Genomic DNA, 57,098 nt, shown 5'->3' with positions numbered 1-57,098 from the left:
GCGCTGCGCGACGGCGACGAGGCGGCCGCTGTGATCGAACAGGATGCAGCGGGTCGACGTGGTGCCCTGGTCGATGGACATCACGTAGCGTTCGACCACGGCCCCTCACCCCCTGTCGTCGCCGGCGCCGTCACCAGCGCGATCCCCCCAGGTCGCGGGAGACGGCGCGGGCCGCGTCCCGCACGAATCCGACGAGCTTGGCGGCCGGGACGCGCTGGGCGTCGCAGATGCGCTCGACCGCCCCGGACACCCCGATCGCCCCCACGACCAGGCCCCCGTGGCCGCGGATCGGCGCGGCGATGGCGGCCTCGCCGATCGACAGCTCCTCGATCTCCGCCGCCCAGCCGCGTTCGCGGACCTGGGCGAGGGCGCGGGCCAGCTGCCGGGCGTCGGTGACGGTGCGGCGGGTGAACGCCTCCAGCGCGACGCCGCGCACGCAGGCGGCGGCGTTGGCGTCGTGGGCGAGCAGCGCCTTGCCGAGCGCGGTGGCGTGCAGCGGCAGCAGCGAGCCGACGTCCAGCGCCTGGAGCGTGTCGTCGGGGCGGAACACGTGGTGCACGACGAGGACCCGGCCGTCCAGCAGCGTGCCGATGCGCACCGCCTCGCCGCTGCGGGCGGCCAGCGCGTCGGCCCAGTTGATGGCGCGCGAGCGCAGCTCGTTGACGTCCAGATAGCTGGTGCCCAGGTGGAGCAGGGCGGCGCCGAGCTGGTATTTTCCGCTGGCCTTGTCCTGCTCGACGAACCCCACGCGCTCCAGCGTGCGCAGGATGCCGTGGGCGGTGCCGCGCGCCAGGCCCAGCGACTGGGCGATCTCTCCGACGCCCAGCCGTCCCGAGCTGCCGGCCAGCAGCCGCAGAATGGCCGCCGCCCGCTCGATCGACTGCACTGGTCCCGGCATGGACGCGAGCGTAGTTCATCTTCACCCCGGGTGCCGACATTGTCGACATGGGTCGGCATCACCGTCATTTCCGCTGCGAGCTGCCCTAATGATGTGATCCGCCGCACAGCTGGGAGGGTAACCGGCCGGGGGAGACGGGGGAAGTGTTCGACATTGTCGGCACCCGTCCGTTGCCGGTCGCCGAGCGCCGTTCTAGCGTCCACGGCACCGAGGAGCGCCACGCCCTCCCCCTTGGCCGCGACCCGGCCGCCGACGCGGCGCCCCTCGCCCCGGCGTGCGGTCGCCCTCACCACCCGCGGCCGCACGCCTGTGCCCGCCCCGTCCGAGGAGGTCAGCATGGCGGTACGCAGCAGGGAGCCGGGACTCGCCGGGGAGGTCGCCGCCGAGTTCGCCGGAACCATGATCCTCATCCTGTTCGGAGTCGGAGTGGTCGCGCAGGTCGCCGCGGCCGGAATCGGCGACCACGACAGCATCGCCTGGGCCTGGGGCATCGGCGTCACCCTGGGCGTCTACGTGGCGGCGCGCATCAGCGGCGCCCACCTCAACCCCGCCGTGACCGTCGCCCTGGCGGTCTTCCGCGACCACCCGTGGCGCAAGGTCGCGCCGTACGTGCTGGCGCAGACCGCCGGCGCGTTCGTCGCGGCGCTGGTGGTCCGCTGGAACTACAGCGAGGTGCTCGCCAAGGTCGACCCCGGCCACACCATCAAGTCGCAGGGCGTGTTCTCCACGCTGCCGGGCAACGGCGAACTGCCCGTGACGATGTGGGGCGGACTGCGCGACCAGGTCATCGGCACCGCCATCCTGCTGTTCGTGATCCTCGCCCTCACCGACGTCCGCAACCGGCCGCCGCTGGCCAACCTGACCCCCGTGGTGATCGGCCTGCTGGTGGTGGCGATCGGCATGGCCTGGGGCACCGACGCCGGGTACGCCATCAACCCCGCCCGCGACTTCGGCCCGCGCCTGGCATCGTTCCTCACCGGTTATGAGACCGCCTGGCGCGACCAGCACGGCGACCTGTACTTCTGGGTACCGATCGTGGGTCCGCTGGTCGGCGGGGTGCTCGGCGCGGGGCTCTACAAGGCGCTGATCCACCGGTTCCTGCCGGGCGACGAGGAGAGCGCCGCGGCCGCCGTCCCGGAGAAGGCCGAGCACCAGCCCGCCTGACCGGCCCCCCGACAATCCCGCCCCACCACCTGGAGACAGACACATGGCTGACTTCGTCGGAGCGATCGACCAGGGCACCACCAGCACCCGGTTCATGATCTTCGACCACGGCGGCAACGAGATCGCCCGCCACCAGCTGGAGCACGAGCAGATCCTGCCGCGCGCGGGCTGGGTCGAGCACAACCCCGTCGAGATCTGGGAGCGCACCCGCGCCGTCATCGAGACCGCCCTGACCAAGGCGAACCTGCAGTACGGCGACCTGGCCGGGCTCGGCATCACCAACCAGCGCGAGACCACGGTGGTGTGGGACCGCCGCACCGGACGGCCGTACCACAACGCGATCGTCTGGCAGGACACCCGCACCGACGCCATCGCCGCCGCCCTGGACCGCGACGGACGCGGCGACGTGATCCGCCGCAAGGCGGGCCTGCCTCCCGCCACCTACTTCTCCGGCGGCAAGATCCAGTGGATCCTGGAGAACGTCGAAGGGGTGCGCGAGGCCGCCGAGGCCGGCGACGCGCTGTTCGGCACCACCGACTCGTGGCTGCTGTGGAACCTCACCGGCGGACGCGACGGCGGCGTGCACGTCACCGACGTCACCAACGCCGGCCGCACCATGCTGATGGACCTGGAGACCCTCGACTGGGACGACGAGCTGCTGTCGTTCTTCGGCATCCCCCGGGCGATGCTGCCGGAGATCCGCCCGTCGTCCGACCCGCGCGGCTACGGCACCACCCGCGCCGGCGGCCCCCTCGGCGGCGAGGTCCTGCTGACCGCCGCGCTCGGCGACCAGCAGGCCGCCACCGTCGGGCAGGTCTGCTTCGAACCCGGCCAGGCCAAGAACACCTACGGCACGGGCAACTTCCTGCTGCTCAACACCGGCGAGGAGCTCGTGCGCTCCGAGCACGGCCTGCTGACCACCGTCTGCTACAAGTTCGGCGACGCCAAGCCCGTCTACGCGCTGGAGGGGTCGATCGCCGTCACCGGGTCGGCCGTGCAGTGGCTGCGCGACCAGCTCGGCATCATCTCCGGCGCCGCGCAGAGCGAGGCGCTGGCCCGCCAGGTCGACGACAACGGCGGCGTGTACTTCGTGCCCGCCTTCTCCGGGCTGTTCGCCCCCTACTGGCGCAGCGACGCCCGCGGCGCCATCGTCGGCCTGTCCCGCTACAACACCAACGCCCACCTGGCCCGCGCCACCCTGGAGTCCATCTGCTACCAGTCGCGCGACGTGGTCGAGGCCATGCGCCAGGACTCCGGCGTCGCCCTGGAGGTGCTGCGCGTGGACGGCGGCGTCACCGCCAACGAGCTGTGCATGCAGCTGCAGGCCGACATCCTCGGCGTCCCGGTGTCGCGGCCCGTCGTCGCCGAGACCACCGCGCTCGGCGCCGCCTACGCCGCCGGCCTGGCCACCGGGTTCTGGAAGTCGACCGCGGAGCTGGAGAGCAACTGGCAGGAGGACGCCCGCTGGCTGCCGGAATGGGACGACGAGCGCCGCGAGAAGGGCTACGCCGGCTGGAAGAAGGCCGTGGCCCGCACGCTCGACTGGGTCGACATCTGAGTCGAGAACTGACACGTCTGATCGGGAGCGACACGTGACATCCATAGCCCTCGGACCGGGGTACCGCGAGAAGGCCCTGGACGACCTCGGCGGGACGGAGTTCGACGTCCTGGTGATCGGCGGCGGCATCGTCGGCGCCGGCACCGCGCTGGACGCCGTCTCCCGGGGCCTGTCGGTCGCGCTGGTGGAGGCCCGCGACTGGGCGTCGGGCACCTCCAGCCGGTCCAGCAAGCTCATCCACGGCGGCCTGCGCTACCTGGAGCAGCGCGACTTCGGGCTGGTGCGCGAGGCGCTGCGCGAACGCGGCCTGCTGCTCAGCCGCCTCGCCCCGCACCTGGTGCGCCCCGTGCGGTTCCTGTACCCGCTGCGCAACCGCATCTGGGAACGCGCCTACGTCGGCGCGGGCGTGACCCTGTACGACACGATGGGCGGCGCCCGCATCCTGCCCTGGCACAGGCAGCTGTCGCGGCGCGCGGCACTGCGCGAGGCCCCCGCGCTGCGGCACGACGCGCTGGTCGGGGCGATCCAGTACTACGACGCCCAGGTCGACGACGCCCGCTACACGATGATGGTGGCCCGCACCGCCGCTCTGTACGGCGCGCGCGTGGCGACCCGCACCGAGGTGACGGGCTTCCTGCGCGAGGGCGCACGCGTCACCGGGGCCGCCGTCCGCGACCTGGAGAGCGGCCGGGAGATCGCCGTACGCGCCCGCAGGGTCGTCAACACCACCGGGGTGTGGACGGACGGCACGCAGAAGATGACCGGCGCGCGCGCCGCGTTCACCGTGCAGGCGTCCAAGGGCGTGCACATCGTCGTGCCCCGCGACCGCATCCCCATGGACACGGGCCTCATCACCCGCACCGAGAAGAGCGTCCTGTTCGTCATCCCCTGGGGACGGCACTGGATCATCGGCACCACCGACACGCCCTGGGAGAAGGGCCCGGACGAGCCCGTCGCCGACCGCGCCGACGTCGACTACCTGCTGGAGCAGGCCAACTCCTGGCTGCGCGTCCCGCTGACGCACGACGACATCGAGGGCGTCTACGCGGGGCTGCGGCCGCTGCTGTCGGGCGACACCGACGACACGACCCGGCTGTCGCGCGAGCACACCGTGGCCGAGCCGGTGCCCGGCCTGGTGGTGGTCGCGGGCGGCAAGTTCACCACCTACCGGGTGATGGCCGAGGACGCGGTGGACGCCGCCGTGCGGGGCCTGGAGGAGAAAGTGCCCGCGTCGGTCACCGCACGCCTGCCGATCATGGGCGCCGAGGGGTTCGAGGTGCTGTGGAACGACCGCCGCCGCCTCGCCGCCGCCTCCGGGCTGCACGTGGCGCGCGTCGAGCACCTGCTGCGGCGGTACGGGACGTGCGTGCGGGAGGTCCTCGACCTGGTCGCGGCGGACCCCGCGCTCGGCGAGCCGATTCCCGGCGCGGCCGACTACCTCAAGGCCGAGGCGGTCTACGCGGTGTCGCACGAGGGCGCGCTGCACCTGGAGGACGTGCTCTCCCGCCGCACCCGCATCTCGATCGAGGAGTGGGACGGCGGGGAGGCGGCGGCACGCCCCGTCGCCGAGCTGATCGCGCCGTTCCTCGGGTGGAGCGAGGACGACATCGCCGCCGAGGTCGACCGCCACCTGCAGAGGGTCCGCGCGGAAAGGGGCGGTGCGGAAAGGGGCGGCGCGGAGGCCCCGCCGCGGTCCGCCCCCTCCCGTCCGTCACCGGCCTCGGCCGCCTGACCGGCGCCGGATCGGGGACGCCACGAGTCGTCGGCCCGGGTACCGGGCCGACGACTCAGGCGTTGAAGGGAGTGCCGTAGCGCTCGTCGAACACGATCTCCTCGACCGGACGGCGCGACAGCTTGGCGGGGAAGCCGCGCTCGGGGTAGCCGACGGCGATGTGCGCGGCGGTGATGACCCCGTCCGGGATGCCCAGCAGCTCCTTCACCTGGGGCTCGCTGTGGCACAGCAGCGTGGTGAGGGCGCTGGCCACGCCCTGGGCGCGCAGGGCGAGGCAGAAGTTCTGCGCGGTCGGGTAGATCGAGCCGCCGCCCACGACGCTGAGCCGCCCCAGGTCGGCGTCGGTGGGGTGCAGCCCGTCCAGCTCGGCGCACAGGACGACGATGGCCGGGACCTCGTGCAGGTGTTCGGCGAAGTGGTCGGCGTCGGCGACGGTCTTGGGCAGCGCCCCCACCGCGATGTCCCCGGCCCCGATGCCGTCCAGGTACGCCTTCCACGGGCCCAGGTACCACTCTTGGAGCTGCCGCTTGCGGTCCTTGTCGCGGACGACGACCCAGCGCACCGGCTGGCGGTTGCCGCCCTGCGGCGCGAACCGGGCCGCCTCGAACGCGGTCAGCAGCACTTCGTCCGGCACGGGGTCGGGCCGGAAGTACCGGCAGGTGCCCGTGGTCTTCATGGCCTCGATGACGTCCATGTCATCCTCCGGTGGCACGTGGCAGGGCGAGGCTGGCAGGGGGCTGCGGTCGGGGGCGGCGCGGGCTCAGGGCTTGCGGCCCACCGCGCCGTACATCCACACCAGGTCGAGGTCGGCCGTCACCGGACCGTCGGGCCGCCACAGCGACGTCTGGACGATGCCGGGCTCCAGGATCTCGAAGTCGCCGAACATGGCCTCGATCTCGGCCTTGGTGCGCGGCACGGCCGGGGCCTTGGCCTGGGTGTAGGTCTGGGCCACCCCGAGGACCTTGTCCGGCCGCAGGTCCTGGGTGGGATGCGAGATGACCAGGTGGCTGCCGGGGACCATGGCGGCGCGGAGCGGACCCACGATCTCCTCGGGGTCTGTGTCGGGCACGAACTGCAGCACCGACACCAGCATCGTCGCCAGCGGCTCGTCGAAGTCGATGACCGCGCGCACGTCGGGATGCGCCATGATCGCCTCGGGGTCCCGCACGTCGGCCTGCACCACCCGCGTCTCGCCCTCGCTCCGCGACGCCAGGAGCGCGCGGGCGTGCACGAGCACGATCGGGTCGTTGTCGACGTACACCACACGCGTCTCGGGCGCGATCTCCTGCGCCACCTGGTGGACGTTGTGCTGGGTGGGCAGCCCGGCGCCGAGGTCGAGGAACTGGCGGATGCCGGCGTTCACCAGGTACCGGACGGCCCGCTGGAGGAAGGCGCGGTTCTCCCGGGCGAGCAGGCGCAGTTCCGGGGCGATCGCCAGGGACTTCTCGGCGGCCTCCCGGTCGGCGGCGTAGTTGTCCTTCCCGCCGAGGTAGTAGTCGTACATGCGCGCCGGATGGGCGATATGGATGTCCAGGTCGGTCGGTAGTGGATCGTCCATCGCGTGCCCTTCTCTACGGCCGCGCAGTCGCGGCTCAGCGCAGACGGAAGGATCTTATTACTGTTTCGTGATAAGGGTGCGGACAACGTTGCATGGAACAGATGTGAATTCGTCAGGAGCTGAGCCGTGCGCCGGCAAAGGCTGCCGCACCGCGCGTCGCCTCCGCCGCCGTGGGATCTGCCCCGCCAGACCCGATCCGCAGGGGGAGACGCGCGGCGCGGAGATGCAGTCAGCGCAGCGTCACGGTGGAGCTTTTCGGTCTCCCGTAATCGCCGGCCGCGTCGATCGCCCGGTACTCGACGGTGTGCCTGCCGCGCGGCGACTCCCCAATAGACCAGGTAGTCGATGGTGGTGCCGTCCGGATGAACAGGAACGGCGCATTCGAGTCGGCCGACCGACCGTGATCAGGCGTACCGGCCGTCTCCGTCGACGCGGAATTCGCTCACGATGTGTTATCCGTTCTGGTCGTCCTTAGAGGGAGGCGGAGCGTGAACAGGTCGTCGAAGGTGTCATGCCCGCCCCGTTGCGCGGCGGGCCGGAAACCTCGTGACGGGCGGCGTGGCGCCGATGGTCCGGATGCAGGCAGGCGCCCGCCCCACAACGCCGTCTTCAGCGGCGTGTACGGGCATAGGGACGACGGGACGCGTTTCCGGGTGCGGTGTCCGCCGCCGCGCCCTGCGCGGGCGCGGCGGCGGACACCCGGACGATCGATGACGAGACGAGCGCACGGAGGGGCGCGTTTCCGCACGCGACGACACCGTCAGCCGATCACGCACGTCGGCAGGCCCGTCCTGCGGCGGACGGGGCGCGTCAGGTGCCCGCGACCGCCGGCGGGGTGGTCTGCTCCGCGCGGCTGCTGATCAGGAACCGCACCAGCGACGTCAGCACCTGCTTGGCCGAGTCGCGGCTGCGCGCGTCGCACAGCAGCACCGGGATCCGCGGAGACAGGTCCAGCGCGTCGCGGATCTCCTCCACCGTGTAGTCGTAGCCGTCGTCGAACCGGTTCACTCCGATGATGAACGGCAGCCCGCGCTGCTCGAAGTAGTCCACCGCGGGGAAGCTGTCGGCCAGCCGCCGGGTGTCGGCCAGCACCACCGCGCCCAGCGCGCCGTGCGACAGCTCGTCCCACATGAACCAGAACCGGTCCTGCCCCGGCGTGCCGAACAGGTAGAGGATCAACCCCTCGCGCAGCGTGATGCGGCCGAAGTCCATGGCGACCGTGGTGGTCGTCTTCCGGTCCACACCGCTGGTGTCGTCGACGCCGACACTGCGCTCGGTGAGCAGTTCCTCGGTCTGCAGCGGCCGGATCTCGCTGACGGCGCCGACGAAGGTCGTCTTGCCGACCCCGAACCCCCCGGCGACCAGGATCTTGACCGCGAGGGGCATGTCGGCGGCGGCGTCAAAGCGCCTCGAGTCCATGGAGTACTTCCCTGAGCAGTTCCTCGGTGACGGTCTGGTGCTCCTGCTGGGGGCGCCGGACCACGATGAAGCGATGGCTGAGCAGGTCGCCGAGCAGCACGCGCACCACGACCAGGGGCAGCCCGAGCTGCCCGGATATCTCGGCGACCGAACGCGGCCGCACGCACAGTTCCAGGATCGACATGTGCTCGGGGCCCAGCCCCGGCGTCGCATAGGCGGGCGTCGAGACGGTCGCGATGATCGCGATCATCTCGAAGTCCTCGCCCTGGGTGGCGGGCCGCGCCCGGCCTCGGGTCAGCGCGTAGGCCCGCACCAGGGGACCCGCCTCTTCGTCGAGCCATTCGGTGCTTTCCTGATCGTCCCGCCCGATCATCGTCCGTCACGACTCCTCACCGGGGCCCGCGGTCTCCGACCGGCCGCGTCGGGTGCCCCGCTGGATCGCCGACATCATGGCACGGGCGGCCTCGGGGGACCGCTCCGGACGGACACGCCCCTGGTCGGGGGGCGGTGCGGCCGACGCCGCGTCCTCGCGCAGCTGCGGCGCGAGGCTGGCCTGCCGGACCCGCTTGGGCAGCACGGGCCTGCCGCCCTTGGCGCGCCGCCGCGGCGCCGGCTCCGTGCGCTCCTCCTGCGGCGGCTCCTGCCGCGCCTCGGCGGGCGTTTCGGCGGCCGCCTCGGGACGCGGCTCCGACCACGGGTCCTGCGGCCGCGCCGGCGGGGACTGCGGCTGCGCCGCGGGCGGCGCCGGCAGCGGACCGGTCAGCGGGTCGCCCAGCGGATCCTCGGACGGAACCTGGGGCGCCCCGGGACCCCCGCCTGCGGGCGGGGCGGTGCGCGCGTGCCGCGGCGGCCGACCCGCCCCGGGGACGTCCCGCGGCGGCTGCGCGCTGTCGGACGCGGGCAGCACCGGCGGCCGGTCCACCAGCGGCTCGCCGCCGAAGCCGCCCGCGCCCCCGACCGCGCCGACGGCACCGCCCGACGTGAGCGCCGGACGCTCCCGGCGGCCGTGCACGACGCCCGCGGTGACCAGGGCGTCCTCGGCGCGGCGGGTCAGCGCGAACGGGGCGTCGCCCGCCGGGGTCCCCTGGCCCTCGTGCACGACGATCTCCTCGGGCAGCAGCACGATCGCGGTCATGCCGCCGAACGGCGAGGTGCGCAGCGTCACCTTGATGCCGTGCCGCTGGGCCAGCCGACCGACCACGAACAGGCCGAGCTGGGTGCTGTTGGACAGGTCGAACTCCGGCGGGTTGGCCAGCCGCTCGTTGGCCTCGGCCAGCTCCGGCGGCTTCATGCTCAGCCCGCGGTCCTCGATCTCGATCGAGAACCCGTGCGCCACCGCCTGCCCGGTCACGCTGACCGTGGTGTGCGGCGGCGAGAAGATCGTGGCGTTCTCGATCAGCTCCGCCAGCAGGTGGATGAGGTCGGCGACGGCCGCGCCGGCGACCGACGCGCGCGGCATCGGCGACACCTGGACCCGGGTGTAGTCCTCCACCTCCGACGCGGCGGCGCGGGCCACGTCGATCACCGCGACCGGGTTGCGCCAGCCGCGGCCGGGCGCCTGCCCGGACAGGATGATCAGACCCTCGGCGTGCCGGCGCATGCGGGTGGCCAGGTGGTCGATCCGGAACAGGTCCTCCAGGTCGTCGGGGTCGGAGATGCGCCGCTCCATCGCGTCCAGCAGCTTCAGCTGCCGGTGCAGCAGGCTCTGGCTGCGCCGGGCCAGGTTGACGAACACCTGGCTGATGCCCTGGCGCAGGCTCGCCTCCTCGACGGCGCCCTGGATCGCGGTGCGCCGCGCGGCGTTGAACGCCTGGCCCACCTGGTCGATCTCGGGGGTGCCGAACGACAGCGGCGGCGCCTCGGCGGCCACGTCCACCTTCTCACCGCGCCGCAGCCGCGAGATCACGCCGGGCAGCCGGACGTCGGCCAGGTCCTGCGCCTCGCGCCGCAGCCCGGCCAGGTCGCGCAGCACCGAGCGCGCCACCCACACCGCCAGCAGCACCGAGATGACCACCGCGATCAGACCCAGCGCACCGGCCAGCGCGACCCGCGTCAGGATCGCGTCGGCGATCGGCTCGGCGCGCTGCTCGGCCTCGGCGGTCATGGTCAGCTCCAGGCCGCGCAGCCGGGTCAGGTTGGAGTTGGCGGTGATCTTCCACAGGGTCGCCGCGTCGGCGGCGCGCAGGCCGCGGAGCGAGTCGACGTAGCGGTCCTCGAGCGCCCGAAGGCGGGCGTACTCGGGCGTCGCGGTGATGCGCTGGTAGTAGGTGCGCTCGTTCGGCCGCAGCTCCTGGGAGGCCATCTCGTACATGTTGCGCTGGGCGCCGACCAGCTTGACGAAGTCGGAGTGCTCGGACTGGGTCATCCGGCCCGCCGCCAGGGCGCCCGCCAGCAGCGCGTCCTCCTGCGCCAGCATCTCATGGGCGCGGGCCAGCGCGACCTGGTTGCGGGCGTCCAGCGCGACCTCGGGGTTGTCCAGCGTGGACAGCGCGCCGCGCAGCGTGCCGAGGCGCTCCAGGATCTGGGTGTACTCGGCGAACGCGCGGTTGCGGTCCAGGCGCAGGTTGTCGATGGCACCGCGGCGGGCAGGCAGGCCGTCCAGGCCGCTGATGATCTCACGGGCCAGGCGGCGCGCCGACGCGGGCGCGGCCTCCTGGGCGTCGGGGTCGCCGGCGAGCCGGCGGAACACCTCCGCCTGCCGGTCGGTGATGAGCCGCACACCTTCCATAGCGGCCCGGTCGGAAGTCGTCCTGCTGCCCAGGAAGACCAGGGAGGCGCGGCGCTCGGCCTGCAGCGCGCTGGCCAGGGCGCCCGACGGGTACTCGAAATGGTCCTGGACGCTCTCGATCTTGCGGAGGTTCAGGCCCTCGCCCAGGGTGACGCTGGCGGCGAATGTCCACAGCGCACCCAGCGACACCAGCGAGACCAGCACCAGCAGGACGACCTTGAAGCGGACCGTCCGGAAACGTCCGGTACCTGCTCTGCGCCGCCGGTGGCCGGTGGACGACGGTTCCGCTCGACGGTCGGATTCACGCACGACGAAGCTCTCGGTTAGGTAACGGCCACTGATCGCAGCAGAGGGTACTACCGCAGGGTGTGATTTGGGGCCAGAAGTGGCATGAACTATGAATCCGCCGGAATCTCCTCGTGTGGTGGTCCCGGACCCCTAGAATCACCCGATCGTGATCTATGTGAGTCCGCCTCCGGGTCCCCAGGTACGGCGTCCGGCGTCCCCCGCGCCCGCGCTCCAGCCCCGCGACCAGGCCGAACGTCCGGCCGCTGTGCGGCCGAGGCGGGGGGTGCGGGCACGACGGCCGCTACGGCGGCTGGCGGCCGCGGCGGCCACCGCCGTGCTGACCGCCGCCACCGCCGGCGCGTGCAGCGGCTCGTCCGACGACGGTCGCAACGGCGGACTGCCCCAGGTGCAGATGCAGCAGGCGATCGGCGCCACCGAGGGCCGGCTCAACCTGGTGGTGTGGGCCGGATACGCCGAGGACGGCTCCAGCGACCCGAACGTCGACTGGGTCACCCCGTTCGCCAAGGCCACCGGCTGCAAGGTCAACGCGAAGGTGGCCGACACCTCCGACGCGATGGTCGCGCTGATGAAGACCGGCCAGTACGACGGTGTGTCGGCGTCCGGCGACGCGAGCCTGCGCCTGGTGTACGGCGGCGACGTCGCGCCGGTCAACACGGGGCTGCTCACCAACTGGGACGACATCGCCTCGTACCTGAAGAACCAGCCGTACAACTCGGTGAACGGGCAGATGTACGGCGTGCCGCACGGCTACGGCGCCAACGTGCTGATGTACCGCACCGACAAGTTCTCCCAGCCGCCCACGTCGTGGGGGGTGGTGTGGGAGGACAACTCCCCGGCGGGCACCAACGTCACCGCCTACGACTCGCCGATCTACATCGCCGACGCCGCGCTGTACCTCAAGGCCAAGCGGCCCGACCTGAAGATCAGCGACCCGTACGAGCTGGACGAGAAGCAGTTCAACGCCGCCGTGGAGCTGCTGCGCAAGCAGCGCACCAAGGTCAGCAGCTACTGGCACAACTATCTGGACCTGGTCCAGTCGTACCGGGTCGGCGACACCCATGCGGGCACCGCCTGGCAGGTGATCGCCAACCTGGCCCGCGACCAGAAGGTGCCGGTCGCCACCACCATCCCCGCCGAGGGCTCCACCGGCTGGTCGGACACCTGGATGATCTCGTCCAAGGCGCAGCATCCGAACTGCATGTACCGGTGGATGAACTGGATCACCACGCCCAAGGTGCAGGCCCAGGTCGCCCAGTGGTTCGGGCAGGCCCCGGCCAACCCCAAGGCGTGCCGGTACACCGCCAAGGGCTTCTGCAACGACTACCGCGTCGGCGACGCCGAGTTCTACCGCAAGATCGCGTTCTGGAAGACCCCCGTCGCCGACTGCGGCGACGGACGCGAGTGCGTCGACTACGACCGCTGGGCGCAGGCGTGGACCGAGATCAAGGGCTAGGAACCCGCCTGGAGAACCCCCCCGAACGCCCCGAACCCCCTGAACCCCGCTCACACTCCTTTCCCCGAGAAGACATCGAAGGAGATGCTTCGCCCGTGAAGTTCAGCTACGCCATGCTCCCCGACTACCCGCTGAACGAGTCCCTGGCTTCCATCAAGCTGGCGGACGAGCTCGGCTTCTACGCCTGCTACGCCGCCGACGAGCCCTGGCACAAGGACCTGTGGCTGCTGTTCGCGGCCGCCGCCGCCCAGACCTCGCAGATTCGCCTCGGCCCGTCGGTGTCGGCGGTCACCCTGCGCGAGCCCACCCTCATCGCCCAGGCCGCGGCCACCCTGGACGAGCTGACCGGCGGCCGCGCCGAGGTCGTGCTGGGCAGCGGCAACTTCGGCGTGCTCGCCCAGTACAAGATCGACTGGAAGGTGACCAAGCCGCTCACCCGGGTCAAGGAGGCCGTGCAGGTCGTCCGCACCCTGCTGGACGAGGGCACGATCACCCGCGACGGCGAGTTCTACTCCTACGACGGCCTGTTCACCTTCGCCCGCCCCGTCCAGGAGCGGGTGCCGGTGAAGATCGGCGCGATGCGCGGGCCCAAGTCGTTCGAGGCGGCCGGCGAGCTGTCCGACGGCGTGCACCACGCCCTGTCCTACTCGCGCGAGGCCTACGAGTACGCGGTCAAGCACTTCCGGATCGGCGCCGAGCGCGCCGGCAAGGACCCCTCCGCCCTGGACATCGGCGCCTGGGTGGTGTTCTCCGTCGGCCCCGACTCCGAGGCCGCCAAGCAGGCCGCGCGCAGCATGGTCGGCCTGTACGCCTCGTCCATGCCCGCCGAGCAGCTGGAGCGCAACGGCGTCAGCCCCGCCGACGTGGCCCCGATCATCGAGGCGATCGGCGCCGGCGACCTGGCCAAGGGCATCGAGCTGACCACCCCGGAGATCACCGAGAAGCTGTCCATCGCGGGCACCCCGGAGGAGGTGCGCGAGAAGATCCAGCGGGACATCGCCCCGACCGGCGTGAACCACATGATCTGCGCCATCACCGACTCGTCGCTGGTCAAGACGTTCACCGGCCGCGAGGTCGAGAACGTCGCCGACGTGAACACCCAGCTGCGGCTGATCGCCGAGGAGATCATGCCCGCGTTCAAGTGACGCGCTGACGGGCCGGGTACCCCCGCCGGGGGTGCCCGGCTCTGCCTTTTTCTCGGGGGACGGGTCAGGGGCGTGCGGTCAGGGCCTGCCAGTGGGCGCGGGCGGGCCCCTGCCAGGCGGTGTGACGCTCGTCGAACAGCTCGCGGGCGCGGCGTCCGATCCACCCGGGGGGAAGCAGCTCGTCGGGGAGCTGGGGGTCCAGGAACGGGAAGCGGCGCCACTCGTGCACGAGCCGGACCTGAGCGAGCAGCGTCTCGTCGCCCGGCCCGGGGCGCAGGCCGGAGAACTCCTCCAGGAACGCGGCGTAGCGGGAGTCGACCTCGGCCAGGTCCCAGGCGCGGGCGACCAGCTCGGCCTCGGAGCCGATGCCCGCGAACGGGCCGGTGAACGAGAACGCCGACGCCTCCAGGCCGAGATCGCCGACGATCTGCTTGACCTCGCCCTCCCGCTCGGGATGCGGGCTGACCCACAGGCCCGCGGTGGGGTTGCCGAAGCCCGCCCAGGCGAGCCGGGTGTGCAGCCGGTGGCGCAGCCGCCGGCGCGTCTCGGGCACCGACACCATGACGATCAGCCAGCGGCCGTCCCAGGCGCGGCGGCCCGCGCCGAAGGAGTAGATGCGCTGCGCGCCCTCGGTGAGCAGGCGGCGGCCGGGCGGGGTGAGGTCCCAGCGCACGCGGCGGCCGTCGCGCGCGGAGACGATCCAGCCGTCGGCGGCGGTGCGGTTGACGGCCTGCCGCGCCGACTTCTCCTCCACGCCCAGGCCCGCCAGGACGTGCAGCAGCGTCGAGGTCCACACCGGCTCGCCGGACGGCAGGACGAACTCGCCGAGCACGGTGAGCAGCAGCGAGCGCGCGCTGGTCCCGCCGACGTTGTGCCGGCGGGACAGCAACGGCTCCGTCGTGGCCATCCAGCCTCCCTCGGTCGGGTGTGGCCCCAAGTATCCCAGCGTCCGACGTGCTACAGAGTATTGACGCAAATGAAAGTTAGCGTCGAAGATGTCGCGTGACGGAGGACACTCCCCCCAGGAGGACCGATATGCCCCTCACCGCGGCGGCCGAGCCCCACCCCCCGACCGACCTGCCGCGGGCCGTCCGCCGGCGGAATCCGGCCCTGGAGACCGACGCGGAGAAAGCGGCCGCCCCGGGGCTTGTGACCTTCGCCTGCGACGGCATCGACTTGAAGGACGAGGTCCGCATCGCCCTGGAGGAACGCGCGCCGCTCAGCCCCGGCGCGCCGACCGGAACGGAGGCCGACCACCGCTTCGTCCACCTCACCTGACCGCGCGGATGCTGGAGCCGACCATGCCCGAGTCCCTGCCCCGAACCGGCCCCGCCCCCTTCAACGCCTGCCGCTACCTGGTGGACCGGCAGATCGAACTCGGCCACGGCGACCGGATCGCCGTCGCCGGGCCCGGCGGCACCCTCACCTACGCCGGGCTCGCCGACCTCGTCCGGCAGGCGGCCGCCGGGCTGCGCGCCGCCGGGGTGCGCCCCGAGGAACGGATCGTGCTGTTCGCCGCCGACGGCCCCGAACTGCTCGCCGCGCTGCTGGCGGGAATGCGGATCGGCGCCGTGCCCGTGCCGGTGTCCACCATGTACAACGGGGACGAACTGGGGGCGCTGCTGCGCGACTCGCGCGCCCGCACACTGCTGGTGTCGCCGCAGTTCGCCGACGTCGCCGCCGAGGCGCTGCCCACGGCGCCCGAAGTGACATCCGTGGTGCTGACCGGCGGTGCGAAACCCGACGTCCCGCCCGGTGTGCGGCCCATCGACTGGGACGAACTGCTCGCCGGCGGCGAAGGCCACGACACCGAACCCTATGACACCTGGGACGAGTCCCCGGCGTTCTGGCTGTACACCTCGGGCACCACCGGCACGCCCAAGGCGGCCATGCACCGGCACGCCGGCGTGCGGCATGTCGCCGAGACCTACGCCGCCCAGGTGCTGGGCATCACCGCCGAGGACCGCTGCTTCTCCGTCGCCAAGCTGTTCTTCGCCTACGGGCTGGGCAACGCGGGCTTCTTCCCCCTGTCGGCGGGCGCCGCGACCATCCTCGACCCGGCCCGCCCCACCCCGGCCTCCGTGGCCGAACGGCTGCGCGAGGACAAGCCGACGCTGTTCTTCGCCGTCCCCACCTTCTACGCGGCGCTGCTCGCCGCCGACCTGCCGCCCGAGACGTTCGACTCGGTGCGGCTGGCGGTGTCGGCGGGGGAGGCGCTCCCGGTCGACCTGTACCGGCGGTTCACCGAGCGGTTCGGCGTGGAGCTCCTCGACGGCATCGGATCGACCGAGGCGCTGCACATCTTCCTGTCCAACCGGCCCGGCCGGGTGCGGCCCGGCACGTCCGGCACGCCCGTCCCCGGCTACCAGGTGCGGGTCGTCGACGAGCACGGCGCCGACGTGCCGCCCGGCACGCCCGGCGACCTGCTGGTGCGCGGCCCGTCCCTCACCACCGGCTACTGGTGCCGCACCGGCGTCACCCGCCGCGCCTTCGAAGGCGAGTGGCTGCGCACCGGCGACAAGTACAAGGTGGACGACGACGGCTACTACACCTGCCTCGGCCGCTCCAACGACATGATCAAGGCGGGCGGCATCTGGGTGTCGCCCGCCGAGGTCGAGGAGGTGCTCGCCGGGCACCCGTCGGTCGCCGAGGTCGTGGTGGTCGCGGTGCCCGACGACAACGGCCTGGACAAGCCCGTGGCATGCGTCGTCCCGGCCCCCGGCGCCACGGTGGACCCGGACGCGCTGATCGCCCTGTGCCGGGAGCGGCTGGCGGCGTTCAAACGGCCCCGCCACGTGCTGCAGATCGACGCCATCCCCAAGACCGCCACCGGCAAGCTGCGCCGCTACGCCGTCCGCGCGCTCGCCCGCGAACGCCTCGCGCCGCGGCCGGCCGACGCGGCACCCGCCGCCGGCGAGGGCGTCGCCGCCCCCTAACCTACGGAACGGACCACCTGCAAGGAGGACGGACGGATGCTGGACGGCCGGCTGCTCGTCGACGCGCATGTGCACGCCGCGCGCCTGCCCACGCTCAGCCCCGCGTGGCGGCGCTGGGCCGAGGAGTTCGGCCGCGCCAACCCCTGGCCCGACCTCTACGACGACGACGGAACCCCCATCCCGGAGCGGTTCGACGCGCACTTCGCGGCCGAGGGCGTGGACGCGGCGCTGCTGTTCACCGAGTACAGCCCCAAGACCACCGGCATCCAGCCGATCGAGGACGTGCTGCCGCTGGTCAAGCACAACCCGCGCCGCTTCCGCGCCGTCGCCAACGTCAACCCGCACCTGCACTACCCGATCGACGCGGAGCTGTCCCGGCAGCTCGACCTCGGCGCGGTCGCCCTGAAACTGCATCCGGTGCACGGCGGGTTCAGCCCGTCCGACAACGCCCTCTACCCCGCGTACCACCTGTGCCGCGAGGCGGGCATCCCCGTCATCGTGCACTGCGGGACGAGCACGTTCCCGGGCTCGTCCAACAAGTTCGCCGACCCGATCCTGCTGGACGACGTGCTGCGCGACTTCCCCGACCTGACCGTCGTCCTGGCCCACGGCGGCCGCGGCTGGTGGTACGACGCGGCCGCGTTCCTGGCCCTGTCGCGCGACAACGTCTGGATCGAGCTGGCCGGCCTGCCGCCGCGCCGGATCCCCGAGTACTACGCCCGGCACGACCTGTCCCGCCTGGCGCGCAAGTTCGTGTTCGGCACCGACTGGCCCGGCATGCCCGGCGTCGCCCGCAACGCCCGCGCCATCGCCGCCCTCGGCCTGGACGAGGAGACCGTTTCGCTCATCCACGGCCGCAACGCCGTGCACGTCTACCCGGCCCTGCGCGACCTGCTGCCCTGAGCACCCCGCCGCTCGCCGTCGTACGGACGGGCCGATCCGTCCCGACCGGGGCCGGATGGGGTTAATCGGTTGCCGGTCGTCCGCCGTGGTCCTAACGTGCGGTGGCGACGGCGGCGCGTAGCTCAGTCAGTAGAGCGCCGGGCTCGGACCCGGAGGGCGCAGGGGCGGAACCTGCCGCGCCGACATGAGCGGAATCGGGCCGGGCTACCCGCGGCGGCAGCTGGCGAAGGCGTTCGTCACGGCGCTGACACACCAGGACGAGGACACCAGGCGGCGAGCCGAGGAACGCATGCGCCGCTGGGACCGAGTGCTGGACGGCATGCACGACGGCACCCTCGACATCGGCTCCCGCACCCCGGTCGAGGGCCTGCCCGCGTGGGTGACGCCGGAAGTCGTCCGCGGCGGCTTCGCCACCGGCGCGGCGGAGGCGGGCGGCCCCCTCACTCCGCACGAACGCGACATCGCCCGCCGGGCCGGGCTGCCCGCCGACCGGCAGGCGATCTTCTACCACCATCTGACCGACGCGGGCCTGGCCGAGCTGAACGCGCTGCTGGACAGCGGCCGCTACGACGTGACCGTGCCCGAAGAGGCGGCGCTGCTCACCGTCGCGTGGCTGGTGCGCGCCGGCGACACGGCCGCGGCGCTGAAGCTGCTGGAGGCCATCGAACCGTTCGCCGACAGGCTGCGCTTCGTGCCGGTGCCGACCGACGCGCCCCCGCCCGACGGGGCGATGGTGCGCCGCCAGAACGTCGGCGCCGTCCGCGACCGGCTGGCCGCGCGCCGGCCGAACCCGCGCATCGCCGCGATGAACGAGGCGCTCACCGTCTGGAACCCGTTCGCCGACCGGCTGCTGGCGCACTGGCTGGAGACCGTCCGGGACGGGAAGGTCGCCGCCGCCGAGCCCGACGGCTGGCGCCGCCGCGGCGCCGAACTGCTGGAGCAGTACCGGCGGCTGGCCGCCGAGCACACCCTGTGCGGCCGGCATCGCAAGCCGCGGGAGAACCTGGCGGTCCTGCGGACGGCGCTGGAGGAGCAGGTGGAGGGCGACGGCCTGAGCCCGCGCCTGCGCGGACGGCTTCAGCACGCCGTCGACTCGATGGTGCGCAAGCGCGGCGCCCCCGGCGCCCCGCCGCATGCCGAGCTGCGCGCACGGCAGGCCGCCGACGCCGCCCGTCCCACCTACCACGCCCTGGCGCGGCTGCTGGTCGAGCGGCTGTCGCAGCAGCCGGACGACGCGGGTCTGCCGTCGACCGACTGGGTCGTCGCGCCGGTCACCGACGAGGAGGAGAACCGCACCGGCATCCCCGCGGGCACGCCGATCCCGCCCGCGCTGCGGCGCGTGGTGGACCGCGCGCTCACCGCCCCCGTCGACATTCTGGTGGACCGCGGCGTGATCCCGTCGGCGGAGGTGCTGGGGGAGCTGGTGCCCCAGCTCGTGGCGTCCGCCACCGCCGACGCGTACGCCGACGAGGCGCTGCGCACGCTCATGGCGGCCGTCCATCGGGCGTTCTCCAGGCGCCGTTCGCTGCTGCTGCTCGACCTGCGGCACCAGGTGCGCATGGACGAACTGCCGTGGGTCGCGGCCGTGGCGCGGCACCGCCGCCAGGACGAGGGGGGCGACGCCCGCAGCGTCCTGGTCCGGCTGGGGGAGCTGACGCTGTGCGGCTTCCCCGCGACGATCCTGCCGAACCCGCTGATCCGGCAGCTCGGGGCGCTGGCGGCGCGCGCGGGCGTGGACGTGCCGCTGGTGGAGGAGCTGGCCGCCGACATCTTCATGGGCGCGTTCTCCGGCAAGTTCCTGCGCGCCGCCAAGCTGGCGGCCGACGTGCTGGAGGGCACCCTCTACGAGCGGTACTACGGCATCGACTACGCGGAGGTGCGCGCCATCGACGACGTCGCGCGGCGCCGGTTCGCGGCGGCCACGTCGGAGGGGTTCGCTGCGCTGTGCTGGGAGCGCGCCGGCAAGCCCCAGGGCTGGGTTGCCGCCAACGGCATGGTCATCGAGCAGGCGCAGATCCTCACCACCCACAACCTGGCCGTGTTGGTGCACCCGGTCGGCGTGGACCCGGCGCCCGGCTGGCCCGAGCTCGCCCGCCGCGCGTTCACCGGCGTGTGCCGCCGGGTGAGGAAGGTGCACAAGAACCCCCGGCCGCTGACCGCCATCAAGGACGCCGCCTACGCCTGGCGGCAGGCGCTGTTCTTCCTGTCGCTGTGCGCGCTGGAGGACCAGATCTCCGTCGTCGCGTGGATGCAGGACGAGGCGAGGCGGCAGCCGGAGCACGTCGCGGGCCGGCTGGCGCCGGTGCTGGCGGGGCTGCGGCACATCCTGGTCGGCGGAAGCCTGGACGACGGGTCGGCGCCGCCGGACGCCCGCCGCCTGCTCGGCTGGCAGGCCGGGCACCACTGGATGCGCGACGACCCGGTGCCCGCGAAGGCCGTGCGCTGAGCCGGCGGCGGGCGTCCGCCGGGCGTCGCCCGGCGCGGCCGTCGCCATTGGCGGCCGGATCAGGCTCGGCGTCCGCCCTCCAGTTCGGAGACGGCGCAGTCCACGCCCTGGGACGGCATGCCGTTGACGAAGTACGCCAGGTGCACGATGACGTTGCCGGTGCCCTGGCAGACGAAGTCGTCCTATGGATGCCTTCCTGTCGGGTGGGATGGACGATCCGAGTCTGCGCACCGCTCGGGCGGCGGGATACGCAGCAGGCTGAGTGATTCGCGGGTGTGATTCGTGCGGTTCGGTGATAGGCGCGGGGGACGCGGGGTTCGTACGGTGCGGGCGCAGGAAAGTCCGATCGACTCGCTGTTCCGCCCCCTCTGACCGATCGGAGGAACCCCCATGAGACGCGTCCGACTGCTTCTGGGACTGGTGGCCGCGCTGGTCCTGCTGGCCGGTTTCGTCCCGGCCGCCGACGCCGCCGCCCGCGCGCCCGCGCGCAAGGCCGCACCGCTGCCGATGATCTTCGTGCACGGGTTCTTCGGCTCCGGCGCCCAGTTCCAGACCCAGGCCAAGCGGTTCGCCGCCAACGGCTACCCGGCCGACCGCATCGAGTTCCAGGATTACGACTCGACGTTCCTGAACAACTCCTTCGAGGACGTGTACGCGGCGCTCGACCAGCGAATCGCGCGGCTGAAGGCGGCCACCGGCGCATCCCAGGTGGAGCTGCTCGGCCACTCGCTGGGCACCGTTATCTCGCAGGGATACCTGAACAGCTCTGCGGCGCGGGCGGCCAATGTCGCGCACTACGTCAACATCGACGGCGCCACCGCCTCCGCCCCGCCCGGCGGCGTCCCCACCCTGGCGATCTGGGGCGAGGGCAACGGGAGCCGTTCGATCACCGGCGCGACGAACGTCTACCAGCTCGACGAGTCGCACGTGCAGACGGCGTCGTCCGCCGCCACCTTCCGGGCCGTCTACCGGTTCTTCACCGGCTCGGACCCGCAGACCACCGACGTCGTCCCGCAGGCCGGGACGATCCGGCTTGCCGGGCGGGCCGTGCTGTTCCCCTTCAACCTCGGCCCCGAGAACGCCCGGCTGCGGGTGTACGCGCTGGACGCGGCCACCGGACGCCGCACCGGCCCGCCGGTCGCCTCCTACGACCTGTCCGGGGACGGCTCGTTCGGCCCGTTCGACGCCGACGGCTCGACCCGCTACGAGTTCGAGCTGTCCAAGACCGACGGCAGCAACCAGGTGCACCACCAGTACTTCGAGCCGTTCCGCCGCACTGACCTGGGCATCCGGCTGCTGTCGTCCGACCCGGGCAGCGCCGTGGACTGGCTGATCGAACGCAACCGGCGGCATGTGGCGCTGCTCGCCTACCGCAACAAGGAGTGGTGGGGTGACCAGGGCGCCGGCAGCGACACCCTGACCATCAACGGCACCGGCGTGCTGAACGCCACCACGGCGCCGCGCAGCAAGCGCGCCATCGGGCTGTTCGCCTACGACTGGCACTCCGACGGCGCCACCGACACCGGCGCCGCGGTCGGGCTGTTCCCGGCCCTGCCGTTCATGAGCGGCGTGGACCTGTTCATGCCCGCCTCTCCGCAGGGCGCCGGCAGCGTCACGTTGGAGACCGGGCAGCGCGGCGGGGACGGGCTGACGGACCGGATCACCGTGCCGAACTGGCCGTCCGACACCCACACCGTGACCGTCTACTTCGACGACTTCAGCTGACCGAACCTTTCGGAAAACGGCCGCCACCCCGAACGGCGTGGCGGCCGTTTTCCTATTCGTCTGCGGCGCGCCTGCCCGCATTTGCGGCCGGGCATTGCGTGACAGGCGGTACTGCGGCCTGTATCCGACTCATCCGAGTGAGCGGGTACGGCCCGAGAATTTGCGAGTGACGCCATTTCCGGGGAGCCCGTGACAGCCGATCATCGCTGCACGAGTCGCGGTCGAAAGCGGCCGCACAATTCCCACCCGAAAGGCGTCTGCAATGCGTTTGCTCCCACGTCCCGCCATCCGCCGGCTCGCCGCCAGGATCACCGCGGTGACCTCGCTGGCCGCCGGCGCCGTCGTCGCCCTCCAGCCCGCCCTGCCCGCCTCGGCCGCCTGCGCCGACATCGACGTGGTCGTCGCGCGCGGCACCGGCGAGCCGGGCACCCTCGGCCTGATCGTCGGCGACCCCGTGTACTCGGCGCTGCAGCGCAAGATCCTGTTCCGCTCGCTGAAGTCGTACGCGGTGGACTACCCGGCCAGCGTCATCCCCGGCTCGGCGTCGGAGGGCAACACCGACCTCGTCGACCACGTCACGGCCGAGGCGCGGTCCTGCCCGAACCAGAAGTTCATCCTCGTCGGGTACTCGCAGGGCGCCAACGTCGTCGACAACTCCATCGGCATCAGCAGCGACGGCGCCCTGGTCGGCGGGCCCATCACCAAGACGATCCCCGCCTCCGTCGAACCGCGGGTCGCCGCGGTGCTGCTGTTCGGCAACCCGATCCGGGCCATCGGCCGCCGCGTCACCGGCACCTACGAGAGCCGCACGCTGGACATCTGCGCGGACGGCGACCCGATCTGCGGCGGTGGGCTGAACATCCTGGCCCACCTCAGCTACGGCAACAACGCCGACCAGGCCGCCCAGTTCGCGGCGGGCAAGGTCTGACCCTCCGGCGCACCGCCCGGGCCGCCGGACGCCTCCGCGGCCCGGGCCAGCCGGACCGCCTCAAGGGCCAGGACGACCTCGGCCGCCTCCCGCGGATGCCCCAGCCTGCGCCCGGTCAGCCGCTCGACCCGCCGGATCCGCGCCAGCACGGTGTTGCGGTGGCAGAACAGCCGCCGCGCCGCCCGCGCCGTCGACCCGCCGCAGTCCAGCCACACCGCCACGGTCTCCAGCAGCACCTCCCGCTCGGCCCGCTCCAGTGCCAGCAGCGGCCCGAGCACGATCTGCCGCACCTGCCCGGCCAGCTCCGGCTGCGCCGCCACCAGTGCCGCCGGCAGCCGCTCGTCCAGCCGCACGACCCGCGGCGGACCGCCCGCCCGCGCCTCGGCCGTCGCGCACCGCAACGCCAGTTCGGCGGAGCGCCGCGCGCAGCCGAGCGCCGCCAGCCCGTCCACCGGCAGGCCGATCCCCGCCGGGCCGCGCACCAGCGGACGCAGCGACGCCGCCACCTCGCCCAGATCCCCCTCCGCGAGCGGCACCACCCCGAGCCCGACCCCGTCCCGCACCCGCCAGACGGCCCTGGCGGTCGCGGGCGGCGCCGTCGAGGGGACCGCGACGACGACGTAGCGGCCGGACTCCGGCAGACCGAGCCTGGCGGCCGCTCGGGCGATGCGAGGGTGGTCGGGCGTGCGGCCGTCCAGAAGGGCGTCCAAGGTCCGGCGGGCGCGTTCCAGGTCGGTGTCGCGCAGGTCGCGTTGGGCGCGGTGGTAGGACTCGGTGACCGACGTGGACAGCTGGTCGATCATCGCCAGGGTGCGGTGCGCCCCCGCCACCAGCAGCGCCACGTCCTCGGGGTGGCGCTCGGCGATGACCTCCGCGACGCCCTCCCACAGCAGAGCCCCCGCCAGCCGGTAGGCGCGCAGCGCCGTCTCCAGCGGGATGCGCCGCTCGGCGTAGCGGCGGCCGACGCGGCGGGCCAGCCGCAGGTCGGTGCGGTCCCGGCCGACGCTGGCGACGGCCTGCAGGGCGGCGTCCAGACCGGCGTGCGCGGCGGCCCGGAATCCGGGGGCGTCGAACAGCCGCCGCTCCTGCGGGTCGGCTCCCTCCCGCAGTCGCTCGATGAGCCGGTCGGTGAGCTCGGGGAGCCGCCCGGCGAGCTCCCTCACGGCCTCCTGGATGACGGTGTGCGCGTGCGCGCCGGCCGGTGCGACCACCATCGACGTCTCCGTGGACGCGGGGTCAGCCGGCCGCGACGCCCAGGGCGTCCATCATCAGCGGCCAGTACCGGTGCATCTCCGGCTGCCAGGTCGCCCAGTCGTGCCAGCCGTCGGTGTAGATGTGCGCGGTGACCGGGATGCCGAGGGCGCGCAGCCGCGCGACGAAGTCCACGGAGGTCACGCCGGTGACCACCTCCTGCGGCTGGACCAGGAACTGCTGCCCGGGCGCGGGGTCGTCGTACTCGCCGGGCAGCCCGGTCGTGCCGGAGGACACGTACAGCCCGGTGCCGCGCAGGCCGGCCGCCAGCTCGTACGGGTCGTGCGCCCGCCAGTTGGCGTCGTCGATCCCGGGGATGCCCCACACGCGCAGCGGGTCGTCGGTGTCGGTGAAGAACGCCTGCGTGAACATGACCGTCGTCGGGACGCCGGGCCTGGTCATGTGCTGGATGCCGCTGGAGGCCGCCGCGTACCGGAACATGCCCGGATGGCGCGCCGCGTACGTCGTCGCGCCCGTCGCCCCCGAGGAGATGCCCATCGCGGCGCGCGTCGTGCCGGCCCGGTAGTTGCGTTCCATCAGCTGGAGGACCTCCTGGGTGTGGAAGGTCTCCCACTTGGGCGTGCCGCCCCTGCCGTAGTTCCACCAGTCGGTGAACGCCCCGTCCGCGCATTCGGGCATGACGACCATCACGTCGTAGCGGGCCGACACCTCCTCGATGTCGGTGCTGCGCGTCCACGACACGTAGGAGTCGCGGCCGCCGTGGTAGGCGTAGACGACCGGCCATGTGCGCGCCGCGTCCCGCGACCATCCGTGCGGGACGAGCACCCGCACCTTCACCGACTGGCCGAGTGCGGGCGACGACACGGTCAGGTCGTAGGTGCGGTCGTCCAACTGCTCCTCGTCGGTGACAGTGGCGCCGTCGTCCGCGGCAACCGGCGCCCCGGCGGGGGCGGACGCGGGCTGCGCCGCCGAGGCGGGCGGGACGGGCACGACCGTGCCGAGCGTCACGGCGCACACCGCCGCGAGCAGGAAACGGGCAGTGCGCATGCTGGGTCTCCGTGGGCCGTCTCCGTGAGCCGGGGGGTGGCGCTGCGAGCCTAGGACGGATCGGCGCGCGCGCCATCGGCCCCCGCCAACAAGAACCGGCCGGTTTTTGTCAGCCGGCCGAGTTGCGTCCGCCGCCGCAGGCTCACCCGGCGGCGGACCCGCCAGTGCCGCCGCCCAGTGCCGCTGTGCGCGCGCACCGGCCTGCGCCGCCGCCCTTGACCGGGCCGCGTCCCGCACCAGACTGGCCACGTCGAGAGACCGACGGGGGTGAACCGCGAGGAGCGACGCCTGTGGCCACCGAGCAGCACGCACCCGTCCGACGGCGCCACCGCCCGCAGCGGCGGCGGCCCGGCCGGCACCAGCGGCCGAGACAGGGGGACGCGGGGCTCGGGGAGCTTCTGCGCCCGCACCTGGACTCGGTGATCGACGAGATCGCCCGGGAGATCCGCGCGCAGGTCCCCGAGTACGCCCAGCCGCCCGACAGCGACCACGGACGGCGGATGCGCGCCACCATCGCCATGAGCATCGAGCACTTCGTCGGCCTCGTCGCCGGCGCCGCGCCCGACCGGGAGGCGCTGACCGCGGCCTACGCGCGGCTGGGCGCCCGGCAGGCGCGGCGCGGCGGCGGCCTGGACGGACTGCAGACCGCGATCCGGCTGAGCAGCCAGGTCGCCTGCCGCCGGTTCATCGACCAGGCGTACCGGCTCGGCTGGCCGCGCGAGACGCTGGCCCTGCTGACCGACTCGCTGTTCGTGCTGCTGGGCGAGGTCGCCGACGCGGCCGCCGAAGGGTACGCCGCCGCCCAGGAGGACATGGCGACCGAGCGGGAGCGGCTGCGGGGGCGGCTGCGCGACCTGCTCGTCAACGACCCGCCGACCAGCCTGGAGGCGCTGGCCGACCTGGCGCGCGCCGCCGGCTGGGGCGCCCCTCGGACCATCGGCGTGGTGGCGCTGCGCACACCGGTCGGCGGCGCCCCGCGCGTCGTCTCCCCGACGGTGCTGGCCGCCTGGGACGACCCCGCGCCGTACCTGGTGGTGCCCGACCCGGACGGCCCCGGCCAGGAGCGTATGCTTGCCGCGCTGCTCGACCGCCACCCGGGCGTGCTCGGCCCGACCGTCCCGCTGAACGAGGGGGCGGTGTCGCTGCGCTGGGCCCGGCGCGGTGTCACGCTGATGGAGCGCGGTCTGCTGCCCGCCGCGGGCGTCGTGCGGTGCGTGGACCACCTGGCGACACTGGCGGCGGCGTCGTGCGAGGAGCTGATCGGCCCGGCCGCGGCCCGCCATCTGGGGCCGCTGCTGCGGCTGCCGCCGCGGCGCCGCCGGACGATGGCCGAGACGCTGCTGGCCTACCTGGACAGCGGCGACAACGCGGTCGCCGCCGGGCAGGCGCTGCACGTCCACCCGCAGACCGTGCGCTACCGCATCCGCGTCGTGCAGGAGCTGTACGGCGGCGACCCGTGGGGCGCGGGCTCCCGCCTCGACCTGATGATCGCGCTGCACGCTTTCCTGCGGTACGCGGACCAGGCGCCGTCCGGCCACTCACCCGGCTGACGATCTCAGCCGCCGACTTTGGCGGCGGCCGTATTACGGCCCGGTGCCCGCGGGCGGATGATCGGCACAGCCGAGCTGGTCTCGCATCGGGGCGGACGCTTCCCGCGGTTCCGCTCCGAGCTCCCGCGAAAGGGACCGACATGCGACTGCGATCGATCATGCTGCTGACCGCGGCCGGGTTCACGGCGGACGCGCTGTGGCGACGGGCGAGGGCCGCGAAACTGACACCGCTGACACCGCCGTCCGGTGACGAGGCCGATGCCGGCGCTTGCGGCGGCCACCGCTTCGTCACCGCCGAGGGGGTGCACCTGGACGATGCCACTCGCCGGGCCGCCGCCGCCCACGCCCGCCGCCACGGGCTGCGGGTGCTCGACCTGGTGCCGTCCGGGCTGGACAGCCTGCGCGCGCTGGAGCTGGTGCGGCGCGTCGACCCCGCCACGTACCGGTGGTCGCGCCTGGCGGTCGGCGGGGGCGGCGCGCACGCCGTGCTCGTCGACGCCGACGTGGCCGAGCGGGCCGGGATCTCCCGGTTCGAGGGGCTGAGCCCCGCCGAGATGGACGAGCTGATCACCCGCCTGAAGTGCTACGCGCCCACCGCGACCGACCTGTGCGTGGCCCCCGGCATCGCGCCGGTCGGGTGCCCGCCCGCCGACCGCCGCCGGATCCTGCGCCGCCGCTGGCCCAGCGACCTTCCCGTCTACCTCACCGGCAACATCCTCGGGCTCGGCGTGCTCGGCGCGGCGCTGGCGCGCTGCCTGACGAGACGCGGCGGCTCGGCGCGGCGGGACGCGGCGGCCGCGCTCGCGGTGCTCGCCGCAGCGTGCGCCCAGCCGTACCTGGCGACCGCCGGAACCCCGCTGCGGCCTTGCGACCGGCTCCGGTTCGCGCTGACGCGCCCGGTCGCCGCGCCGCTGCGGTGGCTGCGCGTCGCCGCCCAGCGCGAGGACCCCGACCCGCGGCTGCCCGCCCTGCGCGCCGAGTACGCCGCCGACCTGGCACAGGGCGTCGACCGGTTCTTCGAGCAGCGCCGCGCCGACTGCCCCTGGTGCGGCGGCCGCGACCTGCGCCACCTGCTGACCAGCGGCGACCGCCAGCACCACCGGCCCGGCAGGTTCGTCCTGGAACGCTGCGCATCCTGCGGGCACGTCTTCCAGAACCCCCGGCTCAACGCGGCCGGCCTGGACTTCTACTACCGCGACTTCTACGACGGCTCCGGCGGCCCGGAGGTCGAACGCGGCTTCCGCCTGGCCGCCCCGCACTACCGGGACCGCGCCAGGATGCTGCGCGGCCACGCCGAACCCCGCGCGTGGCTGGACGTCGGCGCGGGGCACGGCCACTTCTGCAACGCCGCCCGCGACATCTGGCCGCACACCCGCTTCGACGGGCTCGACATGGGCGTGTCCATCCGGGAGGCCGAACGCCGCGGCTGGGTGGACCGCGCCTACCAGGGCCTGTTCCCCGACCTGGCCGACAAGCTCGCCGGCGAGTACGACGTGGTGAGCATGCACCACTACCTGGAGCACACCGTCGATCCGCGCGCGGAGCTGGACGCGGCCGCCCGGGTGCTGCCGCCCGGCGGGCATCTGCTGATCGAGGTGCCCGACCCCGAGTGGCCCCTGGGCCGGGTGGCGCGCGGCTGGTGGCACTCCTGGTTCCAGCCGCAGCACCTGCACTTCGTCACGGTCGGCAACCTCGTCCGGGCCCTGGAGGAGCGCGGCTTCCGGGCGGTCGCCGTCGAACGCGGCCCCGCGCACCAGCCGGTCGAGCTGCTGATGATCGTGATGCTGCTGGCGCACCGGATCGTCCCGGACCCCGGCAAGCCGTGGCGGGACCCGCGCGCCCGCCGGCTGCGCGGCGCGGCGCGCACCGCCGTGTTCGTGGCGGCGGGCCCGCTGATGTTCGCCGCCGCCGCGGCCGACCAGCTGCTGCTGCCGGTCATCCGGCGCGGGAACCGGTCGAACGCCTACCGGGTGCTCGCCCGGCGCGTGGCCGACGACGCCCGGTCCGAGTGAGGGCGCGGGTGTGTCAGTCGGTGGCGGCCGGGCGCCAGGGGGACCTGGGGTCGGTGGGGCGCGGGGAGGCGCTGACGCGCAGCACGTAGCAGGGGGTGCCGGGCCGGTCGGGGAGCGGGCCGAGGTAGGTGTGGCCGGTCAGGTGGCACCAGGCGGCCAGATCCACGGGCGCGGCCGGGTCGGACGCCAAAAGGTGCACGATCGTGCCCGCCGGCAGCTCGGCCAGCTGCCCGCGCAGTTTGAGCAGCAGCCGGGTGCACGACTGGTCGCCGCCGTCGATCACCACGGGCTCGGCCGCGGGGGACTCGAAGGCGCCGGGCTCGGGGGTGGACGCGCTCATGGCGCCTTCCGCGCGGGGGCGACGCCGGTGTCCTCGGGCATCGGGGCCCTCCCTCATGGCGTTGGACCGTTCTGCCCCGACTGTAGCCGCGCCACCGCCCCTGATCATGTCGTTTGCACCACATCTGGTGTTTGGGGGACGGCTCGCCGGGGACCCCGACGCCATGACCGAGACCGGGGAGCGCCCCCGCGTGGGTTTCTTCACCGACACGTCGGTGTGCATCGGGTGCAAGGCGTGCGAGGTCGCGTGCAAGGAGTGGAACGCCATCCCCGAGGACGGGCTGCTGCTGACCGGGATGTCGTACGACAACACCCAGGGACTCGGGGCCGACACATGGCGGCATGTGGCGTTCATCGAGCAGCGCAAGCCGGTGGACGTGTTCCAGGCCGCGGGGCAGGCCGACGCCGGGTCAAAGCTGGTGGACGGCGCGGGGCCGGAGCTGCGCTGGCTCATGGCGTCGGATGTGTGCAAGCACTGCACGCACGCGGCATGCCTGGACGTGTGCCCCACCGGATCGCTGTTCCGCACCGAGTTCGGCACGGTCGTCGTCCAGGAGGACATCTGCAACGGCTGCGGCTACTGCATCCCCGCCTGCCCGTACGGGGTCATCGACCAGCGCAAGGGGGACGGCCGCGCCTGGAAGTGCACGATGTGCTACGACCGCCTTGGCGCAGGCATGGAACCGGCCTGCGCCAAGGCGTGCCCCACCGACTCCATCCAGTTCGGCCCGCTGGACGAGCTGCGCGAACGCGCCGAAATTCGCGTGCGGGCTTTGCACGACGCCGGGCAGCCCGAGGCCCGCCTGTACGGGCACGACCCCGGCGACGGCGTCGGCGGCGTCGGCGCGTTCTTCCTGCTCCTGGACGAACCCGAGGTGTACGGGCTGCCGCCCGACCCGGTGGTGACCACCCGGGACCTGCCGTCGATGTGGCGGCACGCCGCAGCGGCGGCGGTGGCGATGGCGGCGGGGGTGGCCGCCTGCTTCCTGCGGACGGGCCGGAGGCCGCGATGACGCACGCGGAACACGGGGCACGCGCGGGACGCGGCGGGCGCGGCAGGAGGCGGCGCGGCGAACAGGCCATGGTGCCGGAGGCGCGCTTCACCTCCTACTACGGCCTGCCGGTGCTGAACCCGCCCGTGTGGAAGCCGCTCGACATCGCCGGATACCTGTTCCTCGGCGGTCTGGCCGGAGGCTCGTCGCTGCTGGCCGCGGGCGCCCACGCCACGGGGCGGCGCGAACTCGCCCGCACCGCCAAGGTGGGGGCGCTCGGCGCCATCTCCCTGTCGCTGGCCGCGCTCGTCCACGACCTGGGGCGGCCCGCGCGCTTCCTCAACATGCTGCGCGTGGCCAAGCCGACCTCCCCGATGAGCATGGGGTCGTGGCTGCTGTTCGGCTACGGCCCGCTGGCCGGGGCGGCCGCCGTGACGGAGATGACGGGACGGTTCCGGCGCCTGGGCGCGCTGGCCACGGCGGGCGCGGCCGTCCTCGGCCCCGCCGTCGCCACCTACACGGCGGTGCTCGTCTGCGACACCGCCGTACCGTCCTGGCACGAGGGATACCGGCAGATGCCGTTCCTGTTCGCCGGGTCCGGAGCCGCCGCCGCGGCGGGCCTGGGCCTGGTCTTCGCTCCCGCCGAACCCGCACGCCGCGCCGCCGTCCTCGGCGCCGCCGCCGAACTCGGCATGACGCGGCTGATGAAGCGGCGCATGGGCCTGGCTGCCGAGCCCCTGGAGCAGGGCAAGGCGGGGCGGCTCATGCGCGTCTGCGAGGCGCTGACGGCGGCGGGCGCGGGGCTGGCCGCGCTGCCGGGAACCGTCCGGTCCAGGGTGCTGTCGGCAGCGGCGGGCGCCGCGCTGATCGCCGGATCGGCGGCGCTGCGGTTCGGCGTCTTCCACGCGGGCGTCGCGTCCGCCCAGAACCCCGAGTACACCGTCGTCCCGCAACGGCAACGCCTGAACGACCGGGAGTTTCCGGCCGCCCGGCACGGGTAGCAGCCACCAGACCGACGAAAGAGTAGAAAAGGGACTGACATGGGCGTCCGCACATGGATCGAGTCCTGGCCGGTCTACCGGCAGCTCACCGGCGACGACCCGCTGGGACGCGGCGCCGCGGCCAAGAGCCGCCGCAGCGAACGGCTCGACCCCCGCGTGACCACCGCCGACCGCGTCGTCAAGTCGGTGTGCCCGTACTGCGCGGTCGGCTGCGCACAGAACGTCTACGTCCAGGACGGCAAGGTCACCCAGATCGAGGGCGACCCCGACTCGCCCGTCTCCCGCGGCCGCCTGTGCCCCAAGGGGTCGGCCAGCCTCCAGCTCACCACCGGCCCGGCCCGCGAGCACAGGGTGCTGTACCGGCGCCCCTACGGCACCGACTGGGAGCACCTCGACCTCGACACCGCCATGAAGATGATCGCCGACCGGGTGATCGCGGCGCGCCGCGCCGGCTGGCAGTGGGAGGTCGGCGGCAGGCGGGTGCGGCGGACGCTCGGCCTGGCCTCCCTCGGCGGCGCCACGCTCGACAACGAGGAGAACTACCTCCTCAAAAAGCTGTTCACCGCCCTGGGCGCGATACAGATCGAGAACCAGGCGCGCATTTGACACTCCTCCACCGTTCCCGGTCTGGGGACCTCGTTCGGACGCGGCGGCGCCACCACCTTCCAGCAGGACCTGGCCAACGCCGACTGCATCGTCATCCAGGGCTCGAACATGGCCGAATGCCATCCGGTCGGGTTTCAGTGGGTGATGGAGGCCAAGGCCCGCGGCGCCAAGGTCATCCACGTCGACCCGCGGTTCACCCGCACCAGCGCCATGGCCGACGTGCACGTGCCGCTGCGCGCGGGCAGCGACATCGCCTTCCTCGGCGGCATCATCAACCACGTCCTGCGCAACGACGCCTACTTCCGCGACTACGTCGTCGCCTACACCAACGCGCCGGTCATCCTGCGCGAGGACTTCCGCGACACAGAAGACCTCGACGGCCTGTTCTCCGGCTTCGACCCCGGCAGCCGCGCCTACGACAACGCCACCTGGCAGTACGCGGGCCTGGAGGTGCAGGCGGCCGCGGGACAGCGCGACCAGGAGTACGACCGGCGCACGCAAGGCGGCGGGCCCGAGGTCGCGGAGGCGGCGCGCGGCGAGACCGCCGGATCCGGCGGTTTCCCCATCGCCGCCGGTTACCCCCCACGCGACCCGACGCTGCAGCACCCCCGCTGCGTGTTCCAGGTGCTCAAACGGCACTACGCCCGCTACACCCCGGAGATGGTCGAACGCGTCTGCGGCGTCCCGCAGGACGTCTTCCGCACCGTCTGCGACCTGATCACCGGCAACTCCGGGCGGGACCGCACCACCGCCTTCGCCTACGCAGTCGGGTGGACGCAGCACACCGTCGGCGTCCAGTACATCCGCGCGGCGGCGATCCTGCAGCTGCTGCTCGGCAACATCGGACGCCCCGGCGGCGGCATCCTGGCGCTGCGCGGGCACGCCTCCATCCAGGGCTCCACCGACATCCCCACCCTGTTCAACCTGCTGCCCGGCTACCTGCCCATGCCGCACGCGCACGAGCACGAAGACCTCGACACCTACGTGCAGGCCGAGGCGGCGCGCAAGGGCTTCTGGGGCGACATGCGCGCCTACATGGTGAGCCTGCTCAAGGCGTACTGGGGGGACGCCGCCACCGCAGCCAACGACTACCGCTTCGACTACCTGCCCCGCCTGACCGGCTCCCACAGCACCTACGAGACGGTCATGGCCCAGCTCGACGGCGTCTGCAAGGGCTACTTCCTGCTCGGAGAGAACCCCGCCGTCGGGTCCGCCGACGCCAAGATGCAGCGGCTCGGCATGGCGAACCTCGACTGGCTGGTCGTGCGCGACTTCTCCCTCATCGAATCGGCCACCTGGTGGAAGGACGGCCCGGAGATCGAAACCGGCGAGCTGCGCACCGAGGACATCGCCACCGAGGTGTTCTTCCTGCCCGCCGCCGCGCACACCGAGAAGGACGGCAGCTTCACCAACACCCAGCGCATGCTGCAGTGGCACCACGCCGCCGTCGAACCGCCCGGCCAGGCGCGCAGCGACCTGTGGTTCGCCTACCACCTCGGCCGCCTCGTCCGCGCCGCGCTCGCCGGGTCCACCGACGAGATGGACCGTCCGATCCTCGACCTGACCTGGGACTACCCGGTCAAGGGGGAGAACGCCGAACCCGACGCCGAGGCCGTCCTCGCCGAGATCAACGGCCGCGCCGCCGACGGCCGCCCGCTCAGCGCCTACACCGAGCTGAGCGACGACGGCTCCACCTCCTGCGGCTGCTGGATCTACTGCGGTGTCCGCGCCGAAGGCGTCAACCAGGCCGCCCGCCGCAAACCCGGCCGCGACCAGAACTGGGTCGCCCCCGAATGGGGCTGGGCGTGGCCCGCCAACCGCCGCATCCTCTACAACCGCGCGTCCGCCGACCCGGACGGCAGGCCGTGGAGCGAACGCAAGGCCCTCGTCTGGTGGGACGCGGCCCAGGGCCGCTGGACGGGCCACGACGTGCCCGACTTCGTCCCCGACAGGCCCCCCGGCTACACGCCCCCGGAGGGCGCGCGCGCCGCCGACGCGCTCGCCGGCGACGACCCGTTCATCATGCAGGCCGACGGGAAGGCGTGGCTGTACGTGCCCACCGGACTCGTGGACGGCCCCCTGCCCGCCCACTACGAACCCCAGGACTCGCCGTTCACCAACCCGCTCTACAGGCAGCAGCGCAACCCCGCACGGCACCTGCCGTCCCCGCACCCCGACAACCGCTACCAGCCCGTCGGGTCGCCCGTGTACCCGTACGTGGCGACCACGTACCGGCTCACCGAGCACCACACGGCCGGAGGCATGTCGCGCTGGCAGCCCTACCTCGCCGAACTCCAACCCGAGTTCTTCTGCGAGGTGTCCCCGGAACTGGCACGCGAACGCGGCCTGGAGCACCTGGGCTGGGCCACCATCATCTCCGCCCGCAACGTGATCGAGGCGCGCGTCCTGGTCACCGAACGCATGACGCCGCTGACGGTGGACGGCCGCACCCTGCACCAGATCGGCCTGCCCTACCACTGGGGCCCCAACGGCTACAGCACCGGCGACGCCGCCAACGAACTGCTCCACATGGCGCTCGACCCCAACACCCACATCCAGGAGAGCAAGGCCATCGCCTGCGACATCCGCCCGGGCCGCCGCCCGCGCGGCCCGCAGGCCGCGGCCCTGGTCCGCTCCTACCGCCGGCGCGCCGGCATCACCGGCGCCACCGGCACCGAGGTGTGACGCCCTACCGGACGACGAGCACGTGCTCCCGCCGGGGCACCAGCTCGCCGATCACGGGCGCGCCGGGGATCTCACCCGCGACGAGCAGGCCGCCCGACGTCTGCGCGTCCGCCAGCAGCAGCCGCGTCTGTTCGTCGGCATTCCCGAAGTCGGTGTGCGGGGCGACCCAGGCCAGGTTGCGCCGCGTGCCGCCGCTGACGAACCCGTCCCGCATCGCCTGCCACGCGCCGTCCAGATACGGGACTGCCGAGGCGTCGACGACGGCCGTGACGCCCGACGCCCGCGCCAGCTTGTACAGGTGCCCCAGCAGCCCGAACCCGGTCACGTCCGTGGCGCACTCGACGCCCGCCCGCAGCGCGGCCTCCGCGGCGTCCCGGTTGAGCGTGACCATCGCCTGCACGGCCTGCGGGAACACCTCGCCCGTCGCCTTGTGCCGGTTGTTGAGCACCCCGATGCCGAGCGGCTTGGTCAGCGACAGCGGCAGCCCGGCGCGGCCCCGGTCGTTGCGCAGCAGCCGTTCGGGGTCGGCGACGCCCGTGACCGCCATCCCGTACTTGGGTTCGGCGTCGTCCACGCTGTGCCCGCCGCCCACATGGCAGCCCGCCTCCGCGGCGACGTCCAGCCCCCCGCGCAGCACCTCCCGCGCCAGGTCGAACGACAGCACGTCCCGCGGCCACGCCAGCAGGTTCACCGCCACCAGGGGACGGCCGCCCACCGCGTACACGTCCGACAGCGCGTTGGCCGCGGCGATGCGCCCCCAGTCGTAGGGGTCGTCCACCACGGGGGTGAAGAAGTCCGCCGTCGCCACCACGGCGGGACCGTCGTCCGCCACCCGCACCACGGCCGCGTCGTCGCCGGTCTCCAACCCGATGAGCACCTGCGCACCGGACGCGGCGGGCGCGGCGGCCAGCCCGGCCACCACGTCCTCGAGCTCACCGGGCGGGATCTTGCACGCGCACCCGCCGCCCCGCGCATACCGCGTGAGCCGGACGGTCCCTCCGGTCGTCGTCATCTGCTCCCCCTTCTGTGTGATGGCCGCCGGCCCGGGTATGCGCCGGTGCTGGAGGCGTCTGGGTGCCTGGTGGCCCCCCCGACCTTCAAAGTCGCGGTGTCCGAGGTCCTCGGACAGGCGGGTTCGATTCCCGTCCGCCTCCGCTGCGAACCTTCCCCGCACGGCAGATGCCCGGCCGCGCCGGAGGAGCGGCCGGGCACCTGTGCGCCGGTCAGGGGGATATGGCGGTTGCAAGGGCGGCGGTCACGTCGGGGTGCCCGAAGGCGAACCCCGCCTCCTCCAGCCTGCGGGGCAGCACCCGCTGGCTGATCAGCGCCCCCTCGTCCGCGAACTCCCCGAGCGCCAGCCGCAGCGCCGTCCCGGGCACCGTGAGCACCGCCGGACGCCCCACGGCCCGCGCCAACGCCCGAGTGAAGTCGGCGTTGGTCACCGGCCGCGGTCCCGTCAGGTTGACGGGACCCTCCAGATCGCCCTCCAGGAGGAACCGGAGCGCCGCCACCTCGTCGTCAAGGGAGATCCAGCTCATCCACTGCCGCCCGTCGCCGAGCCTGCCGCCCAGGCCCAGCCGGAACAGCGGCAGCAGCCTGCCGACCAGCCCGCCCCGTCCCAACACGAGCCCGGTGCGCGCGAACACCACCCGGACGCCCGCCTCCCGGGCCGGTGCCGCGGCGGCCTCCCAGTCCCGGACCACACCGGCCAGGAACCCGCTGCCCGCCGGTGCGGTCTCGTCCACCTCGCGGGTGCCGGTGTCCCCGTAGAAACCGATCGCCGACCCGCACACCAGCACGCGCGGACGCGTTCGCGCCACGGCCTCCGCGACGGTCCGCGTCCCGCGCACCCGGCTCTCGCGGATCACCCGTTTGTAGGCGGCGCTCCACCGGCGGTCGCCGATCCCGGCCCCGGCCAGGTGGACCACCGCGTCCACACCGGCCAGCGCCTCAGCGTCGAGCGTGCCGCCCGGCTGCCACGAGATCTCCCTGGGGCCCGCGGGCTGCCGCCGGACCAGCCGCACCACCCGGTGCCCATCCGCCTCCAGGCTCCGGACCAGCGCCGTCCCGATCAACCCGGACGCCCCCGTCACCGCAACCCTCATCCGCCCACCATAGGCGAGCGGCTCCCAGGAGTCAGGGACGCGCGCCCAGCCGGTAGCCGGCCCACCGCCGGGTGGGCCGCGCCTGCAGGGCCACCCACCCCGAAGTGCCGACCCGGGCACCGATCCGCCGTCTTCCGGCGAACACGCACACGGAACACTCTGGGTGTCAGACCGATGAGCAAGACGTACTGGTGGGCGTCCACGGTTCTCCGTGTGACCGACACCCGCACGTACGGGACCGCCCGGATTTTCTCTTACTCGCCTTCACCTGGCTGTCGGGGTGGGTGATGATGAGCGGGCGGGTGACGGCATCACACGGATGCCCGGGCCGCTGCGTGGTGGCATGAGAACGACACCAAGAAGGCTCAACGTGAGTGGCGTCCGTGCTCTGCGTGGAAGGGGTCGGGTCAGGAGTGAGTGATCGTCTCGACTGCCCGGACTGCGGCGGTTCGGGCGAGCAGCGCATGGGGCCGCTGGTGCTGGCGTGCAACTTCTGCGGTGGACGCGGCTACGTCGGCGATGACAGCGGGCCCCCTTCGGAGCCCCCGCCGGTCTGGGCGGATGTCGGCACGGCGAACTTCCCGGGCTGCCGGGTCTGCCTTGGCGCTGGGCTTGTGGTGACCCGCACCTTGCAGCAGATCCCGTGCCCGGCGTGCTCGGGGGAATCGCCTACCTGAGCGCCGCGGCGTCTCTTCTCGCGGGCAGGGGCGGGGCCGAGCGACTGCAGGGAGAGTAAGTCGGCGCCGTTGAGACACCGTCACAGGCGTCGTCGTGATGGAGTCACCGCCCGGCACTGCGGCATGTGCTGGGTGGCGGCGGTGGCGTGTGGCGGCCGGTGCCGTGTGCGGACGCGGGCCCCCGAATGCGGCGGCGCGCATGTGACCTGGGCCGGTATCGCGTTCCGATCAGAAGCTCGGACGTGCTTCGAAGCGGCGGTCGGTCGGCTGGTGGGGGCAGCTGAGGGGGCCTCTGAGGGGCGCGGTCGGCGAAGGTGGCGGCGGCGCGGTGGGAAGGGGCCGCGCCGCCGCCGACCGGGGTCCCGGCCGGCGCCCTACGGTCCCGGGGCCCCGGTGTCTAGTTGTCGCTGACCTTCAGCAGTAACCGGCGCAGTTCCTCGGGGGTGTCGGCGTCGAGCGCCGACTCGCCGTTGTTGACCTGCTCGCCCGGCTTGGGGCCGCGCGTGGCCCACCACCGACGCCGGTCCGTGTAGAGGATCGACCACCCGGGGAACTCGTCCCGGAGCGCCGCCTTGATCCGCGAGACGTCACCCATCGCAGCCGCGCACCCCCGGTCTCGCCACCGCACCCGCCGACTGCCGCCAGGTGTGCATGACCCGGTAGGCCGGCTGCTCGGGCGTCGGGGCGTAGAACGTCCGGCCCGCGAGGTCGAAGATGAACCACTCCCGGCTGTAGTCGCCGTAGCCCGTGATCGCCCCGGGGAAGCGCCGCATCAGCTCGTACTCGATCCGCACGCGGATCTCGTTCCACGCGCGTGCCTTCTCGGCGGACGAGCCGGACCAGCGTCCCGCAGACGCGGCGGCCATGGCTGAAGAGATGCACTGCGTCACACATCACAGACTCACGGTGACGCGCCGGGAACACCAGGGGCAGGTTGTGCGGTTCTTACCGTCCGCATCCGGTCACGCTAGGGCACCATGTCCTACTCAAAGTGACCTCAGCTGCCGATCAGAAGCGCATTGTCCTAGTCATCGACGCCGAGCGCCCTGGTCAGCCTGCGGGTCGCCGGGCTCAGGCGCTTCTCTGTCTCGCGGATGTCTCTGACCAAGGCCTGGGCGATTCGCTGGTGCCGGAACCACACCGGTGACACCTGCTGGGCCTCTAGCAGCGTCGTTGTAGCCGCATTGAGGCGTCCGGCGTCGAAGTGGGCTTGCGCGACGTCCATCAGGTGCGCGCCCCACGAGATGCCTCGTAGATCGCCCGGATGGTCCTTGGACGGCGGCCGGATCCGCTTGGCGGCCTTCAGCGCCTCAGCCGGCTTCTTCAGGACGCTGTAGGCGTATGTCGCCTGCATCGCCACGGTGGGCGGGGCGAAGGACGTGTGATAGACGCGCACACGACGCCCCAGCCTCTCGGCGCCCGCTCCGGCCAGCCGCAGATACTCCTCGGGGGTGCGGTCCTGACCGACGGCCGGGGCGACGGCGGTCATGAGGAGATTGCCCCACGCGGCGATCTCCTTCTCGCCGTCCCCGAACGACGGCTCGATGCGAGCCGCCATGTCGGCGGCGACCTTCTCCGACTCGGCGTAGCGGCCCTGGTGGAGCAGGACCCACGCGTACTCGGCGTGCATGGTGGCCCACAGCAGCATGTCGTCGCCGGTGTGCGCCACCGTGATGGCCCGCTCGGCCGCCACGAGACCGAGGTCCGTCCGTCCGATCTGCGCCATGAGGTTGGACGCCAGCGCGTAGGCGAGTGCCAACGGGCGGACGGCGGGTGCGCCGAGGGACGTGTGGGTGGCGCGGGCCTCGCCGATGAGGCCGGGGAGGGCGGTGAGGACTTCGCCGAAGGCGCCTGCCCAGTAGTGGTCCCATGCCCGGGATACCGATCGTTCGAGTTCGTCGAGTGGTGTCGGTGTGTCGTCGTCGTCGGTGTCCATTCCCGGGAGGAGGGAGGGTGACAGGAGCACGTTGCGAACTGCCAGGACGCTGCCGCCGTCGCGGTCGGGGCCGAGGCGGTCGCGTTTGTCGAGCAGGTGGGAGATTTCCAGGTCGAGGGCGTTGGCGAGTTTTGCCAGTGTGGTGATGCGTGCCGATTCGCGGCGGCCTTGTTCGAGTTTGGAGATCAGGTCGACGCTGACACCGGCGGCGCGTGCGAGGTCCTCCTGGGTCATGCCGTGTTCGCGTCGGGCGCGTCTGAGGCGTTCGCCGATCGTGCCGGACATGGGCGCTGCACCTTTCCTGGGCGTCTCGACCTTCCCCAGGCTAAGACGCGGAACTTGAACGCGTCATGGGTCTTTGTCGGGACGGCGGGCGTGCTCAATCGCTTCGGGCCCGCATTTCTCGCATTCCGGCTGATTTTGCTGACCTGATTTCGTCAGCGGCCGACTGCGGTCCGGGTGGCGTCACCGGGGTGGGCAGCGGCGGTGGGTGTCGTCCACTCGGACGGTGTAGCCGCGGCGGTCCAGGTGCTCCAGGAGCGGGACGGCGACGCGGCGGGTGGTGTCGAGGGCCTGGCGGGCCTGGCTGAGCGTGAACGGCTGCGGCAGGCGGGCCAGGATCGCCGCGGCGCGGGTCTCGCAGTCGGGCAGCAGGACGATCCCGTCGGAGATCTTGCGCAGGGCGCCCGCGGCGGCCGCGGCGGCGAGCAGCTTCGGGGTGAGGCCGAGTTCGGCGAGGCGGCCCGCCTCCGGAGCGCGGAACGGGGCCGCGGCAAGGTCGCGGCGCACGGCGTCGACGGCGCGTTGGACGTGCGGGGGCAAGTGGGGACGCGTCGTCGCCCCGTAGAGCCTGCCGTCGCGTCGCTGCAGGCCGTCCCCGGCCAGCGCCTCCACCAGGGCGCGGTCGGGCAGGCCGAGGACGCGGCGGGCCGCCTCGGCGGGCAGGCCCGGGTCGGTGGGGTGGCGGGCCGCGTGCTCCTCCACTGCCTCCACCAGGCGGCGCCGCAGGTCGGCCCAGTGGCCAGGGTCGGCGAGCCAGTCGCCGGCGACGGGGGTCGACGGCGGTGCGAGGCCCATGGCCAGCAGCTCCCCGCGGCGGACCAGGCCGCGTCGGCGCAGCTCGCAGGCGCCGTCCGGGACGCCGGGCAGGGCGGCCAGCTCGCGGGCGCGGGCGGCTGCGGCGCCGCGCCGGGTGAAGCGGGGCGGGCGCACGTCCAGCACGGTGATCCCGGCCGGGACGCGGTGCGCCCCCGGGTCGCGCAGCAACGCGATGTCGCCGACGCGCAGCGCGAGCGGACGCGACAGCGCCAGCCGGGCGGTGTCGTCGCCGAGCGGGCGGACGGTGACCGGCACGGCCGCCGAACCCGCGTGCAGGGTCAGATGCCGCGGCAGGTCGCAGGCCGCGTCCCCGCGCAGGCGCACATCGATCAGGTCGGTGGTGAGCCAGCGGCCCGGCGTCAGCAGCACGTCGCCCCGTCGCAGCGTCTCGGGGGCGCCGCGCAGGTTCACTGCGACGCGGGCCACCGCGCCTACCCGCGTGCGCGTGCGTTTCAGCGTCTGCAGGCCGCGCACCGTGACGGGCGTGCCGTCCGCGAGCGCCAGCTCGTCGCCGACGCTGACGGTTCCGGCGCGCAGGGTGCCGGTGACGACGGTGCCCCGGCCCTGCACGGTGAAGACCCGGTCGATCCACAGGCGCACGTCGGCGCCGGTGTCGGGGGAGGGCAGCGCGCCGGTCAGGTCGGCCAGCGCGGTGCGCAGCTCGTCCAGGCCCTCGCCCGTCGCGCCGCTCACGGTGACGGCGGGCACCCGGCCCAGTGACGTGGCGGCGATGCGCTTCAGCGCGTCGTCGCGGACGGCGGCGGCGGTGGCCGCGTCGGTGAGGTCGCGGCGGGTGATGGCGAGCAGGCCGTGCCGCACGTCCAGGGCGTCCAGCACCGCCAGGTGCTCCTCCGACTGCCGCTGCCAGCCCTGGTCGGCGGCGACGACGAACATCACGGCGGGCACGGGACCCACCCCCGCGAGCATGTTGCCGACCAGGCGTTCATGCCCGGGCACGTCGACGAACGCCAGGTCGGCACCATCGGGCAGGCGCGTCCAGGCGAACCCGAGGTCGAGGGTCAGGCCGCGGCGGCGCTCCTCCTCCCAGCGGTCCGGCTCCATGCCCGTCAGCGCCCGCACGAGCGTGGACTTGCCGTGGTCGACATGCCCGGCGGTGGCGACGACGTGCATCACACCGCCCCCCATCACACCGGCCCGGCGGCGCGGACGGCGGCGGTGAGCGCGGCGTCCTCGTCCGGCGGGACGGCGCGCAGGTCGAGCAGGCAGCGGCCGTCCTCGACGCGTCCCACCACCGCGGGCGAGCCGAGACGCAGCGCCGCCGCGTAGCGCTCCGGCAGCGAGACCGCGGCGCTCGGCAGGGCGACCCCCGGCGCGCCCCCGCCGCCGACCGTTGCGGAGCTGTCGACGGCGTAGGCGTCCACGCCCTCGGCGCGGAGTTCCGCCGCGATGTGCCCGGCGCGTTCGCGCAGCCCCTCAAGCTCCGCGTGCAGGGCCGCGAACGTGGGCGTCTCGGGGCCGCGCAGGGTCGCCTCCAGCGCCGCCAAGGTGAGTTTGTCGACGCGCAGGGCGCGGGCGAGCGGATGCCGCGCAAGCCGTTCGACCAGGCGGGCCTCGCCCAGCACGAGGCCGCACTGGGGGCCGCCCAGCAGTTTGTCGCCGCTGGCGGTCACGAGCGAGGCCCCGGCCCGGAGCATGCTCGCGGCGTCCGGCTCGTCCGGCAGCAGCGGGTCGGGGGCCAGCAGCCCGGAGCCGATGTCGGCGACGACCGGCACGCCCAGCCCGGCCAGCTCGCCCGCGTCGACGGACGCGGTGAAACCGGTCATCCGGAAGTTGGACGGGTGCACCTTCAGCACGAACCCCGTGTCCGGCCCGACGGCCGCCGCGTAGTCGGCCGGGGACGTCCGGTTGGTGGTGCCGACCTCGCGCAGCCGGGCACCGGTCGACACCAGCAGGTCGGGGATGCGGAACCCGTCGCCGATCTCCACCATTTCGCCCCGGCTGAGCACGATCTCCCGGCCCGCGGCCAGCGCCGTCGCGGCCAGCACCAGGGCGGCGGCGCCGTTGTTGACCACGTGCGCCGCCTCGGCGGCGGGCACCCGCCGCAGCAGCGCGGCAACCGCCGAGCGGCCGCGCCGGGAGCGGGCGCCGGTGGCCAGGTCCAGCTCCACGTCGGTCGCGCCGCACGCCGCGAGCACCGCCTCCCGGGCGGCCCGCGACAGCGGCGCCCGGCCGAGGTTGGTGTGCAGCAGCACGCCCGTCGCGTTGACCACCGGGCGCAGGCCTCCGGCCGTGTCGGGGAGGGCGGCGACGGCCGCGTCCGCGACCGACTCGGGCGCGATCTGGCCGCGCCGGGCGCGGTCCTGCGCCGTGACGATCACCGACTTCACCAGGTCGCGGCCGAGCCGCCGCGCCGCCGCCGCGAGCCGGGGCTCGGCCAGCAGCGCGTCCGTGCGCGGAATGCGGCGGACGACCTGGTGATCCATCGAGCGACCTCCTGGCCGGGCGTTACCCTCCGGCCGTCCGGGCAAACGGAAGGCCCGCGCACCGGGCGGTGCGCGGGCCTCTTACCTGCTCGGGTCAGCCGGTCACCGGAAGGTCACCGGTGACGGGCCTGGGCGCCGGGGCCTTCACCACCGACCGCGGCTGCGCCGCCGACCCCGGGTGCGCCGGCCCGTTCGGCTGCGCACCCGCACCCGGGTGGCCGACCGCCGACCCGTGGCCGCCCGCCGCCCCCGGACGCCCGGGCTGCGCGGCGCTGGTGGGCGGCGCGCCCTGCTGGTCGCGCGGCGCGGCGGCCGCGGGCGGGGCGCACCGCACCGAGGCGATGCTGAGCTTCTCGGTGCGGCCCTTGCCGAGCGGCACGGTCGCGTCGATCGCGGTCACGTTGAGGCGGCCGCGCGAGTCTCGGGTCTGCTTGTTCAGCACCACCTCGGCGGTGCCGAGCCCGGGCACCGGGACCGCCACCGAGCTGTTGGGCTTGGCCCGCAACGCGAGGGGACGGCCGGCCAGCCGGGCGTCCGCCAGCTCCGAGACGCCCTTGCCGTTCACGCACTTGGCGGTGACCGAGCGGGCGGTCAGGCCCAGCCGCTCCGACTTGACGTCGGCGACCGAGGCGCTGCCCTGACCGGGCCGGGCGGCCGCGTTCAGCCCCGACGCCTTGATGAGCGAGTTGCCCGGCAGCCGGACGAGGCTCTCCCGGACCGGCCGCCCGTCGGTGGACGTCACCGACGGCACCGCCGGAACGGCGACCGGCCCGATGGCGCGGACACCGTACGCCGAGCCGTGCGCCTCGCTGTCGGCCAGCGCGGGCGCGGTCGGCGCGGCGAGCACCGCGGCGACCGCCCCGGTGCCGATCGCGAACGTGGTGAGCTGCTGCAGTCGCACAGTTTTCTCCTCTGGAAATGGTTGTGGGAAGGAATGTCAGGGTTGCGGGAAGAAACGGTCAGGCCGTGACGATGACAGGGCTGCCGAGAGGCACCTTCGCCAGCCGGGCCAGCGCGTCCTTGGGGACCCGCACGCACCCGTGGGTGACCGCCTTGCCGAACACCGAGGCATCCGGCCAGCCGTGGAACGCGACCGTGCCGGGACCCCCGCCGAAGGTGTCGAGCGTGTCGGAGTGCGCGCCGACCGGCAGGATCAGCGGGCTGAACGTGGGCTTGGCGGGCGCCAGCGAGGCGAGCAGGAACGTGCGGCCGGTGGGCGTGGGCGTCTTGGCCGCGCCCACCGCCACCGTCCACGCGCCGACCCTGCGGCCCGCGTCCTCGATCGTGAGCCTTCGGTCGCCGATGTCCACCCTGACGACCTGGGTGCTGCGGGCGGTGTCCAGCGCGCCCGGCGTGTCGGGGATCCAGCCGGTCACGCGGTTGGGACGGCTCGGCAGCAGCACCCGCCGCCAGCCCGGCCTGCTCTCCACGACGGGCACCCAGGTGGGGCCGCCGAGCTGCGTGTCGGGCAGCGTTGCGACCGGCTGCCCGCCCGGCTCGGCCGACACCGGGACGGGCCTTCTGGGATGCACCACGGTCCCGTCGTTCGTGGCGAACGGGGCGGTGTCCCGGGGCAGGCCGGTGACCGTGGTGGCGGTCGTGGCCTGCGGCAGCCGCGCGGCTTCGGTGGCGGCCGGGCGGCCGCCGGCGACCGGTCCGGCGCCCGTGCGCTGCCCGCCGCCGCACCCGCCGGCGAGCAGCGCGGCGGCCATGGCGGCCGCCCCGGCCACGAGCCCGCGCGGCACCGTGCGGCGGTCGTGCTCGGATGGTTGCTTCACTGAGGCTCCAAGGGTTCGTGCCACCGGAAGGACGTGGGATCCGCACTTCGGCGGACCTACTCTGTCCTTCGTTTACGCGTGTGTCGCGCCGGTGGGCGCACGCTTTTCGAAGCCTTCGCGCGGCATTGGGTTTGCCTTGGCCGGTAGGTTCGGCCGTTATGGAGTGGACCGCGCAGATCGTCACCGCCGCGGCGATGTTCGCCGGGACCAACGTCGACGACCTGCTCGTGCTCACCGTGCTGTTTTTGACCGCGCGGGCGGGCGGGGCGCCGCGGCCCTGGCAGATCTGGGCGGGCCAGTACACGGGCATCGCCGCGCTCGTCGCGGTGTCGGTCGTGGCGGCGCTCGGCCTGACCGTCGTCCCGGACGACTGGGTCGGGCTGCTCGGGCTGGTGCCGCTCGCCCTCGGGGTGCGCGGGCTCGTCGGCGCGATCCGGGCGCGCGGGGAGGACGACGACCCGCCCGCCGTGGCGACGGGCCTGCTGTCGGTGGCCGGGGTGACCGTCGCCAACGGCGCCGACAACATCTCGGTCTACACGCCGGTGTTCCGCACCATCGGGGCGGGCGCCACGGCCGTGTCGGTCGCCGTGTTCGCCGCCGGGGTCGCGGTGTGGTGCCTGGCCGCGTCATGGCTCGGTTCGCACCGCCGCGTCATCGCGGTCGTGGAGCGGTACGGGACGTGGCTGGTCCCCGGCGTGTTCGTCGCCATCGGCGCCGTGATCCTCGCCGAGGCCGCCCTCGGCTGACCGGAAACAACGATGAGTGTCGTAGTGGATACGTAGAGTGGTCTTCCGTGGTGGTCTGGCCGTGTGCGCACGGCGTGAGATCGTCGAGGAGAGCCATGTCCCTACGCGTGACCTTGAGAAGCATCCGACGCCTCGTTACGGCCGTCCTGCTCGTCGTGCTCGTGGTGTCGGCGCAGGTGGCGCCCGGCCCGGTCGTCGCCCTCGCCGACGCGGGCGGCGACTGCCCGGGCGCCAGGCCCACCGCGCCCGCGGACCATCACTGCGTGCCCGGTGACGAGGAGGAAGCCGACGAGAACGAGATCGGCGACGGCGGGAACAAGCACACACACCACGGCAAAGGCCGCAAGAAGCACCGCAGGGGCGGAGAAGGCAAGAACTGGAGCACAACACACGCCAGCGCACACCACACCTGATCCACCTCGCCGCCCCGCCGAGCCCGCCGCCCCGCCCCGGCCATGACCGCGCGCCCGGTCACGGTCGGCGTGCGGGCATTCGCCGCGTCGGTATCCGGTCTCCTGAGGGGCGAAGGAGTCGGGGTTTCCGGGGCGCCCGGGCGGAGTCGGCCTGACCGTGCATGCGCGGCCGCGCACACGAGCCCGCCGCGCCGCCCAGCCCAGGGGCGGCGCGGCGGGACGGGTCAGGTGTCCTTGGACTTCTGCGCGGGCTTGGCCTTGCCGGAGGGCTTGCCGGGGGCCTCGCTCGCGGTGTCGGCCTTCTCCTTGGCGGCGGCCAGGGCGGCGTCGCGGCGGGCTCCGGGGTCCCAGCCGGTGAGGACGACCCGCTTCTGCACCCAGATCGCCAGCGCCAGCAGCGCGACCACGAGGACCAGCAGCACCAGCAGCCCGCCGACCGGCCCGGCCTTGACCGCGTACCCGCTGGCGATGCCGAACCAGCCGAAGTCCGCGTCGCCGAACGTGGTGTTGGCCTTGCCGAACGAGCCCAGCACGTCCAGCAGCAGCGCGGGCAGGAACGTGATGATCACGCCGTTGACGAACGCGCCCGCGATCGCGCCGCGCCGTCCGCCGGTGGCGTTGCCGAACACCCCGGCCGCGCCGCCGGTGAAGAAGTGCGGCACCAGGCCGGGCAGGATCAGCGCCATCCCGAACGCCGGGTCGAAGATCCAGGCCAGCAGGCCCAGGCTGACCAGGCCGCCCACGAAGCTGGAGATGAAGCCGATCAGCACCGCGTTCTGCGCGAACGGGAACACGATCGGCGCGTCCAGCGCGGGCACCGCGCCCGGCACGACCCGCTCGGCGATGCCCTGGAAGGCGGGCACCAGCTCGCCCAGGATGGTCCGCACGCCGAACAGGATGACCGCGACGGCGATGCCGAACTGCAGGCCCTGCATGACCGCCTGCATCAGGTAGTCGCCGACGCCGGTGGAGCGGTCGCCGAACGCGGCGAACGCCTCGTCCTGACCGGCGCGGCCCAGGAACACCAGCGCCACCACCACGTAGATCAGCACCATGGACAGCGCGGTGGCGACCATGGAGTCGCGCAGGAACCGCAGCCCCTCGGGGATCTTCATCTCCTCGGTGCTGCGGCTGCGCCTGCCGACCAGCTGCCCGGTGGCGCCCGCGGCGATGTAGCCGAGGGTGCCGAAGTGACCGACGGCGATCTTGCCGTCGCCACCGACCCGCCGGGTCCACGGCTGGGCCAGTGCGGGCATCGCCACCAGCATGACACCCATGAGGACCGTTCCAACGGCGACCACCTCAAGGGTCGGCATGTCGGCCGTGGCCAGCACCATGGTCAGCAGCGTGGCCATGAACAGCATGTGGTGGCCGGTGAGGAACACGTACCGCAGCGGGGTGACCCGGGCCAGCACCAGCGCCAGCGCGAACCCCAGGATCATGATCCACGCCACCTGGGCGCCGAACCGGTCCTGGGCGATGCCCACGATCGCCTCGTTGGTCGGCACCACGCCGTGCGCGCCGGTGCTGCCCTGCACCATCTTGCCGAGCGGGTCCAGCGCGGCGGTGACCAGCGTGGCGCCCGCGCTGACCAGCAGGAAGCCGAGTGCGGCCTTCAGCCCGCCGCCGACCACCTGCCCGGTCGAGCGGCGCAGCGCCAGCAGCCCGACCGCGGTGATGATCCCGACCAGGTAGGCCGGGACGCTGAGAATCTCGTTGACGATGAACTGCGCGACGTCGACGACCCAGTCCATGGCGTCCTCCTGCCGGTCAGCCGCGGGCCTGGATGGCGGCCGACAGCTTGCCGGTGATCTCGTCGACGTCCACGAAGTTGTCCACCACGACGACCTGGGCGGGCACCTCGCCCAGCTCGGCGGCCAGTTCACCGGAGGTCAGCACCACGTCGGCGGTGACCGCGGCACCGCGTGCGGTGCCGATGTCGGCCACCTCCACCTCGCCGTCGACACCGAGGTTCTGCAGTGCCTTCTCGGCGTTGGTCTTGAGGATGATGCTCGTTCCGATGCCCATGCCGCAGACCGCGAGCAGCTTCACTCCTGGCCTCCTTCGTATTCGGAGATGAGCCGCCGGACCTCGGCGGCGGAGGTGGCGTCCTGCAGGGCCCGCATGCGGCCCGCGTCGGCGAGCATGCGGGCGAGCTTGGCCAGGGCGCCCGAGTGCGCGTCGTGGTCGACCGCGGCCAGGCCGATGACCAGCCGGACCGGGTCGTTGGCCTCGTGGCCGAACGGCACGGGCGCGGCCAGCGCCGCCCAGGACAGCCCCGTGCGCAGCACCGACGGCGAGGGGCGCGAGTGCGCCAGCGCCAGCCCCGGGGCCAGCACGATGTAGGGGCCGAGGCGTTCGACGGTGTCGATCATCTCGGCGGTGTAGGCGTCGGTGGTCGCACCGGAGGCCACCAGGAGATCGCCGGCCGCGGTGATCGCCTCCCGCCAGTCCGCCGCCCGTACCCCGACGGCGACGGCCGTCTCGGGCAGTGCGTCCAGCAGTGCGATCTGTTGCGAGTTCGCGGTCATTGCGCGTTGTCCTCCTTCGGCGGCATTCAACAGGTCAAAGGGCACTTATGTCCAGCATCATTCCTAAGCCGGAGCGTGCGCGGTCAAAAGCGCGCCGCCGGGGCGGGTGCGGTCCGGGGCGGCGGCGCGCTCCCCGCGGCAGTCCGTGGACGCCCAGGTCAGAGGGCGAACACGGCCGTCAGGTTATGCGCAGGCGACCGGTGCTCCGGGCACGGCGGCGCGGACGCGCGCAACGGGTTTCGGTCAGCCGAGGGCGGCGCTGATGCGGTCGGCGTCGTAGAGGCGTTCGTGCACCAGCAGGGCGGCGCCGATGGTGCCCGCCCGGTGGCCGAGCGTGGTGGGGACGATCTGCAGGTCGCGCGAGGCGAGCACCTGCGCCCGCTCGTACACCACCTCGCGGATCCCGGCCAGCAGCGGCTCGCGGGCCTCGGCGAGATTGCCGCCGACGATGATGTGGGACGGGTTGAACAGCCCCACCACGTCGGCGAGCGCCTCGCCGATCAGCCGCCCCGCCTGGCGCACCAGCCGGACCGTCTCGTGGTCGCCGCGCCGGGCCAGCCGGGCGATGTCCTGGCTGGTGCGCACGTCGTAGCCGAGCTCCACCAGGCGGCGGCGGATCGCCCAGCCGCCCGCGGTCGCCTCCAGGCAGCCGCGGTTGTCGCAGCGGCACGGCTCGTCGGTGCCGCGGCGCAGATGGCCCAGGTCGCCGGCGGCGCCCTGCGCGCCCCGGTAGATCTCGCCGCCCACGATCAGCCCGGCGCCGATCCCGATGCCGATCTTGACCACGACCATGTCCGCATGGTCGTGCCCGCCCGCCTTCTGCTCGCCGAGCGCCATGATGTTGACGTCCCGGTCGACCACCACGGGGACGTCCTCGCCCATCTCCTCGGCGCCCTTGAACAGGGCGCGGGACACCCGCTCGGGCACCGACACTCCGTCCCAGTCGGGCATGATCGGCGGGCTGACCAGCCGTCCGGTGCCGTCCACCGGCCCCGGCACGCCCACGCCGACGCCGCGCACGTCGGAAATCTCGCGGCCGACCCGCGCCAGCAGCCGCGCGAACGCCTCGGTCACCCAGGACAGCACCGCGTCGGGGCCGTCGGCCACGTCCAGGTCGGCCTCGGTCTCGGCGAGCACGTCCGCGGCGAGGTCGGTGACGGCGACGCGGGTGTGGCTGCCGCCGATGTCGGCGCCCAGCAGCACCCCGGCGTGCCGATTGAACGCGAACGTCTCCGGCGGGCGCCCGCCGGTGGAGCCCGCGTCCCCGGCCGGGACGATCAGCCCGGCCTCCAGCAGGGCGTCCAGCCGCTGCGCCACGGTGGACCGGGCGAAACCCGACAGCCGGACCAGGTCGGCCCGGGTGCTCGCGCGGCCGGTGCGGATGAGGGTCAGCAACGTCCCGGCACCGGCGCGCGGTACCGCCGCTCGCTTCTTGACCACCCGTCCAGGTTACTTTTGTTTGTCAATCACCATAAGTTTGTCTAGCGTCGTACAGAAGCGCGGGGAGGGGCAGATGATGCGGGACCTGGACAGGGCGGCGGTCGACGTGGCGCGGGTGCTGGCGCTGGACGTCGTGGAGGCCAAGGGCAACGGCCACGCGGGCACCGCGATGGCGCTGGCGCCGGTGGCGCACGTGCTGTTCCAGGAGATGATGCGGCACGACCCCGCCGATCCCGGCTGGCGGGGCCGCGACAGGTTCGTGCTGTCGGCCGGCCATGCGAGCCTGCTGCTGTACATCCAGCTCTACCTGACCGGCTACGGCCTCACCCTCGACGACCTGCGCCGAACCCGCGCGTTCGGTTCACGCACCCCCGGCCACCCCGAGTACGGCCACACCGCGGGCGTGGAGATGACCACCGGCCCGCTCGGCCAGGGCGTCGCCACGGCGGTCGGCATGGCGATGGCGCTGCGGCACGAACGCGCCCTGCTGCGGGCCGGCGCCCCGTTCGCCGACCGGACGGTGTGGTGCGTGGCAGGCGACGGCGACCTGCAGGAGGGCGTCAGCGCCGAGGCGTCCTCGCTGGCGGGCACGCTCGGCCTCGGCGAGCTGGTCGTGGTGTACGACGACAACGGCATCAGCATCGACGGCCCCACGTCGCTGTCGTTCACCGAGGACGTCCCGGCCCGCTACCGCGCCTACGGCTGGCACGTCCAGGTCGTGGACGACGGCGACGACCTGGGCGCGCTGCGGGCCGCGCTGGCGGCGGCGCGGGACGAACGCGACCGCCCGTCCCTGGTCGCCGTCCGCACCGTGATCGGCGCCCCGGCCCCCAGCCGCGGCGGGACCTCCGCCGCGCACGCCGGACCGTTCGGCGCCGACGAGACCGCCGAGGTCAAGCGGCTGCTCGGCATGGACCCGCAGGCGTCCTTCGCCGTCCCCGAGCACGTCCTGGACCACACGCGGGCGGCACTGGAACGCGGCGCCCGCCTGCACGCCGACTGGGACAAGGCCCACGCCGCCTGGCGCGCCGCCGCGCCCCCCGACCTGGCCGACCTGGACGAACGGCTGGCCACCGGAACCCTCCCCGCCGACTGGGCGGACCTGCTCCCGGCGCCGGGCGGCGGCCCCCAGCCGACCCGCAAGGCGGGCGGGGCCGTGCTCGCCGCGCTCACCGAGCACCTGCCCCAGATCTGGGGCGGCTCGGCCGACCTGTCGGAATCGACCAACGTCGCCTTCCCCGGCCGCCGCCCGTTCTCCGCCGCCGACCCGGCGGGGACGGCGCTGCACTTCGGCATCCGCGAACACGCCATGGCCGCGGTCCTCAACGGCATCGCCCTGCACGGCGGGTTCCGCCCGTTCGGCACCACCTACCTGGCGTTCTCCGACTACCTGCGGCCCGCGCTGCGGCTGGCGGCGATGATGCGGCTGCCGGTCGCGCTGGCGTTCACCCACGACTCGGTCTCGGTCGGCGAGGACGGACCCACCCACCAGCCCGTCGAGCAGCTGTGGGGGCTGCGCGCCGTGCCGGGGTTGGACGTGGTGCGCCCGGCGGACGCGGCCGAGACCGTCGCCGCCTGGCGGCGCGTACTGGAGCGGGCCGACCGGCCGGTGGCGTTCGCGCTCGGCCGCCACCCCGCCCCCGCCCTCGACCACACCGGACGGGACGTGGCGGCCGACGTGGCGCGCGGCGGATACGTGCTGGCCGACGCCCCGTCCCCCGACGTGCTGATCATGGCGACGGGGTCGGAGGTGGCGCTCGCCGTCGAGGCCCGCGCCCGGCTGGCCGCCGACGGGATCTCCGCCCGCGTGGTGTCGATGCCGTGCCTGGAGTGGTTCGCCGAGCAGGACGAGGCGTACCGCGACGCCGTCCTGCCGCCCGACGTGCCCGCCCGGGTCAGCGTGGAGGCGGGCGTCGCCCAGGGCTGGTGGCGCTACCTCGGCACCCACGGCGAGGCCGTGTCGGTCGAGCGGTTCGGCATGTCCGGGCCGGGCGACCGGGTGCTCGCCGAGCTCGGCGTCACGGCAGACGCCGTGGTCGCCGCCGCACGCCGCTCGATCGCCCGCGCCCGGCGCGGCCGCTGATCAGGCGGACGGCCCGGCCCGGTCGGCCGGGGCGGCCCGCGTCCGGGCGGGCCGCCCGAACCCGCCCGGCAGCAGGAACAGCGTCAGTACCGGCACCAGGTACAGCAGCCACACCACGACCTGCAGCACGGTCGGATCCGGCTGGAAGTTGATCGTGCCCTTGAGCAGCGTGCCGTACCAGCTGCCCGGCGGAATCGCGTCGCTGACGTCGAACGCCAGGGTGCCAAGGCCCGGCAGGAACCGCGCCTCCTGCAGGTCGTGGAACCCGTAGGCCAGCACCCCGGCCGCCACGACCACCAGCATCGCGCCCGTCCAGGTGAAGAACCGGGCCAGGTTGATCTTCACCGTGCCGCGGTAGAACAGCCAGCCCAGCAGCACGGCCGTGGCCAGGCCGAGCAGCGCGCCGGTCAGCGGCCGCGCCCCGTCGCCGGTGGCCTGCACCGCCGACCAGATGAACAGCGCGGTCTCCAGGCCCTCCCGGCCCACCGCCAGGAACGCCGTCACCACCAGCGCGCCGGTGCCCATGACCAGCGCCTGGTCCAGCTTGCCGTGCAGTTCGGAGCGCAGGTGCCGGGCGGTGCGGCGCATCCAGAACACCATCCAGGTGACCAGCCCCACCGCGATGATCGACAGGGTGCCGCCGAGGAACTCCTGCGCCTCGAACGTCAGCGTGGTCGAGCCGTACTGCAGCACCGCGCCGAACGCCAGCGCGATGCCGACCGCGATCGCCACGCCCGTCCAGATGGGGCGCAGCGCGTCCCGCCGCCCCGTTTTGACCAGGTAGGCGACCAGGATGCACACGATCAGGCTGGCCTCCAGGCCCTCGCGCAGCCCGATCAGGTAGTTGGCGAACATCAGGCGAACAGCTCCTTGCCCCACCAGTCGGACGCGTCCCGGACCCCCGGCGGGATCGCGAAGACCGCCGAGCCGACATGGCGGATGTACTCGTTCAGGGCGTCACTACGCGCCAGGCGCGTCTGCACCGGCAGGAAGCCGCGGCGGATGTCGCGCTGGTAGGCCAGGAAGAACAGCCCGGCGTCCAGCCGTCCCAGCCCGTCGGTGCCGTCGGTGTAGGAGTAGCCGCGGCGCAGGATCCGGGCGCCGCCGTTGCTGTCGGGATGGGCCAGCCGCACGTGCGCGTCGGCGGGCATGGCGGCCAGGTCCGGCTCGTCGTGCTCGCGTTCGCGGCCGTAGGGCGCGCCCTCGCCCTTGGTGCGGCCGAAGATGTCCTCCTGCTCCTTCAGCGGGGCGCGGTCCCAGGTCTCGATGTTCATCGCGATCCGGCGCGCCACCAGGTACGAGCCGCCGACCATCCACGGCGGGCCGTCCTGCGGCTGCACCCACACGTGTTCGTCCAGCGCGGCGGTGTCGGTGCCGGAGATGTTGCGGGTGCCGTCCTTGAACCCCATCAGGTTGCGCGGGGTCTGCGCGTTCGGCGTGGTGGACGACGTCTTGCCGAACCCCAGCTGCGACCAGCGCACCGACACCTTGCCGAACCCGATCCGCGCCAGGTTGCGGATCGCGTGCACCGCCACCTGGGGGTCGTCGGCACACGCCTGCACGCACAGGTCGCCGCCGCTGCGCGCCGGGTCCAGGGCGTCGCCGGGGAAGGACGGGAGATCGACCAGCGCGGGCGGGCGGCGGGCCGCCAGGCCGAACCGGTCCTCGCCGTCCTTGGTGAACAGGGTCGGGCCGAACCCGACGGTGAGGGTGAGGCGGGACGGTCTGAGACCGAGGGCCTCGCCGGTGTCGTCCGGCGGGGCCTCGGGCAGGCCGCCGACCGCGCCCTCGCCGACCGGATGCCCGGCGGTCATCCGCGCCGCCGCCCGCGTCCACTCCTTGAGCAGGGACGCCAGCGCGTCGCGGTCGCCGGTGGTGACGTCGAAGGCGGCGAAGTGCAGGCGGTCCTGCACGGGCGTGGCGATGCCGGCCTGGTGCGGCCCGTAGAACGGCACCGCGTCCCCGGTCTGCGGCCCGGAGTCGCCGCTCATACCGACCGCGGCCGCCGCGGCGCCGCCGGCCGCGGTCGCGCCGAGCGCCAGGCCCGCGCCGCCCCACCGAAGCAGCCTGCGCCGCGAGACCTTCACGGCAGCGGCCGCGGAGTCAGCGTTCATCGGACCCGCCTTTCACTTGGCGACGGCGGCGGCGAGCTTGGACAGCGGCTCGGCCAGTGCGTTGACGCCGTCCGACAGCTTCTTGCGGTCGTCCTTGCCGACGGTGTCATAGGAGACGAACCCGTCGGGGGAGCCCTTGTCGCGGTGCTCGTCCAGCAGGTCGAACAGGTCGGCGAACCGCCCGTCCAGCTCCTTGGCCAGCGCCGGGTCCTTCTCGGACACCACCGGCTTGAGCAGCTCGTAGGACTTCTGGGCGCCCTCCACGTTGGCGTGGAAGTCCACCAGGTCGGTGTGGCTGTAGCGCTCCTCCTCACCGGTCACCTTGCCGGTGGCGACCTCGTCGAGCAGCTCCTTGGCGCCGTTGGCCATGCCGGTCGCGGTGATGTCGGCGGTGCCGACCCGCTTCTGCCAGTCCTTCAGGTCGGTGATGAGCCGGTCGGCGAGCTTCTTGTCCTCCTCGCCGATCCTGCTGTCGCGCCACAGCGCCTTCTCCAGGCGGTGCCAGCCGGTCCAGGTCTGGCCCTGTTCGAGGCCGTCCTCGCGCACGTCGACCTTGGGGTCGATGTCGCCGAACGACTCGGCGACCGGCTCGGTGCGCTCCCAGCCGATCCGGGACTGCGCGTAGGTCTTCTTGGCCTCCGCCACGTCACCCGCCTTGACGGCGGCGGCGAACTTCTCCGCCTTGGGCAGTGTTTCGTCGGCCTGCGCCTGGACGTACTTGCGGTAGGCGGCGATGGCACGATCCAAACGCGGATCGTTCGGACGGGGCGCGCCCTGACCGGTCGCGGTCACCTTCTGCCGGATGCCGTCGCCCTTCATACCGGGCTTGCAGGCGATCTCGTACGACCCGGCCTTCACCTCCGCGGTGATCTCGGCCCGGGTGCCCGGCCCGATGTTCTCCCGCTCGGTGACGATCCGGTCGCCGGGCGCGTAGACGTAGACCTCGGTGACCTTGGAGCCGGTGTTGCGCACCGCCAGCCTGACGTGCCCGGCCGGGAACTCGGTGCGCGACACCTTGCACTCGCTGTCGCTCGCGGTCACCTGGATCGCGTCCGACCCGCCGCCTCCGCCGTCCTTCTCCGCGCAGCCGGAAACGTAGACGAGGGCGACGGCGGCGGTGACGGCCACCGCCGCGCCGCGGGGGAGAGGGACGGCTCTCATGGTCGGCTCCAAAGGGGGTTGTGTTGGTCGTCGAGTCTTCCTCGTCGGACCAGGGGGCCGACTCAATTTAGCTAAGGCTTGCCTTAGTCGCCAGAGGGGCCCCTGTGATTGCGACCGCAGTCTGAACAGCGAAGATCATCTCAGCGGGGTCGGTGCTCGTGCCCGGCCGGCGGGCGCGGCGGGCCGCCGGAGCCCGGTGGCTGCGACGGCCGCGCGGGTCACAGTTCGGCGAGGATGCCCTCGATCAGTGCCGCGGTCTCGCCCGGGACGCACGCCTGTGCGCACAGCGTGTCCATGGTGCGGCCGTAGGTGTCCAGGTCGGCGCGCCGCTCCAGGTAGGCGGCATTGTCGAGCTGCTCCAGGTACACCACGTCGGGCACGTCCGGCTCCTGGAAGCGCAGGATGGTGAACGGGCCGCCCGGCGCGCTCACCCCCCGGTCGAACGGCAGGATCTGCACGGTGACGCTCGGCAGCGCGCTCACCTCAAGCAGGTGTTCGAGCTGGCCGCGCAGCACCGCGGCGCCGCCCAGGCGCCGCCGCAGCGCCGCCTCGTCGATCACCGTCCACAGCTTGGGCGCGTCCGGCCGGGTCAGCAGCCGCTGCCGCGCCATCTCCAGGCCGACGCGGCGCTCCAGCTCCTCCCTGGAGGCGTGCGGATGGCGCATCCGCGCCACGGCGCGGGCGTAGTCCGCGGTCTGCAGCAGGCCCGGCACGAACTGCGTCGCGTACGTGCGCAGCCGCACTGCGGCCTCCTCCAGGCCCACGTACTGCTCGAACCAGCTCGGCATGATGTCGCCGTACGGCTGCCACCACTGCGGCTCGTTGGCGCGCTGCGCCAGCGACAGCAGCCCCGCCCGCTCGGCGTCGTCGACCACCCCGTACATGGTCAGCAGGTCGGCCACGTCGCGCTCCTTGAAACCGACCCGGCCGAGTTCCAGACGGCACATCTTCGACACCGACGCGCGGATCGCGTACGCGGCCTCCTCGCGGCTGATGCCGGCGGTCTCGCGGAGGCGGCGCAGTTGCGCGCCGAGCTGCACGCGCAGCACCGTGGGGCCGCCGCGAGAGGACGCCGACAGGGGACTCACCGGCCGGTCGGCCGCGGACTGGGCCATGGTCATCGTGCTCCTCGACCCCCGGCCACCCGCGCGCACCCGGCCGGAATCGCCGATCTGAGATTCTCGTGCGCCGGCCAATCCTAGTCCGCTGCCGCGCCGAGATCATCCGCGCCATGCGGAAAACGCCGTGGAGCGTTCCGGAATGTTCCGCTGCAAGATCGTCACGGAATCGCTGCGCACGGTGATCTCCGCACGTGAATGCCTTTGTGGAACGTATCAATCGGCCCGCCGCGGGCGGCGGGACGCGGAAAGGGCCCGCATCGTGCGGCCGGCACGATGCGGGCCCTTTCCGGGTGGCCCGGGAACGACGCTCTCGGACGTCAGTCCTTGTTGAAGTTGACCGCGCCCTCGATCGGCGGCGGGCTGTCGGGCACGCCGGTCGGCTTGGGCACACCCCGGAAGGTGAACGTGGCGTCCTCGCCCTCGCCCTCGGTACCGACGATCACGATCTGCCCGGCCCGCAGCTCGCCGTACAGGATTTTCTCCGACAGCGCGTCCTCGATCTCCCGCTGGATCGTGCGGCGCAGCGGACGCGCACCGAGCAGCGGGTCGTAGCCGCGCTCGGCCAGCAGTTCCTTGGCCTCGGGCCGCAGCTCGATGCCCATGTCGCGGTCGCGCAGCCGCTCGTCCACCTTGGCGATCATCAGGTCCACGATCTGGATGATCTCCTTGGGGGTCAGCTGGTGGAACACCACGATGTCGTCGACGCGGTTGAGGAATTCCGGCCGGAAGTGCTGCTTGAGCTCCTCCTGCACCTTCGCCTTCATCCGGTTGTACGACCCCTCGTCGTCGCCCTGGCGGGCGAATCCGACCGAGACGCCCTTGGAGATGTCCCGGGTGCCCAGGTTGGTCGTCATGATGATGACGGTGTTCTTGAAATCGACGACGCGGCCCTGGGCGTCGGTGAGGCGCCCCTCTTCGAGAATCTGCAGCAGGCTGTTGAAGATGTCGCCGTGGGCCTTTTCGATCTCGTCGAACAGGACCACCGAGAACGGCTTGCGCCGCACCTTCTCGGTGAGCTGGCCGCCCTCCTCGTACCCGACGTAGCCGGGCGGGGAGCCGAACAGCCGCGAGACGGTGTGCTTCTCCATGAACTCGCTCATGTCCA

48 protein-coding genes and 2 tRNA genes (1 of these 50 running past the window's edge) are annotated in these 57,098 nt (G+C 73.4%); 21 read left to right on the top strand and 29 right to left on the bottom strand.

Features of this window, described 5'->3' with window-relative positions; all coding sequences use genetic code 11:
* Together glpK (QSK22_RS16045) and QSK22_RS16040 are read right to left on the bottom strand one after the other, a co-directional pair.
* Positions 1-81 carry the beginning of a glycerol kinase GlpK gene (glpK, locus tag QSK22_RS16045; RefSeq protein WP_502872322.1) on the bottom strand. 1,416 nt of this gene lie to the left of the window's left edge, so the window shows 81 of its 1,497 coding nt (coding positions 1-81); its start codon is at positions 79-81; the stop codon falls past the left edge of the window.
* Positions 82-130: 49 nt separating this feature from the next.
* Entirely contained in the window at positions 131-898 is a 768-nt protein-coding gene (locus QSK22_RS16040; RefSeq protein ID WP_285494974.1) for an IclR family transcriptional regulator, read from the bottom strand.
* Positions 899-1,234: 336 nt separating this feature from the next.
* On the opposite strand from QSK22_RS16040, the gene QSK22_RS16035 reads away from it, so the two are divergent.
* From QSK22_RS16035 to QSK22_RS16025, 3 genes are read left to right on the top strand one after another with little or no spacing between them, the layout of a single operon-like run.
* A complete protein-coding gene (locus tag QSK22_RS16035; RefSeq protein ID WP_285494973.1) occupies positions 1,235-2,062 on the top strand; it encodes an MIP/aquaporin family protein in 828 nt (275 codons plus the stop codon).
* Positions 2,063-2,105: 43 nt separating this feature from the next.
* The gene (glpK, locus tag QSK22_RS16030; RefSeq protein ID WP_285494972.1) at positions 2,106-3,620 is read left to right on the top strand and encodes a glycerol kinase GlpK; all 1,515 of its coding nucleotides are present in this window, start codon (positions 2,106-2,108) and stop codon (positions 3,618-3,620) included.
* A gap of 34 nt (positions 3,621-3,654) precedes the next feature.
* Positions 3,655-5,352, top strand: a complete 1,698-nt coding sequence (locus QSK22_RS16025) for a glycerol-3-phosphate dehydrogenase/oxidase (RefSeq protein WP_502872317.1) — start codon at positions 3,655-3,657, stop codon at positions 5,350-5,352.
* 55 nt (positions 5,353-5,407) lie between these two features.
* On the opposite strand, the gene QSK22_RS16020 is transcribed toward QSK22_RS16025, so the two are convergent.
* From QSK22_RS16020 to QSK22_RS16000, 5 genes are all read right to left on the bottom strand, one after another.
* Complete coding sequence (locus QSK22_RS16020) at positions 5,408-6,046, bottom strand: nitroreductase family protein (protein ID WP_285494971.1); 639 nt, start codon at positions 6,044-6,046, stop codon at positions 5,408-5,410.
* 66 nt (positions 6,047-6,112) lie between these two features.
* A complete protein-coding gene (locus tag QSK22_RS16015; protein ID WP_285494970.1) occupies positions 6,113-6,910 on the bottom strand; it encodes an SAM-dependent methyltransferase in 798 nt (265 codons plus the stop codon).
* A gap of 810 nt (positions 6,911-7,720) precedes the next feature.
* A complete protein-coding gene (locus QSK22_RS16010) occupies positions 7,721-8,329 on the bottom strand; it encodes a GTP-binding protein (protein ID WP_285494969.1) in 609 nt (202 codons plus the stop codon).
* Entirely contained in the window at positions 8,310-8,702 is a 393-nt protein-coding gene (locus QSK22_RS16005) for a DUF742 domain-containing protein (RefSeq protein WP_285494968.1), read from the bottom strand. The genes QSK22_RS16010 and QSK22_RS16005 overlap by 20 nt, the downstream gene beginning before the upstream one ends.
* A 6-nt stretch (positions 8,703-8,708) precedes the next feature.
* Complete coding sequence (locus tag QSK22_RS16000; RefSeq protein WP_285494967.1) at positions 8,709-11,366, bottom strand: nitrate- and nitrite sensing domain-containing protein; 2,658 nt, start codon at positions 11,364-11,366, stop codon at positions 8,709-8,711.
* A gap of 262 nt (positions 11,367-11,628) precedes the next feature.
* Between QSK22_RS16000 and QSK22_RS15995 the strand changes: the two genes are divergently transcribed.
* Together QSK22_RS15995 and QSK22_RS15990 are read left to right on the top strand one after the other, a co-directional pair.
* Positions 11,629-12,819: an ABC transporter substrate-binding protein gene (locus tag QSK22_RS15995; protein WP_285494966.1), complete on the top strand. Its 1,191-nt coding sequence runs from the start codon at positions 11,629-11,631 to the stop codon at positions 12,817-12,819.
* A 95-nt stretch (positions 12,820-12,914) separates the two neighbouring features.
* Positions 12,915-13,964: an LLM class flavin-dependent oxidoreductase gene (locus tag QSK22_RS15990; RefSeq protein WP_285494965.1), complete on the top strand. Its 1,050-nt coding sequence runs from the start codon at positions 12,915-12,917 to the stop codon at positions 13,962-13,964.
* A gap of 64 nt (positions 13,965-14,028) precedes the next feature.
* On the opposite strand, the gene QSK22_RS15985 is transcribed toward QSK22_RS15990, so the two are convergent.
* Complete coding sequence (locus QSK22_RS15985; RefSeq protein ID WP_285494964.1) at positions 14,029-14,871, bottom strand: PaaX family transcriptional regulator; 843 nt, start codon at positions 14,869-14,871, stop codon at positions 14,029-14,031.
* A 128-nt stretch (positions 14,872-14,999) separates the two neighbouring features.
* On the opposite strand from QSK22_RS15985, the gene QSK22_RS15980 reads away from it, so the two are divergent.
* The 7 genes from QSK22_RS15980 to QSK22_RS15950 all read left to right on the top strand — a co-directional run bounded on the left by QSK22_RS15980 (position 15,000) and on the right by QSK22_RS15950 (position 22,902).
* Positions 15,000-15,242: a hypothetical protein gene (locus QSK22_RS15980; RefSeq protein WP_285494963.1), complete on the top strand. Its 243-nt coding sequence runs from the start codon at positions 15,000-15,002 to the stop codon at positions 15,240-15,242.
* 23 nt (positions 15,243-15,265) lie between these two features.
* Positions 15,266-16,900: a benzoate-CoA ligase family protein gene (locus QSK22_RS15975; protein ID WP_285494962.1), complete on the top strand. Its 1,635-nt coding sequence runs from the start codon at positions 15,266-15,268 to the stop codon at positions 16,898-16,900.
* A 36-nt stretch (positions 16,901-16,936) separates the two neighbouring features.
* Positions 16,937-17,803: an amidohydrolase family protein gene (locus QSK22_RS15970; protein WP_285494961.1), complete on the top strand. Its 867-nt coding sequence runs from the start codon at positions 16,937-16,939 to the stop codon at positions 17,801-17,803.
* A gap of 111 nt (positions 17,804-17,914) precedes the next feature.
* Positions 17,915-17,986, top strand: a tRNA-OTHER gene (locus QSK22_RS15965).
* A 1-nt stretch (position 17,987) separates the two neighbouring features.
* Positions 17,988-20,249 (top strand): transcriptional regulator, encoded by a 2,262-nt coding sequence (locus QSK22_RS15960; protein ID WP_285494960.1) that lies wholly within the window; start codon positions 17,988-17,990, stop codon positions 20,247-20,249.
* 390 nt (positions 20,250-20,639) lie between these two features.
* A complete protein-coding gene (locus QSK22_RS15955; RefSeq protein WP_285494959.1) occupies positions 20,640-21,974 on the top strand; it encodes an alpha/beta hydrolase in 1,335 nt (444 codons plus the stop codon).
* Positions 21,975-22,236: 262 nt separating this feature from the next.
* Positions 22,237-22,902: a cutinase family protein gene (locus QSK22_RS15950; protein WP_285494957.1), complete on the top strand. Its 666-nt coding sequence runs from the start codon at positions 22,237-22,239 to the stop codon at positions 22,900-22,902.
* On the opposite strand, the gene QSK22_RS15945 is transcribed toward QSK22_RS15950, so the two are convergent.
* Positions 22,851-24,116: a PucR family transcriptional regulator gene (locus QSK22_RS15945; RefSeq protein ID WP_285494956.1), complete on the bottom strand. Its 1,266-nt coding sequence runs from the start codon at positions 24,114-24,116 to the stop codon at positions 22,851-22,853. The genes QSK22_RS15950 and QSK22_RS15945 overlap by 52 nt on opposite strands.
* A gap of 22 nt (positions 24,117-24,138) precedes the next feature.
* Complete coding sequence (locus tag QSK22_RS15940; protein ID WP_285494955.1) at positions 24,139-25,161, bottom strand: alpha/beta hydrolase; 1,023 nt, start codon at positions 25,159-25,161, stop codon at positions 24,139-24,141.
* A 290-nt stretch (positions 25,162-25,451) separates the two neighbouring features.
* Between QSK22_RS15940 and QSK22_RS15935 the strand changes: the two genes are divergently transcribed.
* Together QSK22_RS15935 and QSK22_RS15930 are read left to right on the top strand one after the other, a co-directional pair.
* The gene (locus QSK22_RS15935) at positions 25,452-26,711 is read left to right on the top strand and encodes a helix-turn-helix domain-containing protein (RefSeq protein ID WP_285494954.1); all 1,260 of its coding nucleotides are present in this window, start codon (positions 25,452-25,454) and stop codon (positions 26,709-26,711) included.
* 140 nt (positions 26,712-26,851) lie between these two features.
* Entirely contained in the window at positions 26,852-28,723 is a 1,872-nt protein-coding gene (locus QSK22_RS15930; RefSeq protein WP_285494953.1) for a class I SAM-dependent methyltransferase, read from the top strand.
* 13 nt (positions 28,724-28,736) lie between these two features.
* Here QSK22_RS15930 and QSK22_RS15925 read toward each other — a convergent pair whose 3' ends face one another.
* Entirely contained in the window at positions 28,737-29,063 is a 327-nt protein-coding gene (locus QSK22_RS15925; protein ID WP_285494952.1) for a sulfurtransferase TusA family protein, read from the bottom strand.
* 163 nt (positions 29,064-29,226) lie between these two features.
* Between QSK22_RS15925 and QSK22_RS15920 the strand changes: the two genes are divergently transcribed.
* From QSK22_RS15920 to fdh, 3 genes are read left to right on the top strand one after another with little or no spacing between them, the layout of a single operon-like run.
* Positions 29,227-30,075 (top strand): 4Fe-4S dicluster domain-containing protein, encoded by an 849-nt coding sequence (locus tag QSK22_RS15920; protein ID WP_285494951.1) that lies wholly within the window; start codon positions 29,227-29,229, stop codon positions 30,073-30,075.
* Positions 30,072-31,055, top strand: coding sequence for an NrfD/PsrC family molybdoenzyme membrane anchor subunit (gene nrfD, locus QSK22_RS15915; protein WP_285494950.1), 984 nt, complete (start codon positions 30,072-30,074; stop codon positions 31,053-31,055). Before QSK22_RS15920 ends, nrfD begins: the two co-directional genes overlap by 4 nt.
* Positions 31,056-31,094: 39 nt before the next feature.
* Positions 31,095-34,346, top strand: a complete 3,252-nt coding sequence (gene fdh, locus QSK22_RS15910) for a formate dehydrogenase (RefSeq protein ID WP_285494949.1) — start codon at positions 31,095-31,097, stop codon at positions 34,344-34,346.
* Between the two features lie 4 nt (positions 34,347-34,350).
* Here fdh and selD read toward each other — a convergent pair whose 3' ends face one another.
* A complete protein-coding gene (selD, locus tag QSK22_RS15905; RefSeq protein ID WP_285494948.1) occupies positions 34,351-35,358 on the bottom strand; it encodes a selenide, water dikinase SelD in 1,008 nt (335 codons plus the stop codon).
* A gap of 50 nt (positions 35,359-35,408) precedes the next feature.
* Here selD and QSK22_RS15900 point away from each other — a divergent pair.
* A tRNA-Sec gene (locus QSK22_RS15900) sits at positions 35,409-35,502 on the top strand.
* 67 nt (positions 35,503-35,569) lie between these two features.
* Here QSK22_RS15900 and QSK22_RS15895 read toward each other — a convergent pair.
* The 8 genes from QSK22_RS15895 to QSK22_RS15860 all read right to left on the bottom strand — a co-directional run bounded on the left by QSK22_RS15895 (position 35,570) and on the right by QSK22_RS15860 (position 44,384).
* Positions 35,570-36,451, bottom strand: a complete 882-nt coding sequence (locus QSK22_RS15895; protein ID WP_285494947.1) for a TIGR01777 family oxidoreductase — start codon at positions 36,449-36,451, stop codon at positions 35,570-35,572.
* A 1,074-nt stretch (positions 36,452-37,525) separates the two neighbouring features.
* Entirely contained in the window at positions 37,526-37,723 is a 198-nt protein-coding gene (locus QSK22_RS15890) for a hypothetical protein (protein WP_285494946.1), read from the bottom strand.
* Positions 37,716-37,994 (bottom strand): hypothetical protein, encoded by a 279-nt coding sequence (locus QSK22_RS15885; protein WP_285494945.1) that lies wholly within the window; start codon positions 37,992-37,994, stop codon positions 37,716-37,718. Before QSK22_RS15885 ends, QSK22_RS15890 begins: the two co-directional genes overlap by 8 nt.
* 158 nt (positions 37,995-38,152) lie before the next feature.
* Entirely contained in the window at positions 38,153-39,349 is a 1,197-nt protein-coding gene (locus tag QSK22_RS15880) for a helix-turn-helix domain-containing protein (protein ID WP_285494944.1), read from the bottom strand.
* Positions 39,350-39,529: 180 nt separating this feature from the next.
* Entirely contained in the window at positions 39,530-41,293 is a 1,764-nt protein-coding gene (gene selB, locus QSK22_RS15875) for a selenocysteine-specific translation elongation factor (protein ID WP_285495153.1), read from the bottom strand.
* Between the two features lie 14 nt (positions 41,294-41,307).
* The gene (gene selA / locus QSK22_RS15870) at positions 41,308-42,606 is read right to left on the bottom strand and encodes an L-seryl-tRNA(Sec) selenium transferase (protein WP_285494943.1); all 1,299 of its coding nucleotides are present in this window, start codon (positions 42,604-42,606) and stop codon (positions 41,308-41,310) included.
* Positions 42,607-42,700: 94 nt separating this feature from the next.
* Entirely contained in the window at positions 42,701-43,507 is an 807-nt protein-coding gene (locus QSK22_RS15865; RefSeq protein WP_285494942.1) for a choice-of-anchor P family protein, read from the bottom strand.
* Positions 43,508-43,565: 58 nt separating this feature from the next.
* The gene (locus QSK22_RS15860) at positions 43,566-44,384 is read right to left on the bottom strand and encodes a L,D-transpeptidase (RefSeq protein ID WP_285494941.1); all 819 of its coding nucleotides are present in this window, start codon (positions 44,382-44,384) and stop codon (positions 43,566-43,568) included.
* A 158-nt stretch (positions 44,385-44,542) separates the two neighbouring features.
* Between QSK22_RS15860 and QSK22_RS15855 the strand changes: the two genes are divergently transcribed.
* Together QSK22_RS15855 and QSK22_RS15850 are read left to right on the top strand one after the other, a co-directional pair.
* The gene (locus tag QSK22_RS15855) at positions 44,543-45,130 is read left to right on the top strand and encodes a cadmium resistance transporter (protein ID WP_285494940.1); all 588 of its coding nucleotides are present in this window, start codon (positions 44,543-44,545) and stop codon (positions 45,128-45,130) included.
* Between the two features lie 107 nt (positions 45,131-45,237).
* Complete coding sequence (locus QSK22_RS15850) at positions 45,238-45,543, top strand: hypothetical protein (protein WP_285494939.1); 306 nt, start codon at positions 45,238-45,240, stop codon at positions 45,541-45,543.
* Between the two features lie 224 nt (positions 45,544-45,767).
* Here the strand turns inward: QSK22_RS15850 and ulaA are convergent, their stop codons facing one another.
* From ulaA to QSK22_RS15830, 4 genes are all read right to left on the bottom strand, one after another.
* The gene (ulaA, locus tag QSK22_RS15845; RefSeq protein WP_285494938.1) at positions 45,768-47,297 is read right to left on the bottom strand and encodes a PTS ascorbate transporter subunit IIC; all 1,530 of its coding nucleotides are present in this window, start codon (positions 47,295-47,297) and stop codon (positions 45,768-45,770) included.
* Between the two features lie 16 nt (positions 47,298-47,313).
* On the bottom strand, positions 47,314-47,595 hold the full coding sequence (locus tag QSK22_RS15840) for a PTS sugar transporter subunit IIB (protein ID WP_285494937.1): 282 nt from the start codon (positions 47,593-47,595) through the stop codon (positions 47,314-47,316).
* Positions 47,592-48,074, bottom strand: coding sequence for a PTS sugar transporter subunit IIA (locus QSK22_RS15835; protein ID WP_285494936.1), 483 nt, complete (start codon positions 48,072-48,074; stop codon positions 47,592-47,594). Before QSK22_RS15835 ends, QSK22_RS15840 begins: the two co-directional genes overlap by 4 nt.
* 243 nt (positions 48,075-48,317) lie before the next feature.
* Positions 48,318-49,514, bottom strand: a complete 1,197-nt coding sequence (locus QSK22_RS15830) for an ROK family protein (RefSeq protein WP_285494935.1) — start codon at positions 49,512-49,514, stop codon at positions 48,318-48,320.
* A 73-nt stretch (positions 49,515-49,587) separates the two neighbouring features.
* Here QSK22_RS15830 and tkt point away from each other — a divergent pair, with 73 nt between their 5' ends.
* A complete protein-coding gene (tkt, locus tag QSK22_RS15825; RefSeq protein ID WP_285494934.1) occupies positions 49,588-51,597 on the top strand; it encodes a transketolase in 2,010 nt (669 codons plus the stop codon).
* Here tkt and efeU read toward each other — a convergent pair whose 3' ends face one another.
* From efeU to QSK22_RS15800, 5 genes are all read right to left on the bottom strand, one after another.
* Positions 51,598-52,452: an iron uptake transporter permease EfeU gene (gene efeU / locus QSK22_RS15820; protein ID WP_285494933.1), complete on the bottom strand. Its 855-nt coding sequence runs from the start codon at positions 52,450-52,452 to the stop codon at positions 51,598-51,600. It lies immediately after the preceding gene.
* A complete protein-coding gene (efeB, locus tag QSK22_RS15815; RefSeq protein WP_285494932.1) occupies positions 52,452-53,711 on the bottom strand; it encodes an iron uptake transporter deferrochelatase/peroxidase subunit in 1,260 nt (419 codons plus the stop codon). Before efeB ends, efeU begins: the two co-directional genes overlap by 1 nt.
* Before the next feature lie 12 nt (positions 53,712-53,723).
* Positions 53,724-54,872 carry an iron uptake system protein EfeO gene (gene efeO, locus QSK22_RS15810; protein WP_285494931.1) on the bottom strand — a complete coding sequence of 383 codons (1,149 nt, stop codon included), beginning with the start codon at positions 54,870-54,872 and terminating at the stop codon, positions 53,724-53,726.
* 218 nt (positions 54,873-55,090) lie between these two features.
* Complete coding sequence (locus QSK22_RS15805) at positions 55,091-55,993, bottom strand: Sco1979 family transcriptional regulator (protein WP_285494930.1); 903 nt, start codon at positions 55,991-55,993, stop codon at positions 55,091-55,093.
* 317 nt (positions 55,994-56,310) lie between these two features.
* The coding region (locus tag QSK22_RS15800; protein WP_285494929.1) for an AAA family ATPase at positions 56,311-57,098 on the bottom strand (788 nt) is incomplete at its 5' end.

This window comes from Actinomadura sp. NBRC 104425, assembly GCF_030269545.1.
In the GTDB taxonomy this organism is placed as follows: Bacteria; Actinomycetota; Actinomycetes; order Streptosporangiales; family Streptosporangiaceae; genus Spirillospora; species Spirillospora keratinilytica.
Note: the sequence above shows the minus strand (reverse complement) of the source record. Positions and strands in the feature narration are given on the sequence as shown.

Bases quoted from the DNA above. Each gene is read 5' to 3' on its own strand.
- QSK22_RS16040 (WP_285494974.1), bottom strand. From the start codon at position 898: ATGCCGGGACCAGTGCAGTCGATCGAGCGGGCGGCGGCCATTCTGCGG.
- QSK22_RS16035 (WP_285494973.1), top strand. From the start codon at position 1,235: ATGGCGGTACGCAGCAGGGAGCCGGGACTCGCCGGGGAGGTCGCCGCC.
- glpK (WP_285494972.1), top strand. From the start codon at position 2,106: ATGGCTGACTTCGTCGGAGCGATCGACCAGGGCACCACCAGCACCCGG.
- QSK22_RS16020 (WP_285494971.1), bottom strand. From the start codon at position 6,046: ATGGACGTCATCGAGGCCATGAAGACCACGGGCACCTGCCGGTACTTC.
- QSK22_RS16015 (WP_285494970.1), bottom strand. From the start codon at position 6,910: ATGGACGATCCACTACCGACCGACCTGGACATCCATATCGCCCATCCG.
- QSK22_RS16010 (WP_285494969.1), bottom strand. From the start codon at position 8,329: ATGGACTCGAGGCGCTTTGACGCCGCCGCCGACATGCCCCTCGCGGTC.
- QSK22_RS16005 (WP_285494968.1), bottom strand. From the start codon at position 8,702: ATGATCGGGCGGGACGATCAGGAAAGCACCGAATGGCTCGACGAAGAG.
- QSK22_RS15985 (WP_285494964.1), bottom strand. From the start codon at position 14,871: ATGGCCACGACGGAGCCGTTGCTGTCCCGCCGGCACAACGTCGGCGGG.
- QSK22_RS15980 (WP_285494963.1), top strand. From the start codon at position 15,000: ATGCCCCTCACCGCGGCGGCCGAGCCCCACCCCCCGACCGACCTGCCG.
- QSK22_RS15975 (WP_285494962.1), top strand. From the start codon at position 15,266: ATGCCCGAGTCCCTGCCCCGAACCGGCCCCGCCCCCTTCAACGCCTGC.
- QSK22_RS15970 (WP_285494961.1), top strand. From the start codon at position 16,937: ATGCTGGACGGCCGGCTGCTCGTCGACGCGCATGTGCACGCCGCGCGC.
- QSK22_RS15960 (WP_285494960.1), top strand. From the start codon at position 17,988: ATGAGCGGAATCGGGCCGGGCTACCCGCGGCGGCAGCTGGCGAAGGCG.
- QSK22_RS15955 (WP_285494959.1), top strand. From the start codon at position 20,640: ATGAGACGCGTCCGACTGCTTCTGGGACTGGTGGCCGCGCTGGTCCTG.
- QSK22_RS15950 (WP_285494957.1), top strand. From the start codon at position 22,237: ATGCGTTTGCTCCCACGTCCCGCCATCCGCCGGCTCGCCGCCAGGATC.
- QSK22_RS15945 (WP_285494956.1), bottom strand. From the start codon at position 24,116: ATGGTGGTCGCACCGGCCGGCGCGCACGCGCACACCGTCATCCAGGAG.
- QSK22_RS15940 (WP_285494955.1), bottom strand. From the start codon at position 25,161: ATGCGCACTGCCCGTTTCCTGCTCGCGGCGGTGTGCGCCGTGACGCTC.
- QSK22_RS15930 (WP_285494953.1), top strand. From the start codon at position 26,852: ATGCGACTGCGATCGATCATGCTGCTGACCGCGGCCGGGTTCACGGCG.
- QSK22_RS15925 (WP_285494952.1), bottom strand. From the start codon at position 29,063: ATGAGCGCGTCCACCCCCGAGCCCGGCGCCTTCGAGTCCCCCGCGGCC.
- QSK22_RS15920 (WP_285494951.1), top strand. From the start codon at position 29,227: ATGACCGAGACCGGGGAGCGCCCCCGCGTGGGTTTCTTCACCGACACG.
- nrfD (WP_285494950.1), top strand. From the start codon at position 30,072: ATGACGCACGCGGAACACGGGGCACGCGCGGGACGCGGCGGGCGCGGC.
- selD (WP_285494948.1), bottom strand. From the start codon at position 35,358: ATGACGACGACCGGAGGGACCGTCCGGCTCACGCGGTATGCGCGGGGC.
- QSK22_RS15895 (WP_285494947.1), bottom strand. From the start codon at position 36,451: ATGAGGGTTGCGGTGACGGGGGCGTCCGGGTTGATCGGGACGGCGCTG.
- QSK22_RS15890 (WP_285494946.1), bottom strand. From the start codon at position 37,723: ATGGGTGACGTCTCGCGGATCAAGGCGGCGCTCCGGGACGAGTTCCCC.
- QSK22_RS15885 (WP_285494945.1), bottom strand. From the start codon at position 37,994: ATGGCCGCCGCGTCTGCGGGACGCTGGTCCGGCTCGTCCGCCGAGAAG.
- QSK22_RS15880 (WP_285494944.1), bottom strand. From the start codon at position 39,349: ATGTCCGGCACGATCGGCGAACGCCTCAGACGCGCCCGACGCGAACAC.
- selB (WP_285495153.1), bottom strand. From the start codon at position 41,293: ATGCACGTCGTCGCCACCGCCGGGCATGTCGACCACGGCAAGTCCACG.
- selA (WP_285494943.1), bottom strand. From the start codon at position 42,606: ATGGATCACCAGGTCGTCCGCCGCATTCCGCGCACGGACGCGCTGCTG.
- QSK22_RS15855 (WP_285494940.1), top strand. From the start codon at position 44,543: ATGGAGTGGACCGCGCAGATCGTCACCGCCGCGGCGATGTTCGCCGGG.
- ulaA (WP_285494938.1), bottom strand. From the start codon at position 47,297: ATGGACTGGGTCGTCGACGTCGCGCAGTTCATCGTCAACGAGATTCTC.
- QSK22_RS15835 (WP_285494936.1), bottom strand. From the start codon at position 48,074: ATGACCGCGAACTCGCAACAGATCGCACTGCTGGACGCACTGCCCGAG.
- tkt (WP_285494934.1), top strand. From the start codon at position 49,588: ATGATGCGGGACCTGGACAGGGCGGCGGTCGACGTGGCGCGGGTGCTG.
- efeU (WP_285494933.1), bottom strand. From the start codon at position 52,452: ATGTTCGCCAACTACCTGATCGGGCTGCGCGAGGGCCTGGAGGCCAGC.
- efeB (WP_285494932.1), bottom strand. From the start codon at position 53,711: ATGAACGCTGACTCCGCGGCCGCTGCCGTGAAGGTCTCGCGGCGCAGG.
- efeO (WP_285494931.1), bottom strand. From the start codon at position 54,872: ATGAGAGCCGTCCCTCTCCCCCGCGGCGCGGCGGTGGCCGTCACCGCC.
- QSK22_RS15805 (WP_285494930.1), bottom strand. From the start codon at position 55,993: ATGACCATGGCCCAGTCCGCGGCCGACCGGCCGGTGAGTCCCCTGTCG.